The 56675-nt window shown below is 75.2% G+C and carries 49 protein-coding genes (1 of these 49 running past the window's edge); 21 read left to right on the forward strand and 28 right to left on the reverse strand.

From position 1 onward, the window contains the following. Positions 1-1303: esterase (locus MCM47_RS04995; protein ID WP_308222283.1), on the forward strand; the 1303-nt coding region annotated here is incomplete at its 5' end. A gap of 174 nt (positions 1304-1477) precedes the next feature. Here MCM47_RS04995 and MCM47_RS05000 read toward each other — a convergent pair. The 3 genes from MCM47_RS05000 to MCM47_RS05010 form a co-directional block, all read right to left on the reverse strand. Beyond that, a complete protein-coding gene (locus MCM47_RS05000) occupies positions 1478-2449 on the reverse strand; it encodes an NADPH:quinone oxidoreductase family protein (protein WP_238741564.1) in 972 nt (323 codons plus the stop codon). After that, positions 2446-3204: an SDR family oxidoreductase gene (locus MCM47_RS05005; protein WP_238860020.1), complete on the reverse strand. Its 759-nt coding sequence runs from the start codon at positions 3202-3204 to the stop codon at positions 2446-2448. Before MCM47_RS05005 ends, MCM47_RS05000 begins: the two co-directional genes overlap by 4 nt. Positions 3205-3284: 80 nt before the next feature. Beyond that, entirely contained in the window at positions 3285-4043 is a 759-nt protein-coding gene (locus MCM47_RS05010) for an SDR family oxidoreductase (protein WP_238741566.1), read from the reverse strand. Positions 4044-4254: 211 nt separating this feature from the next. Here MCM47_RS05010 and MCM47_RS05015 point away from each other — a divergent pair, with 211 nt between their 5' ends. Next, entirely contained in the window at positions 4255-4884 is a 630-nt protein-coding gene (locus tag MCM47_RS05015) for a TetR/AcrR family transcriptional regulator (RefSeq protein ID WP_238741568.1), read from the forward strand. Positions 4885-4929: 45 nt separating this feature from the next. On the opposite strand, the gene MCM47_RS05020 is transcribed toward MCM47_RS05015, so the two are convergent. The 8 genes from MCM47_RS05020 to MCM47_RS05055 form a co-directional block, all read right to left on the reverse strand. Further along, positions 4930-5865, reverse strand: coding sequence for a class I SAM-dependent methyltransferase (locus MCM47_RS05020; protein ID WP_238741570.1), 936 nt, complete (start codon positions 5863-5865; stop codon positions 4930-4932). A gap of 193 nt (positions 5866-6058) precedes the next feature. Beyond that, complete coding sequence (locus MCM47_RS05025) at positions 6059-6454, reverse strand: ribonuclease (RefSeq protein WP_238741572.1); 396 nt, start codon at positions 6452-6454, stop codon at positions 6059-6061. Between the two features lie 314 nt (positions 6455-6768). Further along, positions 6769-7599 (reverse strand): SAM-dependent methyltransferase, encoded by an 831-nt coding sequence (locus MCM47_RS05030; RefSeq protein ID WP_238741574.1) that lies wholly within the window; start codon positions 7597-7599, stop codon positions 6769-6771. A gap of 83 nt (positions 7600-7682) precedes the next feature. Beyond that, positions 7683-8087: a hypothetical protein gene (locus MCM47_RS05035; protein ID WP_374209090.1), complete on the reverse strand. Its 405-nt coding sequence runs from the start codon at positions 8085-8087 to the stop codon at positions 7683-7685. A 101-nt stretch (positions 8088-8188) separates the two neighbouring features. Further along, positions 8189-8641: a roadblock/LC7 domain-containing protein gene (locus tag MCM47_RS05040; RefSeq protein WP_308222284.1), complete on the reverse strand. Its 453-nt coding sequence runs from the start codon at positions 8639-8641 to the stop codon at positions 8189-8191. A gap of 249 nt (positions 8642-8890) precedes the next feature. Further along, entirely contained in the window at positions 8891-9823 is a 933-nt protein-coding gene (locus tag MCM47_RS05045) for a MarR family transcriptional regulator (RefSeq protein WP_238741578.1), read from the reverse strand. A 377-nt stretch (positions 9824-10200) separates the two neighbouring features. Beyond that, entirely contained in the window at positions 10201-11145 is a 945-nt protein-coding gene (locus tag MCM47_RS05050) for a lysozyme (RefSeq protein WP_238741584.1), read from the reverse strand. Positions 11146-11363: 218 nt separating this feature from the next. Next, the gene (locus tag MCM47_RS05055; protein ID WP_238741587.1) at positions 11364-11780 is read right to left on the reverse strand and encodes a VOC family protein; all 417 of its coding nucleotides are present in this window, start codon (positions 11778-11780) and stop codon (positions 11364-11366) included. Positions 11781-12220: 440 nt separating this feature from the next. On the opposite strand from MCM47_RS05055, the gene MCM47_RS05060 reads away from it, so the two are divergent. Beyond that, a complete protein-coding gene (locus MCM47_RS05060; protein ID WP_238741588.1) occupies positions 12221-12736 on the forward strand; it encodes a hypothetical protein in 516 nt (171 codons plus the stop codon). A gap of 27 nt (positions 12737-12763) precedes the next feature. Here MCM47_RS05060 and MCM47_RS05065 read toward each other — a convergent pair whose 3' ends face one another. The 4 genes from MCM47_RS05065 to MCM47_RS05080 all read right to left on the reverse strand — a co-directional run bounded on the left by MCM47_RS05065 (position 12764) and on the right by MCM47_RS05080 (position 18229). Further along, on the reverse strand, positions 12764-15088 hold the full coding sequence (locus tag MCM47_RS05065) for a collagenase (RefSeq protein WP_238741590.1): 2325 nt from the start codon (positions 15086-15088) through the stop codon (positions 12764-12766). Positions 15089-15574: 486 nt separating this feature from the next. Further along, positions 15575-17284: an MFS transporter gene (locus tag MCM47_RS05070; RefSeq protein WP_238741592.1), complete on the reverse strand. Its 1710-nt coding sequence runs from the start codon at positions 17282-17284 to the stop codon at positions 15575-15577. 100 nt (positions 17285-17384) lie between these two features. Continuing rightward, positions 17385-17669 (reverse strand): SHOCT domain-containing protein, encoded by a 285-nt coding sequence (locus MCM47_RS05075; protein WP_238741593.1) that lies wholly within the window; start codon positions 17667-17669, stop codon positions 17385-17387. A 107-nt stretch (positions 17670-17776) separates the two neighbouring features. Then, positions 17777-18229, reverse strand: coding sequence for a DUF6325 family protein (locus MCM47_RS05080; protein WP_308222285.1), 453 nt, complete (start codon positions 18227-18229; stop codon positions 17777-17779). A gap of 604 nt (positions 18230-18833) precedes the next feature. On the opposite strand from MCM47_RS05080, the gene MCM47_RS05085 reads away from it, so the two are divergent. Then, entirely contained in the window at positions 18834-20150 is a 1317-nt protein-coding gene (locus MCM47_RS05085) for a hypothetical protein (protein WP_238741595.1), read from the forward strand. Between the two features lie 148 nt (positions 20151-20298). After that, positions 20299-20499, forward strand: coding sequence for a hypothetical protein (locus MCM47_RS05090; RefSeq protein ID WP_238741601.1), 201 nt, complete (start codon positions 20299-20301; stop codon positions 20497-20499). A gap of 169 nt (positions 20500-20668) precedes the next feature. Here the strand turns inward: MCM47_RS05090 and MCM47_RS05095 are convergent, their stop codons facing one another. The 3 genes from MCM47_RS05095 to MCM47_RS05110 form a co-directional block, all read right to left on the reverse strand. Further along, positions 20669-20815 carry a hypothetical protein gene (locus tag MCM47_RS05095; RefSeq protein ID WP_238741603.1) on the reverse strand — a complete coding sequence of 49 codons (147 nt, stop codon included), beginning with the start codon at positions 20813-20815 and terminating at the stop codon, positions 20669-20671. A gap of 18 nt (positions 20816-20833) precedes the next feature. Further along, positions 20834-21229: an SHOCT domain-containing protein gene (locus MCM47_RS05100; RefSeq protein ID WP_238741605.1), complete on the reverse strand. Its 396-nt coding sequence runs from the start codon at positions 21227-21229 to the stop codon at positions 20834-20836. Positions 21230-21551: 322 nt separating this feature from the next. Beyond that, positions 21552-21896 carry a hypothetical protein gene (locus MCM47_RS05110; RefSeq protein WP_238741612.1) on the reverse strand — a complete coding sequence of 115 codons (345 nt, stop codon included), beginning with the start codon at positions 21894-21896 and terminating at the stop codon, positions 21552-21554. 322 nt (positions 21897-22218) lie between these two features. Here MCM47_RS05110 and MCM47_RS05115 point away from each other — a divergent pair, with 322 nt between their 5' ends. From MCM47_RS05115 to MCM47_RS05135, 5 genes are all read left to right on the forward strand, one after another. Beyond that, a complete protein-coding gene (locus tag MCM47_RS05115; RefSeq protein ID WP_238741614.1) occupies positions 22219-22800 on the forward strand; it encodes a GNAT family N-acetyltransferase in 582 nt (193 codons plus the stop codon). Positions 22801-22935: 135 nt separating this feature from the next. Beyond that, a complete protein-coding gene (locus MCM47_RS05120) occupies positions 22936-24735 on the forward strand; it encodes a glycosyltransferase family 2 protein (protein ID WP_238741615.1) in 1800 nt (599 codons plus the stop codon). A gap of 191 nt (positions 24736-24926) precedes the next feature. Further along, on the forward strand, positions 24927-27185 hold the full coding sequence (locus MCM47_RS05125) for an acyltransferase family protein (RefSeq protein ID WP_308222286.1): 2259 nt from the start codon (positions 24927-24929) through the stop codon (positions 27183-27185). A gap of 1206 nt (positions 27186-28391) precedes the next feature. Next, complete coding sequence (locus MCM47_RS05130; RefSeq protein ID WP_238741617.1) at positions 28392-28613, forward strand: hypothetical protein; 222 nt, start codon at positions 28392-28394, stop codon at positions 28611-28613. 377 nt (positions 28614-28990) lie between these two features. Further along, positions 28991-29620 carry a bifunctional 2-polyprenyl-6-hydroxyphenol methylase/3-demethylubiquinol 3-O-methyltransferase UbiG gene (locus tag MCM47_RS05135; RefSeq protein WP_238741619.1) on the forward strand — a complete coding sequence of 210 codons (630 nt, stop codon included), beginning with the start codon at positions 28991-28993 and terminating at the stop codon, positions 29618-29620. 1 nt (position 29621) lies between these two features. Here the strand turns inward: MCM47_RS05135 and MCM47_RS05140 are convergent, their stop codons facing one another. Together MCM47_RS05140 and MCM47_RS05145 are read right to left on the reverse strand one after the other, a co-directional pair. After that, positions 29622-30050, reverse strand: coding sequence for a VOC family protein (locus MCM47_RS05140; RefSeq protein ID WP_238741621.1), 429 nt, complete (start codon positions 30048-30050; stop codon positions 29622-29624). A 104-nt stretch (positions 30051-30154) separates the two neighbouring features. Next, positions 30155-30715, reverse strand: coding sequence for a TetR family transcriptional regulator (locus MCM47_RS05145; protein WP_238741623.1), 561 nt, complete (start codon positions 30713-30715; stop codon positions 30155-30157). An 80-nt stretch (positions 30716-30795) separates the two neighbouring features. Here MCM47_RS05145 and MCM47_RS05150 point away from each other — a divergent pair, with 80 nt between their 5' ends. Then, positions 30796-31641, forward strand: coding sequence for a patatin-like phospholipase family protein (locus MCM47_RS05150; protein WP_238741625.1), 846 nt, complete (start codon positions 30796-30798; stop codon positions 31639-31641). 337 nt (positions 31642-31978) lie between these two features. Here the strand turns inward: MCM47_RS05150 and MCM47_RS05155 are convergent, their stop codons facing one another. Together MCM47_RS05155 and MCM47_RS05160 are read right to left on the reverse strand one after the other, a co-directional pair. Next, entirely contained in the window at positions 31979-33685 is a 1707-nt protein-coding gene (locus MCM47_RS05155) for an alpha/beta fold hydrolase (protein ID WP_238741627.1), read from the reverse strand. Positions 33686-33896: 211 nt separating this feature from the next. After that, positions 33897-34475 carry a TetR/AcrR family transcriptional regulator gene (locus MCM47_RS05160; RefSeq protein ID WP_238741629.1) on the reverse strand — a complete coding sequence of 193 codons (579 nt, stop codon included), beginning with the start codon at positions 34473-34475 and terminating at the stop codon, positions 33897-33899. A gap of 126 nt (positions 34476-34601) precedes the next feature. Here MCM47_RS05160 and MCM47_RS05165 point away from each other — a divergent pair, with 126 nt between their 5' ends. The 4 genes from MCM47_RS05165 to MCM47_RS05180 all read left to right on the forward strand — a co-directional run bounded on the left by MCM47_RS05165 (position 34602) and on the right by MCM47_RS05180 (position 40844). After that, positions 34602-35096 (forward strand): hypothetical protein, encoded by a 495-nt coding sequence (locus MCM47_RS05165; protein WP_238741630.1) that lies wholly within the window; start codon positions 34602-34604, stop codon positions 35094-35096. Positions 35097-35373: 277 nt separating this feature from the next. Then, complete coding sequence (locus MCM47_RS05170; RefSeq protein ID WP_238741632.1) at positions 35374-38199, forward strand: BREX system ATP-binding domain-containing protein; 2826 nt, start codon at positions 35374-35376, stop codon at positions 38197-38199. 232 nt (positions 38200-38431) lie between these two features. Then, positions 38432-39406 (forward strand): helix-turn-helix domain-containing protein, encoded by a 975-nt coding sequence (locus MCM47_RS05175; RefSeq protein WP_238741635.1) that lies wholly within the window; start codon positions 38432-38434, stop codon positions 39404-39406. Positions 39407-39800: 394 nt separating this feature from the next. Continuing rightward, on the forward strand, positions 39801-40844 hold the full coding sequence (locus tag MCM47_RS05180; RefSeq protein ID WP_238741637.1) for an alpha/beta hydrolase: 1044 nt from the start codon (positions 39801-39803) through the stop codon (positions 40842-40844). 318 nt (positions 40845-41162) lie between these two features. Here the strand turns inward: MCM47_RS05180 and MCM47_RS05185 are convergent, their stop codons facing one another. Together MCM47_RS05185 and MCM47_RS05190 are read right to left on the reverse strand one after the other, a co-directional pair. Further along, on the reverse strand, positions 41163-41693 hold the full coding sequence (locus MCM47_RS05185; protein ID WP_238741639.1) for a DoxX family protein: 531 nt from the start codon (positions 41691-41693) through the stop codon (positions 41163-41165). Positions 41694-41735: 42 nt separating this feature from the next. Beyond that, a complete protein-coding gene (locus MCM47_RS05190) occupies positions 41736-42398 on the reverse strand; it encodes a hydrolase (protein ID WP_238741642.1) in 663 nt (220 codons plus the stop codon). 479 nt (positions 42399-42877) lie between these two features. On the opposite strand from MCM47_RS05190, the gene MCM47_RS05195 reads away from it, so the two are divergent. Next, positions 42878-44005, forward strand: a complete 1128-nt coding sequence (locus MCM47_RS05195; RefSeq protein ID WP_238741644.1) for a helix-turn-helix domain-containing protein — start codon at positions 42878-42880, stop codon at positions 44003-44005. 72 nt (positions 44006-44077) lie between these two features. Here MCM47_RS05195 and MCM47_RS05200 read toward each other — a convergent pair whose 3' ends face one another. The 3 genes from MCM47_RS05200 to MCM47_RS43155 all read right to left on the reverse strand — a co-directional run bounded on the left by MCM47_RS05200 (position 44078) and on the right by MCM47_RS43155 (position 49205). After that, positions 44078-44818, reverse strand: coding sequence for a class I SAM-dependent methyltransferase (locus MCM47_RS05200; RefSeq protein WP_238741646.1), 741 nt, complete (start codon positions 44816-44818; stop codon positions 44078-44080). 232 nt (positions 44819-45050) lie between these two features. After that, positions 45051-47390 carry a helix-turn-helix domain-containing protein gene (locus MCM47_RS05205; protein ID WP_238741648.1) on the reverse strand — a complete coding sequence of 780 codons (2340 nt, stop codon included), beginning with the start codon at positions 47388-47390 and terminating at the stop codon, positions 45051-45053. A gap of 222 nt (positions 47391-47612) precedes the next feature. After that, positions 47613-49205, reverse strand: coding sequence for a M4 family metallopeptidase (locus tag MCM47_RS43155; RefSeq protein WP_238741650.1), 1593 nt, complete (start codon positions 49203-49205; stop codon positions 47613-47615). Between the two features lie 226 nt (positions 49206-49431). Between MCM47_RS43155 and MCM47_RS05215 the strand changes: the two genes are divergently transcribed. Continuing rightward, entirely contained in the window at positions 49432-49848 is a 417-nt protein-coding gene (locus tag MCM47_RS05215) for a GNAT family N-acetyltransferase (RefSeq protein ID WP_238741652.1), read from the forward strand. A gap of 80 nt (positions 49849-49928) precedes the next feature. Then, entirely contained in the window at positions 49929-51275 is a 1347-nt protein-coding gene (locus tag MCM47_RS05220) for a hypothetical protein (RefSeq protein WP_238741654.1), read from the forward strand. A gap of 134 nt (positions 51276-51409) precedes the next feature. On the opposite strand, the gene MCM47_RS05225 is transcribed toward MCM47_RS05220, so the two are convergent. After that, the gene (locus MCM47_RS05225) at positions 51410-53557 is read right to left on the reverse strand and encodes an amino acid adenylation domain-containing protein (RefSeq protein WP_238741656.1); all 2148 of its coding nucleotides are present in this window, start codon (positions 53555-53557) and stop codon (positions 51410-51412) included. A 370-nt stretch (positions 53558-53927) separates the two neighbouring features. Between MCM47_RS05225 and MCM47_RS05230 the strand changes: the two genes are divergently transcribed. From MCM47_RS05230 to efeB, 3 genes are all read left to right on the forward strand, one after another. Then, the gene (locus MCM47_RS05230) at positions 53928-54767 is read left to right on the forward strand and encodes an ABC transporter ATP-binding protein (RefSeq protein ID WP_238741658.1); all 840 of its coding nucleotides are present in this window, start codon (positions 53928-53930) and stop codon (positions 54765-54767) included. Positions 54768-55253: 486 nt separating this feature from the next. After that, the gene (gene efeO, locus MCM47_RS05235) at positions 55254-56399 is read left to right on the forward strand and encodes an iron uptake system protein EfeO (RefSeq protein WP_238741660.1); all 1146 of its coding nucleotides are present in this window, start codon (positions 55254-55256) and stop codon (positions 56397-56399) included. 110 nt (positions 56400-56509) lie between these two features. Further along, positions 56510-56675: the 5' end (the start) of an iron uptake transporter deferrochelatase/peroxidase subunit gene (gene efeB, locus MCM47_RS05240; protein ID WP_238741662.1), read on the forward strand. It continues 1169 nt past the right edge of the window; the window shows 166 of its 1335 coding nt (coding positions 1-166); its start codon is at positions 56510-56512; its stop codon lies off the right edge, out of view.

Here is a 56675-nt window from a genome sequence, read left to right on the forward strand (position 1 = left end):
GGCACCCGGTCGGTCCGCGGCCCGGCGCCGCAGCCGGGCGGCGCGGACCGGGATCGCCGCGGTGCTGGCGGCGACGGCGCTGCTGGGCACGGCCGCCGTACCGGCGACGGCGACGGCCCCGGCCCCGGCCTGGACGCAGCGGCAGGCCCGCGCCTGGCTGCCCGAGCCCACCGGGCCCCACCCGGTCGGCACCACCACGCTGCACCTCACCGACACCGGGCGGCAGGACCCGTGGAAGCCGGACCGGGCCCGCGAGCTGATGATCAGCCTCTGGTACCCGACCGCGCGCCCCGCCAGCGGCGACGACCGCGCCCCCTACATGGACCCGCGCGCGGCCGAGCACTTCGGCAGCGCGGACGGCGCCGCCGTCTTCAACTACCGCACCGAGCCCGGCCGGACGGCCTGGCAGGGGATCCGCACCCACGCCCGCCAGGACGCGCCCGCGCTGCCCGGCCGCGGCCCCCGCCCGGTGGTGCTCTACTCGGCCGGCCTCGGCGACCCGCGCACCTGGGGCACCGGCCTGGTCGAGGACCTCGCCTCCCGCGGCTACGTGGTGGTCACCGTGGACCACACCTACGACGCGTCCGAGGTGGTCTTCCCGGACGGCACCCGCGCCGACTCCGTCCTCCCCGGCATGGCCGGCCCGGGCCTGGACGTCGGCGCCCTGCTGCGCAAGGTCATGCGGACCCGGGTCGACGACACCCGCTTCGTCCTGGACGAGCTGGCCGCGCTGCGCACCGACGGGCGGCTGCCGGCCGGCCTCGGGGCCTCGCTCGACCTGGGCCGGATCGGCATGGTCGGCCATTCGGCCGGCGGGTTCACCGCCGTGCAGACCATGCACGACGACCCGCGGATCGCGGCCGGGATCGACATGGACGGCCAACTGCACTTCCCGGGACCGGACGGCACCGGCGTCCATCCGGCCAGCGTCGCCGAGGACGGCCTGGACCGACCGTTCCTGCTGATGGGCACCGGGAGCGAGGACTCCGGTGACTACCACCACCAGCCCGGCTGGGATGCGCTCTGGCAGCACAGCAACGGGTGGAAGGCGGACGTCACGCTCACCGGCTCCCGGCACGGCTCGTACACCGACGCGCAGTCGCTGCTGCCGCAGGTCGCCCGGCAGGGCGCCGTGTCGGGGGAGGCGCTGCGCTCCGACGTCGGGGACGTCCGGCCGGAGCGCGCCGTGGCGGCGACCCGCGCGTACGTCGCGTCGTTCTTCGACCGCTGGCTGCGCGGCCGCGACGACCACCTCCTGGACGGGCCCTCGCCGCGCTTCCCGGAGATGGAGTTCGCGCGCTAGTCCCGGCCCGCCGTCCCCGCGGGCCGGTGAGCCCGCGGGGACGGCGGCGCGGCCACGACGACGGCATGGCCGGGGCGGCTGACCAGCCTGCGAGGACGGCGGCACGGCCGGGACGGCGGCGGGCGCCACCAGCGCGTGGCACCCGCCGCCGGCCGGTGGGCAGCTGAGCCGGGCTCAGCTGCCCAGGACCACCACCCGGCCGGTGGTGAGACCGTCCGCGACCTGCTGGACGGCGTCCGCCGCCCCGGTCAGCGGGAGGCGGGCGGTCACCAGCGGGCGGACCACGCCGGCCGCGGCCAGCTCGGTGAGCTGTTCGTGCGCGGCCCGGACCGCCTGCGGGTCGTGGGTCCCGTACAGGCCCCAGTGCAGCCCCAGCAGGCTGTAGTTCTTCACCAGGGCGTGGTTGAGCGGCGGCGCCGGGATCCCCCCGCTCGCGAACCCGACGACCACGATGCGGCCCTCGAACGCGACGCACTTGGTGGAGCCGGTGAACGCGGCGCCGCCGACCGGGTCGAAGACCACGTCGGCGCCCCGCCCGCCGGTCGCCTCCTTGACCGCGGCGACGAAGTCCCCGGCGCTCCGGTCCACCACCAGGTCGGCGCCGAGCTCCTTGGCGACCGCGGCCTTGGCGGGGCCGCCGACCACGGCGATCACCCGCGCGCCGGCCGCGCGGCCGAGCTGGACCGCCGCGCTGCCGACCCCGCCGGCCGCCGCGTGCACCAGCAGCGTCTCGCCCGGCCGCAGCGCGGCCCGCCGGTGCAGCGCGAACCAGGCCGTCTGGTGGCCGATGTGCAGCGCGGCCGCCTCGGCGTCGTCGAGGGCCCCGGGCGCCGGGAACGCGGCCGCGGCGTCCAGCAGCGCGTACTCGGCGAAGGCACCGGCGGGCAGCACCGGGTTGCCGATCACCCGCTCGCCCGCCCGGGGGCCGTCCACCACCTCGCCGCACAGCTCGACCCCGGGGGTGAACGGCAGCGGCGGGCGCACCTGGTACTGCCCCCGCACCATCAGCGCGTCGGGGAAGTTCACGGCGGCGGCCCGCACCCGGACCAGCAGCTGCCCCGGCGCGGCCACCGGCTCCGGAACGTCCTCGGCCAGCCGCAGCACCGCGCGCGGCTCGCCCCACTCGTGCACCTGCCAGGCCCTCACAGCGCCGCGCTCCGTTCCAGACCCTGCTGGAGCCGGTTGACGCCCGCCAGCCAGCGGTCCGGGTCGGTGGCCCGGACGGCGTAGTACTCGGCCACCTCCGCATGCGGCAGGACGAGGAAGCGGTCCTCGCGCAGCGCGGCGAGCAGGGCCGCGGCGACGTCCGCCGGCTCCAGCGCGGTCGGGGCCAGCAGCGCCTCGCCGACCGCGCCGGCCGCGGTGAGCATGTCCGTCCGCACGCCCTGCGGGCAGAGGGCGTGCACCCGGACGCCGCGGTGGCGGTAGGTCGCGGCCAGCCACTCGGCGAAGGCGAGCGCACCGTGCTTGGAAACCGCGTACGGCGCCGAGCCGAGCATGGTGAGCAGCCCGGCCGCCGACACGGTGGAGACGAACCGGCCGGCACCGCGCTCCAGCCAGCGGGGGAGCAGCAGGTCGGCGGCGCGGACGTGCGCGAGCACGTTGACCTCCCAGGCCGTCGCCCAGGCGCCGGCCGACGCGCCGGCCCCGCCGACCGGCGCGACCCCGGCGTTGGCGCACCAGACATCGATCTCGCCGAGCGCGGTCCGGGCCCGGTCGACCAGGTCGGCCACGCCCTCGGCGGAGGCGGCGTCGCCGGGGGCGGCCGTGCCGCCGCACTCGGCGGCCACCGCACCGGCGGCCGCGGCGTCCAGGTCGTTGACCACCACGCGGGCACCGGCCGCGGCGAAGGCGCGGGCCAGTGCGGCCCCGATGCCCCGGCCGGCGCCGGTCACCACCACGCCCTGCCCGGCGAAGTCCCCGCCGGCCCCGGCGCTGCCGCCGCCGGTCCCGGAGGGCCCGGTGGGCTCCGCGGCGGCGCTCACAGCCCGCCGCCCAGGGTCACGCCGCCGTCCACCACCAGGGTCTGACCGGTGATCCAGGCGGCGTCCGAGGAGAGCAGGAAGGCCACCGCGCCCGCGACGTCCTCCGGAACCCCGAGCCGGCCCAGCGGGTAGGCGGCGGCCACCTGCTCCTCACGACCCTCGTAGAGCGCCTCGGCGAACCTCGTCTTCACCACGGCGGGCGCCACGGCGTTGACCCGGATGCCCTGGCCGCCGAGCTCGGCGGCCAGCTCGGTGGTGAGCCGGATCAGGGCGGCCTTCGACACCCCGTACAGACCGATCCCGAGCGAGGCCCGGATGCCCGCGATGGAGGCCACGTTGACCACCGATCCACCGTGCTCGCCCATCCAGGCGGCGTGCGCCCGGCGGGTCCAGGCCAGCGGGGCGAGCACGTTGACGGCGAGGATCTTGGCGGCGGCCGCCTCGTCGGTGTCCAGCACGGGGCCGTAGACCGGGTTGATACCGGTGTTGTTGACCAGGTGGTCGAGCCGGCCGAAGGCCTCCATCGTGCGGGCGATCGCGTCGTCCTGGTGGGCCGGGTCGTCGGCCTTGCCGGCGACGCCGATGGCGACCTCGGGGCCGCCCAGGTCGCGGACGGCCTCGGCGAGCGGTTCGGCGTTGCGGGCGGTCAGGCAGACCCGGGCGCCGCGGGCCACCAGCTCCCGCGCGATCCCGAGGCCGATGCCCCGGCTGGAGCCGGTGACGACGGCCACTTGGCCCTTGAAGGAGTGCACCACGGAGGGTCCTTTCGCGCGGTCCGGCCGGAGGAGGGCTGGCCGGGGGCTGGCCGGGGAGCCGGCCGGAGGGCCCGGCCGGCGGATCTCACGTTCTGCCTCAGTACTCGTGACTAAGCGCTTGCTTAGCATGCTGTCGGTGCGGGACCCTGTCAACAGCCCGCCCGCCCCCGCCGCCCGAGACCCCGCACGACCCTTCTGGGAGGATGGCGCCATGACCAGCACGCCCATCGCCGACCTCTGGCCCACCCAGCCCGGCGGCGCCGACGCCCGCCCCGAGGCGGCGTACCGGCTGCTCCAGGCCGCCGTGGAGTCCTTCGCCGAGCGCGGCTTCCACGCGACCACCACCCGGGACATCGCCACCGGGGCCGGCATGAGCCCCGCGGCGCTCTACATCCACTACCCCTCCAAGGCCGCCCTGCTCGCCGAGATCAGCCGGACCGGCCACGCGGCCACCCTCGCCCTGGTCCGGGCCGCGGCCGCCGGCGACGGTGACGCGGCCGCCCGGATGCGCCGCCTGGTCGAGGAGTTCACCGTCTGGCACGCCCGCGGCCGCACCGTCGGACGGGTGGTCAACTACGAACTGCACGCCCTGCCCGAGGACGCCTACGCGGTGGTCGCCGCGCTGCGCCTGGACATCGAGCGCGAGGTCACCGCGCTCATCGAGGAGGGCGTCGGCGCCGGCCTCTTCGTCGTCCCCGAGGTCCGCACCGCCGCCCGGGCCGTCACCTCGCTCGGCATCGACGTCTCGCGCTGGTACACGGACCGCAGCAGCGAGACCCCGGAGGAGCTCGGCCGCCGCTACGGCGAGCTGGTCCTGCGGATGCTCGGCGCCCGCCTCTGAGGCTCCGAGGCTCCGGCGCGGCCGCCGGTCCGGGCGGCCGGGGCCCTACGGTTTGACCGCGGTGTGCACGTACCAGGAGACGTAGTCCCGGACCTTGTACATCTCCACCACCGACCGCATGTTGAGCCACCGCTCCGCCGGGCCGAACAGCCGCAGCAGCGCGTACGGCACCCGGAAGTAGGCGTAGAGCGCGTCCGAGGTCGGGCGGTACCGCTCGGTGGCGTCGAGCGCCTCCTCGACCCGGAAGCCCGCCCCGGCCAGCAGGTCGTTCAGACTGCGGGTGTCGTACTGCTTCGCCCCCGGGAAGACCATCGCGTCCAGGTACGGGTCCAGCACCGCGCGGCCCTCGGGGCCCAGCTCCTCCCGCGGCGCCCCGATCGGGCCCAGGAGCACCAGCCGGCCGCCCGGCCGCAGCACCCGGTGGAGCTCCGCCAGCGCGCGCGCCGGGTCGTACGAGTGGACCAGCGTCTCCATCGAGTACGCGCCGTCGAACGAGCCGTCGGCGAACTCCAGGTCGTGGTAGTCGCCCCAGGAGAAGGTGGTCCGGTCCTCCAGCGCGGCCCGCACGCTCAGCCGGCGGGCCTCCCGGACGTGGAAGTCCAGCACGTCGACCCCGGTGATCCGCAGGCCGAACCGCTTCGCCATCTCCCGGGCCACCACGCCCGCACCGCAGCCGGCGTCCAGCACCCGCGAACCGGCCGGCAGGGCCAGCTTCCGCCCCAGGACGCCCTCCAGCTGGCGCTGCGCCCGCCAGCACCGCCACTTCGACTGGCCGGGCTCCGTCCAGCCCCAGTGCCGGGCGTTGCGGCAGACCGCCGTATAGAAGAGCCGGCTGCCGGGGCGCCCGTAGACGCGCCGCAGCCCGGTGAGATCGAGCTCGCCACTGACCATCCGCACCCGCCCGGCCTTCCGCTGCTCCGCGCCGACGCTGCTGCCGTCGTCGCCGCGCGACGCGTACCGTCGCGCCGCCGTCCCGCCCAAGCTAGCGACGGACTCCGGACGTCGCCGGTCCGACGCGTCCGCTCGGGTGGTGGTCGGACGCCGCCCCGGGGCGGCGGAGCGCCGTGCGGGCCGGGTCCGGCCGGGTGCGGACGCGGGGCCGCCCCGCCCCGGGATGTCGGGGCGGGGCGGCGGCTGGACGTGGGGGTGTGGGGGCGGGTGTGCCGGGCCGCGGTCAGCAGCTCCAGTTCACCTTGTAGAAGGTGGAGTAGTGGTTCGAGGTGTAGTAGTCCTCGTGGTAGACGCGGCCGGTGACGATCCGCCGCGCACCGCGGGTCGGGCTGCCCGGGGTGATGACGGTGTACTCGTGGTAGTAGCCGGAGGACTTGGCGGGCAGCACGCCCTCCCGGTTCTGGAAGACCACGCCGTCCTGCGAGTACGGGAAGGGGCCGCCGGCGTCGATCAGGTCCAGGGTGTCCCCGGCCTCGTCCGGCAGGTCGGTCAGGCACACGCTGCCGCTGACGGTGGCGTGGGCCTCGGTCGCGAACACGGCGGTCGGTGCCAGGGCGATCAGGCCGACGGCGACGACGGAGGCGGCACGGGTCTTCAACGCGCGTAGAGCAATTCGCATGACAGCAGTCTGAAGTCCTGTCAGGTCCGCGCGGAACCCTTCTCGGAGCGGTGCGGAAACACTTCATGTCCGCGTAACTGAAGCGGCCCCGGGGCGATGCGCGGCGTATCCGATCCCCACGGAATCCGCCAGGATCCGCGTGCACCGGCGCCGGTCGGAGCCGCCGCCGAGCCGTCGCGGCAGGGCGCGGAGCGGCGCCCTGCCGGCACGCGCCGCGGCCCGCCGCCGGCGCGTCGCCTGGCGGCCGGCCGCGGCTGGGGCGGCGCGACGGGAGCGCGGTGCCCCGCCGGGGGGGCGGGGCGACCGGCCCGCGGTCAGGCCTTGCGGCCGACGCCCGCGTACATCCAGCGGGTGGAGCCCTCGGTCGGGCCGTCCGGGCGCCAGAGCGGGACGAAGTCGACCCCCGGCTCCAGCAGCTCCCAGCCGTCGAAGTACCGCACGACGTCGGCGCGGCCGCGGTCGTGGATCTTCGAGGCGGTGTTGTCCCAGGTCTTCGCGACCTCGGCGGCCCGCTCGGGGTCGCCCTCGGAGCTGCTGTGCGAGACCAGCAGGTAGCTGCCCGGGGCGACCCGCTTGTGGATGGCCCGGACGGCGGCGTCGGCGTGCTCGTCGCCGACGAAGTGGAGGACGGCGAGCAGGAGCACGGCGACCGGCTGCGAGAGGTCGATCAGGTTGCGGAGCTCCGGGCGGTCCAGCAGCTCGTCGAGGTCGCGCAGGTCGCCGGTGAGGACGGTGGTGGTCCGGTTGTCCGCGAGCAGCGCCCGGCCGTGGGTGAGCACGATCGGGTCGTTGTCGATGTAGACCACCCGCGAGTCCGGAGCGACCTCCTGCGCGACCTCGTGCACGTTGCCCCGGGCGGGCAGTCCCGAGCCGATGTCGATGAACTGGCGGATGCCCGCTTCGGCGCAGAGGCGGACGGCCCGGCGGAGGAAGGCGCGGTTCTCGCGGGCGCCCTGCGGGATGTCGGGGGCGATGGAGATGGCGTGCTCGGCCGCGGCCCGGTCCGGCGGGAAGTTGTCCTTCCCGCCGAGCCAGTAGTCGTATATCCGGGCCGGATGCGGACGGTCGGTCTGCAGGTCCGTCACATCGCTGTTGCCTCTGTCGTCGAACATCCGGTCCCCTCCGGTGAACTGATAGGCTGTCATGTACATGTCCGCCAGGGGGCGGCTCGGTGACGGCCGGTCGAACGTTCACGCATGATAGCGGTCCCGGTGGAAGCTCCGGCGGCTCAGAGTGGACCGTGGTCGCGAAGCACCCTCCTGGCCTGGGCGAAGAGCATGCCGACGTTCACGGTCTTGCGGCAGACCACCACGGCGACGACCTCGTCCGCGCTCTCCATCCGCAGGAACAGGTGCGTCAGGTTGTCGCTGTTGACCAGGATCTCCTGGAAGTAGTGCCGGTCGCTCACCACGCCGCGGCGCTCCTTGAAGATGCCCTCGATCATCACCACGTTGCGGCCCTGGAAGAGGTCGAGCGTGGCGGCGGCCAGCATGTCCAGGACCTCCGGCGGGTGGGTGTCGACGGTCTCCACCGCCAGCAGCATGCCGGTCGACATGTCGATGATGCCGGCCGCCACGCAGTCGGGGGACTCCGCGCGCAGGCTCTTCACGATGCGGGCCACCCGTTCGGACATGGTGGGGGGCTGGGTCTCCGGCAGGTTCATGGGGGTGCTTCGTCTCCTGGTGTCGTCGTTCACTTGCGGGTTCGGGGCGGGTGGTTGCAGGGGTGCGCCGGTCAATCGGTCGGTCCGACCGGCTTTCGGGGGTCGGCCGAGCCGGCCGCGCGCCGCGGGTCCGTCGGCTGCGCGGCCGCATCGGGGGCGAGGACGGAGCCGATGCGTTCCGCGGCGCCCTGGGTCTCCAGGTGCAGGCGCTTCATGTCCATCCCCGCGTCGCCGAGCACGGCGATCAGCCCCAGTTCGCCGATGGCCTGGGCGAAGAGGTAGCCGTCGCTGAATCTGGCCGTCGTGTGGCGCAGCGGCCCCCTTCCGGTCGCACTGCCGGCCCGGCGGGCGATGCCGACCGCGGCGGCGGTGAGCGCGGCGAGCACCTCGGGGTCGGCGGCGTCGTCGGTCTCGGCCGTGATCAGCAGTCCGTCGGCGGACGCCACGACCACGTCGGTGACCCCGACCACCCGGTCCCGGAGGAGCCGCATCTCGGCAGCCAGGTCGTCGCCCTTGATCGGCATGGTGCTCCTGTATCTGTTCGTTCGTTCACGGGGGTTCTCGCGAGGGGGGTTCTCGCGAGGGGGATTCTCGGGAGGGGGTCTCGCGAAGGAGGGGTTCGCGAGAGGGCGGCGAGCTTCCGGCGGGGCGTGCGAGGGATTGCACGGTGTTTCCGCAGCAGGCTCCGCCGGAACTTCTCGAGGGTTCGGTGCGGAGTCCGCCGGGATCCTTCCTCCGGGTTCGAAGGGCTCTCCGCGCTTCGGCGGGGCCTTTCAGGGGAGCCGGTCGGAGATCGGCCGCAGCGGGAACAGTTCGGTGATCCGGCTGGCCCCGCGCTGCCGCAGTGGAAGCGCCGGCCGGTCGGGGCGCGGACCGGCCGCCAGCGGTGGCGCCCCGGTGCCCGGCGAACCGAAGGGGCGGCCGAGCTCGTCCGCCGTTCCGATCGGGCGGAGCGTTCCGGGGGCCCCGGGCGCTCCGGCCGACCGGACCAGGCCCTCGCCGTGCATGCGCGCCATCTCGACGGTCACCGCGTACAGGCTCCGCCCGAGGAGGAAGGCGATGTCGCGGGCGCTGCGGCGCCCGTTGACGCGGACCAGGATCTCGCGCCGGTCGCCGTTCACCGGCGAGCCGTCCGGGTTCGCCGGCCCGTCGAGGAGGGCGGTGCCCGTCACCGTCCGCAGGGGGCGGCTGTGGAAGGGCGCGTGGGGCGCGGCGAGCGAGGCGAGCACCCCGATCCGGCGTTCGGCCTCCTGGAGCAGCCAGTCCGCGTCGATGCCCTCCGGCGCAGCGAGGTGCTGGAAGGGGGCGCCCGGATCGAAGGAGAACCCGTCGATCCGACCCATGCCGATGGCCAGCGCCGCGTCCAGCGCCGCCATCAGGCAGACCAGTTGGAGCTCGGCCGGACCGACCAGCCCGCGGGCGACCAGCTCGGCCCCGGCCCGGTCGCCCGCCTCGCCGGCCCGCAGGGCGGTGGACCAGTCGGACTCGCTCACCCGGCCGGAGTGCAGCAGCAGGGTCTCCACGCCCGGGGCGCCGGGTGAGGAGACCTCGACGACGGCGCCCGTCCGGAAGTGGAACTGGCCGCCGGGGTCGCCGGCGACCTGCAGGGAGCCGGAGAGCTCGCCGGTCCGGGCCCTCCGCCGGATCTCGGAGGTGACGGACACCAGGGAGTCGCGGTGTTCCGCCGACCATTCGACTTCTGGCATGTTCCCCGCAATCGCCCGTCTTGAGTGCTTTCGACTTCGGATTCGGACTCTAGCCGCAGGGTCGAATCCGCAATCGGGGAGACCGGAATCGACCGCAAGACTCGAATATCCGGGCATATGACAATCGGATGATGACCGGTGGTGTCGGAATTCGCGGTGATCTGTCCGGCTCGCGGTCGGTGCGGGGCCGGTACGCGGTCGGTGCCGGGCCGGTACGCGGTCGGTGCCGGGCCGGGCCGGGCCGGTGCGGGAGCGGGGCGCGGTCGTGACGGGGCCGGTGCGGCACTCGGGGGCCCCATCCGGCGGTCGGGTGGCACCGCGGCCCGGGGTGAGGAAACGATTCTCCTCGCCCCGGGCCTTGGTGTGCTCGGTCGGGATCAGCCGTTGGCGAGAGCCTGGAGGCGGTCGTAGGCGCCGTTGAAGAGGTTCTGGTCGCCGGGGAAGGTGCCGGAGTCCGCGTACTGCCAGAAGGTCTGGTAGCTCCAGCCGTTGGGGAGCGTGCCGACGGCGGAGGAGTAGCGGGCGATCCAGAGCGGATTGGTGGACCCGAAGCCGCCGTAGTTGCCGGTGCAGGTGGCCCACCAGTTGGTGGTCGTGTAGATGGTGGGGTAGCGGCCGGTGCGGGAGCGGACGGTGTCGCTGAACGAGCGGATCCAGCCGACCATGCCGCTCTGGCTGAGGCCGTAGCAGGTGGCGCCGTAGGGGTTGTACTCGATGTCGAGGGCGGGCGGCAGCGTCCTGCCGTCGCGGGACCAGCCGCCGCCGTGGTCGACGAACCAGTTGGCCTGGGCGGAGCCGGAGGAACGGTCCGGGAGGGCGAAGTGGTAGGCCCCGCGGATCAGCCCGGCGTTGTAGGAGCCGTTGTACTGCTGGGCGAAGTAGGGGTTCCGGTAGGTGGTCCCCTCGGTGGCCTTGACGTAGGCGAAGCGGGCGCCCGCGGAGGCCACCGAGGACCAGTTGACGTTCCCCTGGTAGCTGGCGACGTCCAGCCCGGGGGTCTGGGTGACGGCGAGGGCGGCGATCCCGGCGGTGCTGCCTCTGCCCTCGTGGGCGGCGACGGTGGAGCCGGCGAAGTCGCGTTCGGGGTGGATCGGCGGCAGGTGCCGGTCCGCCTGCTCGGTGGTCGAGGGCGCTTCGGTGGTCGAGGGCGCTTCGGTGGTGGCGGAGGTCTCGGCGGGCGCGGGGTCGGCCGCGTAGGCCGGAGCGGTGGTGCCGGCGGCCAGGGCGACCGCCGCGGCGAGCGCGGCGAGGACGGGGAGCCTGCGGGCTTTCGGGGTTTCGGTGGTACCGGTGGGGCTGGCGGAGCGGGAAGTGCTGGGCATGAACACTCCTCTGGTCCGGTTCTGACGACCCGTGGACAGCGGTACGGCCGGTGCGCCGGTGCGGGCCCGGCCGGGAGCAGAGTAGCCATGTCCCCGCCAGGCCGCCAGGTATCGCGGGTCACATACTGACCGGTCGTCACATGTGTTCGCCTGACGCCCCGGCGTCCGGACCGGACCGGTGGACGGTCGGATTCCGGGGCGTTGCCGCGGCGGTCGGCTCAGGAGCGCGGCTGGATGATGTCGACCAACCAGGTGATGCCGTAGCGGTCGGTGCACATGCCGAAGATGTCGCCCCACATCTGCTTCTCCATCGGCACCATGACGGTGCCGCCGGCGGAGAGCTTCTCCCAGTAGCCGCGCAGCTCGCCCTCGTCCTCGCCGCTCACGCTCACCGAGATGCGGCCGCCGGAGGCGTCCTGGTCGGCCTGCGGACTGTCGGCGCCCATGAGGGTGAAGCTGGCGGTGGTGGTGAGCATGCTGTGCATGATCCGATCGGCTCCGCCGCCGGCCTCGGCCTGGCCGAAGTCGCCGTAGGTGTTGACGGTGAGTTCGCCGCCGAAGACTTCGCGGTAGAACTCCATGGCCTCGCGGGCGTTGCCGTTGAAGCCGATGTAGGGGTTGAGGATGGACGCCATCGCTTATCCCTTTCCTGACGGTATGTCCGTTCTGGCAGGGTAGGCGATGGCGAGCCGGCGGCCCCCGCGACGGCTCCTGACCGGCGCGGCGGACCCGCTCGTCGCCTGCCGGAGGCGTGCGCGGGCGGTCGGCCCCGGTCGGGCGCGGCCGGTCGGTCCGCGACTACCCTCGGCTACGGCCGCCGCACGGAGCGTGGCTCACCCGCCGGCCCGCGCGCCGTCCGAGGCCCCGGCGCGGGACGTCGGATCGGCCTACGTCCCGCGCCGCGGCCGCGGGAAGGCGGGCGCCCCGGCGGTGCCGGGGCGCCCGTCGGCCCGTGGGCGGACAATGGAGAGCCAGTGCCAGGGCGTGCCGGAAGGGAGGCCGCCGCCGAGACCGCGCGTGCGGGGCGGCCCCGCGGCCCGAGCACCCCTGTCCGGTCGCCGACCGGGAGGTGCCCATGCCGACCGCCCCCGTTCTCCGCCGCAGCGCCCTGCTGCCGCGCCTCGCCCGCGCCGTGCACTGGCCCGGGCGCCGCCGCCCGCCGCCGCGTCCCGACCGGACGGCCCAGCTGACCCGCCTGGCGGACGTCCTGGCCGAGGCGGTCGCCGAGCAGGCGCCGACGGACCTGGTGGTGGCCGGCTGCGGCGAGCCGGGCCCGGTGCCCGGCACGCTGGCCCGGGCCACCGGCCTGCAGGCCGTGCGCTGGTCCCGGCTCGCGACCAGGCTCCGGGACCTGCCCGCCGACGGCGACGTCGCCGGGCTGCGGGAGCACGCGCTCCGGCTGGTGCTCTACCACGAGTGGATGCTGCGGCACTCCGCCGACCTGGCCTTCACGTCCCACCCGGACGCGCGCACCGAGCAGGCCCGGCTCCGGATCAACGGCCTCGGTGCGCCGGCCGACCGGTTGCGCGAGCTCTACCTCTTGGTTCGTGCGGAGTCCGACCGCACCCGCCGGGAGCGGGCGGGGCCCTGAACGGCGGCCCGGCCCGGCCCCCGGGGGTCACCGGCGCAGGGGGCCTTCGCAGGTGTAGTCGGCGGTGCCGGCCCGGCCGTCCGGCCAGACGTCGACCTTGCCGAACCAGCAGTTCATGTCGGCGAGGTTGTTGGCGGCGTCGCCGCCGCGCGCCAGCAGGTAGTAGTCGACCGTCGAGGCCATGTCCTGGCGGATCCGGCCGGTGTCGGCCGCGTCGGTGAGGTTGGCGGTGATGCGCCCGTTGCAGCTGAAGCGCATCTTGTTGTCCCAGTCGGCGTTGTCCTTGCAGACCGGGGTGTTCTGGGTGGCGGCGGCGAAGGCGGACTGCACCTCCGAGGCCCAGGCGTAGTTCAGCCGGCTGTTGGCCGTGTAGTCGGTGTCGGGCACGAAGAGTTCCGCGGCCCGGGGGAGTGCGGCGTCGACGAACGCCGTGTACTCGGCCTGGAGTACGGCGTCCCGGCCGAGGCGGTCGCGCCAGGCGTCGTAACCGGCCCTGTCGTCGGCGCGCAGCAGCCGGTACATCTCGGCCAGCCGGTCGGGGTGCTTCTCGCCGAGCAGGTTGAAGAAGGCCGCCGCGTACGGGTAGGCGCGGAAGCCGAGGCTGCTCCAGGTGGCGTGCAGGACCTGGTCGACCGTCAGGCGCGGGTTGCCCTGGCGGAGGTCGGCCGCGATGCCGTCCACCATGTTCTTGCGGAGCCTGACGCCGTCGTCGCGGGTGGCGCCGGCGAAGTACTCGGCAGTGCCCTCGTTCATGGCGAAGGTGGCGTCCCCCGGCCAGCGGGTGGTGTAGCCGGACTCGGGGATGGCCCAGCGGGCGTTCAGGTAGTGGGTGTACTCGTGGCGGAACAGCTCCTCCAGGCTCAGGTACGACTCCACGCCGACCACCCGCTGGTAGGTGTAGAAGGTGGAGCGGTCCTCCAGGAACATGCCGCCGTTGTTGACGTCGGCGATGCCGGCGAGCAGCCGCTGGAGGTTCCTGTAGTGGGTCTTGGTGTCGTAGAGCTGGACGGTGAGCACGGGGTGCTCGTCGCCGGCCAGCGGCTGGTCGGTTCCGATGGTGCGGAAGAACTGGGCCTTGACCTGCTTGGTGGCGTAGTAGAGCTGGTCGGCGGTGGCGCGGTCGAGCGCGGTGCGGACGACCAGGGCGCCGTTGTCGTAGCTGTAGGTGTGGGGGAAGATCTCCGGGTCGACGTCCGAGGGGCACGCCCGGTACGGGGCGCATGCCTTGATGGCGGCGGCCCCCGCGGCGAGGGCGCCCCACTGGTAGCTCAGCCGGCCGTAGGTGTCGGTGACGTTCCGGAACACCCACGGCAACCGGCCGGCGACCTCGTCGGTCAGGCCGGGGAGGGCGCCGATCCGGGTGTACTCCAGCATGGCGTCGGCGACGGTCCAGTCGCTCTTCGTGCCCTTGAGGTGGGTGTAGCCGGCGTAGGAGCGGAAGGCCTCGCGGTAGTCCGCGTCGGCGGCGACGGCGGCCCGGAACGTGCCCCGCGGGTCCTCGGCGACGTTCTCGATGCCCTGGTAGTTGATCCGGAGGGCGCCGTAGACGGCCCAGTTCCAGCCCTCGTCGCCGATGGCGCCGCTGCCCGCGGCGAAGTACGGAAGGACCCGCTTGATCAGCCCGAGGCGGTTGGTCCGCAGAGTGGGCGCGGTACTGGTGTGCAGCAGCTCCCCCAGGGCCCAGCCGTTGGCCGTGGTGACCTCGAAGACCCGCGGATTGGCGGTGTAGTCGTGGATGGCGCGCTCGATCGCGGCGACGGTCCCGGCGTCCTTGACGTCGATCTCGTCGTGGTCGTAGTCGAAGAGGATCGCGACGTGCAGGAAGTACCAGAGTCCGCGCTGGTTGTGGTTGTTGGCGTTGTCGAAGGACGGTGCCAGTGCGCTCACCTTGGCGGCGACGGCCTGGACGTACGCCGGCGTGATGAGTCCGGTGAAACGGGCGTCCCAGCTTCCCAGCAGGGGCAGCAGGCAGTCGTCGTAGGTGTGGGCCGGGTCGGCGAGGAAGTCCGCGACCTCGGACGGGCCGAGCGCGGTGAAGGCCTCGCGGCTGCACGAGGCGTCGTGGGCGGCGGCGAGCCCCGCCGGTGCGACCGGTGCGGCGGCCGGCTCGCCGGCGGGCGAACCGCCGGGTGCGCCGGGCCGGGGGTCGGTGTTTGGCCCGAGACGCTCGGCGCCGTCCCAGCCCGCCGGGGCCGGAACGCCGGTGCCGCCCGACCTGGTCGGGGCCGCTGCCGCGGGAGTGGGGGCATCGGCCGCGACGGCCGGTCGGGCGCTCTGGATCAGCGGGGCCGCGAGCGTGACGGCCACGGCGGCCGAGAGCAGGGTGCTCCGCAGGCGTAGCTTGGTGGACACCAATTCTCCTCTGTAAGTGGGGTGTTGGGATTCTGGTGTCGTGCATTGGCCGCGGCGCGGGCCCAGGGGAGTGGAGGTGGGGGTGCGCGCGGGCCGCCCCGGCACGCGGGGGTGGTGCGTGCCGGAGCGGCCGGCCGGGTGGAAGGACCGGCCGGTCCGGGCCCCGTACGGGGACATCCTGGAATCAGGGCAGGGGTGTTCCCGTACGGGAGTTGGAGGGGCGGCGGCGCCTGGTGGGAGGGGCAGGTCGCCGGCCGGTGGTACGTAACATAGTAATGTGAAATTGCAGTGCGCAAGGGTTCGCAGCAATGTCACCTTGTGTAGCCGGTGTGGCTGAACGGCGTCCGGTGCCGACCCGTGGGCGTCCAGCCGGACATGCCGAGGCGGGCCCGGTCGTGAGGCGGGCTGATGAGGTGCCAAGTCGCCGGTGGTGCCTCGGTGGAGCCGGCGGTTCGTTCACCCGGCGCGTCCGGCTCGCCGGGCCGGTCACGGTGCGTCGGTGACGGGCCCCTCGGTGACGGGCCCCTCGGTGACGGGTCCCTCGGGCGTGGGTTCCCCGGGCGTGGGTTCCTCGGGCGTGGGTTCCTCGGCGGTGGGTTCCTCCGCGGCGTGCCCGGCCGCGGTCGGCCTTCGGCCGGGGAGGTGACGGGTGAACAGGAAGCTCGCCGCGGTGATCCCCGCACAGGCGAGCACGGCCGTCTTGAGGCCGTCGAGCTGCGCCTGCCGGTAGTTGTCCACGATCGCGGCCGCTTCGTCCGGCGGCACCCCGGGGTGCTCGGCGAGGGCCGCGGCCACGTCGTCGGCGGGTACGAACGCCACGCCCGCCTCCAGCCGGACGGCGGCCTGCCCGGCGACGGCGTCCGAGATGCGTGGATCGTCCTCGATCCTGCTGCCGAACGCGCCGGCCAGCGCGCCGATCAGGATCGCGCCGATCAGGGCCGTCCCGAGCGAGGAGCCGAGGTTCTGCGCGGTGTACTGCAGCCCGCCCGCCTCGCTGCGGTCCTCCGCCGCGACGCTGGACTGCACGGTGTTGCCCAGCTGGGAGGCGAGCATCCCGAGGCCGAGGCCGAGCAGGGCCATCGCGCCGGCGAACGAGGCGCCGCGCAGCTCGGGTTCGATGGCGGTGATCAGCCAGAGCGTGGCGGCGAGCAGGACGAGCAGGCCCGTCCGGACGATCGTCCGCGGCGAGGCGATCCGCAGCAGCAGCGTGCCGCTCATCGAGGCGAGGAGCATCGTCACGGAGACCGGCACCAGCTTCAGTCCGGTCTCGAAGGCGTCGAGCCCCTGCACCACCTGGAGGTAGAGCGGGATGACGAAGAACAGCCCGAGCAGGATGGTGTTCTGGTTGAACAGCGTCGCCAGTCCCGAGCGGAGGGTGGCGTTGCCGAAGAGGTCCAGCGAGACCAGGGGTTCCAGGCCCCGGGCCTCGCGCCGGCGCTCCTGGCGGCAGAACGCGTACAGCAGCGCGGCCCCGAGCGCCACGACGAACAGGGTCGGGGAGAAGCCGAGGACGGTGAAGGGCGGATTGCGCGGCTTCACCCAGCCCCAAGTGCCGCTCTGCAGCACGGCGAGGACCATCAGCGCGAGGCCGGCGGCGGACAGGACGACGCCCGCGGTGTCGAGCCGGGTCCGGTGCTCGGGGGGCCGCTGGGGCGGGATCCACCGCATCAGCAGCAGGATCGCGACGACCAGCACGACCTCCCCGGCGAACACCAGCCGCCAGGTCAGGTAGGTGGTCACCCAGCCGCCGAGGAGCGGGCCGACGGCGATCCCGGCGCCCGCCAGGCCGCCCACCACCCCGTACGCCACCGCCCGGTCCCGGCCGGCGTAGGAGCCGGCCACCAGCGCCGCCAGGGCGGGCAGGACGAGGGCCGCCCCGAGGCCCTCGATCACCGACCACCCGAGGGCGAGGACCCAGAGCGTGGGCGCGACCGCCGTGAGCCCGGAGCCGACCGCGTAGATCATCAGGCCGACGACGAAGACCCGGCGGCGGCCGAACATGTCGCCGAGCTTGCCGCCGGTGAGCATGAAGGCCGCCATCACCAGCGTGTAGAGGGTGATGACGGCCTGGATGGCGGTCACCTCGGTGTCGAAGTCCTCGACCAGCTGGCTGATCGAGACGTTCATCACCGAAGCGTCCAGCACCATCAGGAACTGGGCGGTCCCGAGCACGACCAGCGGCTTCCACCGGCCCATAGCGCCTCCAGATCGTCGGGCCCGGCCCGGTGGGAAGGCGGGCCGGGCATGGACGTCAGCGGGTTGCCGGCGGATGCCGGCCGGGCGTCGGACGCCGTCCTCAGCTGCCGAGGATCCGCGCCTTCTGGGCGGCGAACTCCTCCTCGGTCAGGACGCCCTGCTCCTTGAGGGTGGCGAGGTCCTTCAGCTGGTCGAGCTTGTCCTCCATGGTGACGCCGGCCGGCGGTGCGGCGGGCGCCGCCGCGACCGGTTGCGGGGCGGGGGCCTGGGCGGCCTCCTGCTGCGCCCAGCGGCCGGCCTGGCGGCGCGAGACGCGGTTCGACACGGCGGTGGCCGTACCGGCGACGACGGCCGTACGGGCGACTCCGCGGATGAGTCCGGGCATGGCTTCCTGCCTGGGGTTGGGGGGAAGGGTGGGCGCCGACCGGGCGGACGGCGGGCGGCACGGCCCGCGAGGGGCGCGTCGGGCCGGGCCCGGTCGGCGGAGCGCGGTCAGACCGAGGCCTCCAGCGCGTTGAGCGCCGCGACGACGTCCTCGACGGGGATCCGACCGCTCGCGATCATGCGGGCGCCGGCGTGGCGCAGCGCCTTCACGAGCGGCGCGGCCCAGAGGTTCTCGTAGAGGAGGACGGCGGCGGAGTCACCGGGGGCCAACAGGGCACCGGCCTCCGCGACGTCGTCCTCCCCGATCAGGCCGGACGAGACGCCCTCGAAGAAGGTGAGGTCGAGTTCACCGTCCCCGGTGACGTCGGCCAGCTCGATGCCGCTGACCGTGCCGTCCTCGGCCTTCGTGATGAAGGTCAGGTCGAGGATGCGGATGATGCCGCGATCGACCAGGTCGACGAGGACGGGCATCCCCTCGCCGGTCATCCGGCTGCCCGGGAACTCCACGACCACGTAGTCGATGGGGCCGACTTCGTCGAGTTCGCTGGATTGGTTGCTCACGACGGCTCCTGACGGTGGGGTCCGATCGGCGCACCGCAGGGCCCGGCGGGCGATCCGGTGCGCTCCTGCGACGCTAACCCGCCGCCGGGGGAGTGCGGATCACCTGCTGGGGGTGACCCGGGCGGTGCGGCGGCCGCCGGCAGCGGTCGTTCGGGGGACCGGGGTCACCCCGGTGGGGTAGCTCTGCTGGCCGTGCGCGCGGGGCGGCACTTGGCTGGTCGGGAGGGCCCGTCACGGGCGCCGACCTGCCGGGCCGCTGGAGGAGAGATACATGTCGTCGTCCGAACCCGACAGTCCCCGGTCCGGTGGTACCGAGCACGGCGGTCCGCCGTCGGGCGGGGCGGAGTCCGGTGGTCCCGCTTCGGGTGGTTCCGCGCCGGGGGCGGCCGAACCGTCCGGAGGCTCGGTTCCCGGGGGCGCCGCGGCGGGTGGTCCCGCGGTCGGGGGCGCTGCCGCGGGTGGACCCCCGCCGGCTGGACCCCCGCCGGCTGCCCCCCCGCCGGCCGCCCCCCCGCCCGCCGGTCCTCCGCCCGGTGCCCCGGCACCGGGCGGCCCCGAGCCCGGGCCGACGGAGACCGCGGAGCTGAAGGCGCTGCACGACCGCGTGGCGCAACTGGAGGCGGAGGCCGCGAAGCGCCCGCCCGCCCACCACCGGATGCGGACCTTCGGCTCGACCGTCCTGGTGATCGTCGCCTCGATCCTCTCCCTGCTGGCGGTCATCGCGGTCTGGGCCCACAACGAGGTGACCGACACGGACCGGTTCGTCTCCTCGCTGGCGCCGCTGGCCCACAACCCCGACGTCCAGAACGCGCTGGCGAACCGGCTCACCAATGCCGCGGCCGAACAGATCGACGTCAAGGCCCTGGTCAACGACCTCTCGCAGGCGGCCGCCGAGCAGGGCGTGCCGCCGCGGCTCGCCGACCTCATCGGCGGGCTGAGCGGCCCCCTGGAGGGGGCACTCACCAACGTCATCCACAGTGCCGCCGAGAGGGTGGTCACCAGCGAGGCCTTCGCCACGGTCTGGGAACAGGCCCTGAGGCTCGGCCACGCCTCGATGGTGAAGGCGCTGACCGGCGAGGGCGGCGGGGCCGTCCAGCTGAAGAACGACGAGGTGACCATCGACATCGGGCCGATGGTGGACAAGGTGAAGACGGAGCTGGTCAACGCCGGGTTCGCACCCGCCGCGAAGATCCCGGCGGTGCACACCGACTTCGTGGTCTTCTCCTCGCCCGACATCGCCAAGATCAAGGGCGGCTTCCGGCTCCTGGAGGTGCTGGGCAACTGGCTGCCGGTGATCGCGGTGCTGGTCGCCGCGGCGGGCGTGTTCACCGCCTTCAACCGGCGCCGCGCCCTGGTGGGAGCCGCGGTGGGCATCGCGCTGGCCATGCTGTTGATGGGCCTCGCACTGACGGTGTTCCGGTCGTACTTCCTCGACCACCTGCCGTCGAACGCCTCGCCGGCCGCCGCCGGCGCCGTCTACGACGCGCTGGTGACGTACCTGCGCACGACCGTGCGGGTGGTGGGCGTGCTGGCCCTGGTCGTGGCCATCGGTGCCCTCATGATCGGCCCCTCGCGCGTCGCCGTGACGATCCGCGCGGTCTGCGGTCACGGGGTCGCCGCGGTCCGGCACGCCGCCGACTCGGCGGGCTTCCACGCCGGCCCGGTGGACGCGTTCGTGCGGCGCTGGAAGCGGTGGATCGGCATCGTGGTGCTGCTCGGCGCCGCCGTGATCTTCGCCTTCTGGGACCACCCGACCGGCATGGTGGTGTTCTGGTTCGCGGTGGTGGTGCTGGCGCTCTTCGCGATCCGCGAGTTCTTCGCCCCCGCGTACCCCGCCGGTGGCCCTCTCGTGCCGCGTGCGAAGGCTACCGAGCCCGGTCCGCCGGCCGCGGCCGGCCACGGCGGGGCGGCCGGCGCCTGAGGCCCGGCGTCCCGACCGCCCGGGTGCGCCCCGGCCGCGCGCCGGTGCTCACCTGGGCGGGGTGATGCCCGTGGGGCCCGCGTCCGTGAGCATGGTGACGGGGCCGGCCGGATCCCTCCGAGGGCCGGCGCGGTCCCGGGAGGCGTGGATGCGGTACGAGATCAGGATTGCGGGTGCGGTGACCGACGACCTGTTGCACGGCGGCTTCCCCGAGTTGGAGAGCTTCGTCGTGGCGGGCCAGACCGTCCTGGTCGGCCGGATCGTCGACGAGGCGCACCTGTACGGCCTGCTCGCCCGTTTCCAGGCGCTGGGGCTGCGGGTCGTCGAGCTGCGGCAGCGCTCCGACTGACCGGGTCGGCGGACCGCCCGGAGACGTCGGCGGGACCGCCCGGGGACGTCGGCGGGACCGCCCGGGGACGGTGACGGGACCGCCCGGGGACAGTGACGGGCCGGGTGACCCCGGGCGGGGCCACCCGGCCCGGTCGTCGGCCGGTACGGGCGGGATCGGTCGGCGCCGGTCAGCCGGCGGCTCCGCGGTCCGGAGCCTCGGGACCCGGCGGAGCGCCCGCGACCGGGGCGGCCGCGGGTGCCGCCGGGGCGGCCGGGTCGGTGCCGGGGCGTCCCCCGTAGGCGATCAGCGCGTGGTGGCGCTGCGCGGTTGCCATCGGAACCTCCGGTGTCCGTCAGGACAGGACGAGGGCCTTCGCCCGCTGGTACTCCTCCTCCGAGATGTCGCCGCTGCGCCGCAGCTCGGCGAGGTGGGCCAGCTCCTGCGCGGTGCTCGGCTTCTTCGCCTCCCCGGCGGCCTCCTGGACGTAGCCGCGGAACTCGCTCTCGGCCTGCTGGACCCGGGCCGTCTCGCGCATTCCCATCCCCTTGCCGCGGGCGATCAGGTAGACGAAGACGCCCAGGAACGGCAGCAGGATCAGGAAGATCGACCAGCCTGCCTTGCCCCAGCCGCTCACCGAGTCGTCACGGAAGAGGTCCGCGAAGACCCGGAAGAGCAGCATGATCCACAGGACCCAGATGAAGAACCACATGGTCGTGAGGAAGATGTTGAGCAGCGGGTAGTCGTCCATGACCGGAATCTCCTGTCCTCGGCCCGACGCGTGTACCCGGCGGCCGCCGGGCCGACCGGCGGTTGCGCCTGGTTCCCCCCGTCCCACGGTCGGCGCCGGCGGTCGTTCCCGCACCACCCCCGGCGGGTGATTCCGGCGGGTGCCCGGGTGGTGCGGGTCCGTCCGGCGGGGGGCGCACCGCTGCGCTGAGCGGGATCGCCGCCGACCGCCGGTGAGCCGGGACGGGCCGGGGCGGCCGGGCGCGGCGCTGCCGGGCGGCGCGCGGATCGCCGGTCCCGGCATCGACCTCGGAGACCCGTGCTCGACCGGCGGGACGTGCGGCCTACCGGACGGCGCGCAGGGCGCGGGGGCGGGAGCGGCCGGAGAGGGCGGCGCCCGTGACGGCGGTGGCCACCACTCCGGCGGCCAGCAGCCCGCCGCGGGAGCGCCAGGACAGCACCGACCAGCGCGAGTTCGCCGAGAGCAGCGAGCCCAGGCTCAGCCAGGAGCCGGCGGACAGGACGGACATCGCCGAGCCGGCCGAGCCGATCGACAGGACGGACCCGACCGAGCCCACCGAGAGCACGGAGCCGACCGAGCCGATCGACAGCACCGAGCCGGCGGAGGCGATGGCGAGGACGGAGTCCCTGGACCAGAGCGTCAACGAGGATGCGGTTTGTGGCGACACCCGTTGATCGTATGTCCGCCCCGGCGCCTCGCGCAGGAGGTGTCGGAAGAGATCCGCGGTGGGCGGGCGGGAAGGCGGCCGAGGGGCGGCGGACGGGCCGCGGCCCGGGCGCCGGGGCGCCGGAGGAGCGGACGGGCGCGGCGGCGGGTGGGGCGGGGAGGGGGTGGACGGAGGCGGGTGCGACCCGGTGCGGGCGGGACCGGTGGCCGCCGCGCGGGCCGACCGCTTCCGACCGGCGCTGTGGCACGATTCCAGTGATCGGTACCGATCCGGTACCGGATCGGCAAGCGTTCGTCCGGCCCGCCGGAGAGACGAGGACCCCGTGCCCGAGACCACCCGAGAGACCGACCGGCCCCAGTCCGCCGCAAGGACGGTCGACCTCGCCTTCCGCCCCGCGACCGTGGCCGACGTGCCCGCCCTCGTGGCGCTGGTCGAGTCCGCTTACCGCGGCGACGCCAGCCGGACCGGCTGGACCACCGAGGCGGACCTGCTGGACGGCCAGCGCACCGACGCCGAGGGCGTCACCGCTGCGGTCACCAACCCCGAGGGCGTCGTCCTGGTCGCCGAGCCGGACGGCGAGCTGATCGCCTGCTGCCAGCTGGAGCGCCGGGGGCGGCACGCCTACTTCGGCATGTTCTCCGTCAGCCCGGGCCACCAGGGCGGCGGGCTGGGCCGGGCCGTACTGGCCGAGGCGGAGCGGTTCGCGGAGGAGGAGTGGGGCGCCGTCGAGCTGGAGATGACGGTGATCGAGCAGCGCGCCGACCTGATCGCCTGGTACGAGCGCCGTGGCTTCCGCCGCACCGGCGTCTACTCCCCGTTCCCGTACGGGGACGAGCGCTTCGGGATCCCGCGCCGGCCGGACCTGAGGTTCGAGAAGCTCGTGAAGGAGCTTACCCGGCAGTAGGCCTGACCTGACGTCGAGCAGCCGACCGGGGCGATGCGGAGATGTCATACCTCGTTCACTATTGGTCTAGGCCAATGTGAGAGGGTGGCGGACGAACGGCCACGTTCCGTCCGAGCCCAGGGGGGCCATTTCCGCATGCCCGTAGCCCGTGGCACCGCCATGCCCGCTTCCGAGACCGGTCCGCGCCACCACGTCGCGGACGGTGACCCGCAACCACCCGCTCCGCCTGCTCCACCCGCTCCGCCCGGACCTCCCGGTCCGCGCCGACTGCCCGCGGCGACCCGACTGCCCGCGCCGCCCGACGACGAGGAGCTCTACTGGTACTTCGGCCCGCAGCGCCGCTGGGTGCTGCTCTGCGCCACCCTCTCCTACGCCGGCGCCACCGCGACGCTCGGCCTCTTCGCGCTCAGCCGGCCGCTGCTCTGGCCCTTCCTGGCGCTGACCGTGCTCAACGCCGTCACCTGGCTGCTCTCCCTGGCCGACGGCCAGCGCGCCCGCCGGTTCACCCGGGACTCGCACGACCTGCTGCTGCGCGCCTGGCGGCAGGCCCGGTGCCCCTCCGTCGACCTGCTGCTGCCCACCGCCGGTGAACCGCTGGACGTCCTGGCCAACGCCTACCGGCACACCGCCGCCGTCCGCTGGCCCGGCGAGCTGACCGTCCTGGTGCTCGACGACGCGGCCCGCCCCGAGGTCCGTGAACTCGCCGAGGCCCACGGCTTCCAGTACCGCGCCCGGCCGGACCGCGGCCGGTTCAAGAAGGCCGGCAACCTCAACCACGGCCTGGCCGAGGGCGGCGGCGACGTGATCGCCGTCCTCGACGCCGACTTCTGCCCGCGCCCGGACTTCCTGCACCACCTGGTGCCCTACCTCGACAACCCCGAGGTCGGCATCGTGCAGAGCCCCCAGTGCTTCGACACCGACCCCGGCATGTCGTGGCTGGAACGGGCCGCCGGAGCCACCCAGGAGATCTTCTACCGCTGGATCCAGCCCTCCCGGGACGCCCAGGACGGCACCGTCTGCTGCGGCACCAATGCGCTCTACCGGCGCGCGGCACTCGAACGGGTCGGCGGCTTCGCCGAGATCGACCACAGTGAGGACCTCTACACCGGCCTCTCGCTCGCCCGCGCCGGCTGGACCACCCGCTACGTGCCGGCGCTGGTCGCCAAGGGCATGTCGCCCACCGGCCTGCCCGCCTTCATCAGCCAGCAGTACCGCTGGTGCCTCGGCTCGCTCGCCCTGGTCGGTGATCCCGGCTTCCGGCGCGGGCCGCTCCCCCGCTCGGCCCGGCTCTGCTTCTGGAACGGCATCCTCGGCTATCTCACCAGCGCGGTGAACGTCTTCGCCGTGCCGCTGCCGGCGCTGATCATGCTGTTCTTCCGGCCCGACGAGATCGAGCCCTGGCAGGTGCTGCCGTTCCTGCCGCCGATCTGGGTCGCGCTGGTCCTGCTGCCCGCGATGTCCCGCACCCGCTGGCGTTTCGAGGTCACCCGGGTCCAACTCCTCGGCGGGCTCTGCCACGTGGTCGCCATCGCGCACGCACTGCGCCGGCGCAGCGCCGACTGGGTGCCCACCGGCGCCGTGTCGGGCGGCGGTTCACTCGCCCGTACGGTCGCCCGGATCGGGGTCGGCTGGCTCGGCCTGGTCGTCGTGGCGGGCGCCGCCGGCCTGGTGCGGGCCGTGGCCCTCCACGGCTGGCAGCCCTACTGGGCGCTCGCCGCACTCCTCGGGCTCACCGCCTACACGGTGGTCCCGCTCCTCCAGGCCCTGTGGCCCCTGCTGCGCGGCGGCAACGGTGCCGCCGTCGCCGAGGTGGCCCCGCCCGCCAGGCGCGGCTCGGACCTCGGCTTCGGCCGGGCCGAGGCGGTCGCCGTGACCGCCGTGCTGCTGCTCTGCGGCCTGCTGGCCTCGGGCTGGGCGGACCCGCTCATCTTCTGACGACTCGGTACATCACTGCCGATCAGCCGAGCTCCGTCGTCGGCCGAGGTGTCGCTCGGCCGGCCCCCTCCCTGCTTCCTGCTCTTCCTCCTCTTCCTTGCGTCGCCCCACCGGCGCGGACCCGCCGCCTGGCCGCCCCATCGGCCCGGCGGCCCCGACCCACCGCTGCCAGTCAGGCAAGGAGCACCGCCGTGACCACGGCCGTACCACCGAACGCCGTACCTCCGAACGCCGTACCTCCGAACGCCGGGCGCCCGCTCGCCGCACCGACCTCCCGCCCCGACCCCGCGACCGCCGCGACCGCCGCGACCCCCGCTCCCGCCGCAGCCGACACGGCGGCCCTGCCGGCCGTCTCGCCCGGGCCGGCGCACCGACCGGCCGCCGTCGCCGCGTCCGCATCCGTCACGCCGGCCTCCGTCGTCGCCCGGGGCGAGGAGGCCCGCCGGCGGGTGGCGTTCCGCCCCGACATCGAGGGCCTGCGCGGGGTCGCCGTCCTCGCCGTCCTCGCCTTCCACGCCGCCGTCCCCGGTTTCACCGGCGGCTACGTGGGCGTCGACGTCTTCTTCGTCGTCTCCGGGTTCCTGATCACCGGCCTGCTGCTGGCCCGACCGATCGGCCTCCGGGACTTCGCCGCCCGCCGCGCGCGCCGCATCCTGCCCGCCGCCGCCGTCGTCCTGGTCGCCACCGCCCTGGCCGGGGGTGCGCTGCTCGACCCGCTGCGCGGCACCGATCTGGCCCGGGACCTGATCGCCGCCGCCGGGCAGTTCGCCAACTGGCGTTTCGTCGGACAGCAGACCGACTACCTCGCCGCCGAACGCGACCCGAGCCCGCTGCAGCACTTCTGGTCCCTCGGCGTGGAGAACCAGTACTACCTGCTCTGGGGCGTCCTGTTGCTCGGCCTCGCCCGCTTCCTCACCGGCCGCCGCCGCACCGCGGCGATCGCACTCGCGACCGCCGCGATCGGCGCCGCGTCGCTCGTGCTCTGCGTCCGCTGGACCGCCGGCTCCGCGCCGCTCGGCTACTTCTCGACCGCGAGCCGCCTCTGGGAGTTCGCCGCCGGCGCCGGTGCGGCGCTGCTCGGCTCGGCAGTGGCGGGCGGGGGCGCGCGCCGCACGGGCCCCGTCGGGCGGTCACTCGGCGCGGCGCTGCGCCTGGTCGGTTGGGCCGGCGCGGCGGCCGTCGTCGTCGCGGTCTTCCGCTACGACCGCGACACGCCGTTCCCCGGCACCGCCGCCCTGTTGCCCGTCCTCGGCACGGCCGCCGTCCTGCTCGCCGGACCGGCGCACCGGGCCCTCGGCGTCGCCGACGTCGGCCGCCTCCTGGCGGTCCGCCCGCTGCGGGCCGCCGGCCGCCTCTCCTACGCCTGGTACCTCTGGCACTGGCCGGTCCTGACCATCGCCCAGGCCCGCTACGGCCCGCTGCCGTGGACCACGCTGGTCGCGCTCACGGCCGCCGCCGCCCTGCCGGCCTGGCTCACCCTGCGGCTGGTCGAGCAGCCGCTGCGGTACGGCAGCAGCCCGGCGCCCGGCCGAGGCCTCGCGGTCGGGGCCAGTGCCCTGGTGATCCCGTTGATCGCCGGGCTGACCCTCGGCGGCGGGACCGTCCGGGCGCTGGGCAGCGCGGACGCCCCCGTGGTGGTCCCGGCCGGCGCGGTGGACGGCCCCTCGCTGCTCGCCCCCGGCATCCGGGTGCCCGACCTGACGCCCTCGCTGGCCCGGGCCAGGGAGGACTTCCCGCCCGGAAAGGGGTGCGAGATCCCGCTCGGCGCCGACACCAGCCCCCGCTGCCTGTTCGGTGACCGGAACAGCCCCGACCGGATCGTGCTGCTCGGCGACTCGCACGCCGGGCAGTGGATCTCCGCCGCCCTGACGCTCGCCGAGCAACGGCACTGGGCCCTGGAGGTGCTGGTCAAGCCCGGCTGCCCGCTGGCCACGCTGACCGTGCGGAACAACGTCCTCGGGCGCACCTTCGAGGAGTGCGACCGCTGGCGCGAGAACACCCTCACCCGGTTGGCCACCGGCCCCCGGCCGAAGCTGGTCCTGATGGCCGGCCTCAACCGGTACGGGAGCCAGGAGGAGCGCGCGGACGGCTGGGCCCGCACCCTGGACCGGCTCGCCGCGACCGGAGCGCCGCTCGCCTACCTGGGGGACACCCCGATGCCCGGCAAGGACGTCCCGACCTGCCTGGCCGCCTCGGACGGCCGGTCCGACGCCTGCTTCTTCCCCCGGGAGTCCGCCTTCGAGCGCGACCCGTTGATCGAGGGCGGGCTCGCCGAGCGCTACCGCGTCCGGGTGCTCGACCTGGGCCCGCTGCTCTGCCCGGGGACCGGCCCGGACTGCCCGGCGGTGCTGGAGGGCGTCGTGCTCTACCGGGACACCGGCCACATCACCGACACGCTCGCCCGGGTGCTGGCGCCCCGGCTCGACCGGGGGCTGCTGGGCGCGGGGTGAGGTGCGGGGCCGGCGGGTCGGACGGTTCGCGCGGTCCGGCGGCGGGGGTCGGGTCCGGTTCCGGGCCGCTCCTCCCCGCCGGCCGGGCCCAGCCGCCCGGGCTGTTCCTCCCGTCGGCCGCCCGGGCAGCCCGTCAGCCGTAGAGGCTGTGGCAGAGGCGGGCCTGTTCCGAGCCGGCCGGCCAGCGGCCCAGGTGCTCGGCCTGCTCGCAGAGCGATCCGATGCCGGGCACGGTGGGGCCGGTCGCCGGCGGACTCGGGGCCTTGTTCGGGGCGGGGGCAGGCGTCGCCGCAGCCGGGCCCTGCCCTGCCGTGCCGCCGCCAGAAGGCCGCGAGGGCCCGGGCCGGGCCGTACGCCCGGGCTTGGACCGGGGCGCCGTCGCGCGGTCCGATCCGGTGGGCTCGTCGTCGCCACCGGCCTGACGGGCCGGAGCCTGCGCCCCCTCGGTCGAGGGGGCCGCCCCGGGTGCGGGGGCGGTCTCCGGCAAGGCCGCCGCAGGGCTGGGCGCGGTGGTGGGCGGCGAGCCGCCGGGTACCGACACCGCCTCGGGGGCGCCGCTCCCGGGCGGGGTGAGGGGGGACGACGGAGTGGGGGAGGCGGGTTCCCCCGGGAAGGCCACCACCCCGGAGTTCTCGTCACCCGAGCCGGGCCCGCACATCACCAGGACGGCGGCCAGGGCCGCGACCGTCCCGCCCGCCGTGACCGCCCACCGCAGGCGCCGCCGGGGTCGCGGCCCGGTCGCGGACGCCGCGGCGCCGGCCGCCGCGCGGGCGGCCGTCGTGTTGCCGGACCCGCCCGCGCCGGCCGAGGCCGGCGAGCCTGTCCCGGGGAAGGGGACGGGCGTGGACGCCGGTGCCGAGCGGCCGGCCGCCGGTCCGGGGGGCGGGGGCGGCACCGGCGGCGGCTGCCACGCATTCTCGGGCCACTTCCACTGCCCGCTCCCCGGTTGCCCGCCCATCGCTCACGCCCTCCTGCCGAATGCCGCCGACCACCGGCGAGCCGATCCCCGTGCTCAACGAGCGCGCCGTCGCGGGGACATGACCAGGAAGGGGGTTCACCCCCGGGTGTCGTTCCGCGCGCCCCCTCCGGCCCGCGCACCGCCGCGTGCACCGGTTTGCCGCCCGGTTCGCCGCCCGCCCGCGCCGCCCGTACGCTGCCTGCCGTACCCCGGGTGCGGACGTCAGGGCTCCGCCACATGCTGGGGGCATGGAAACCAACAAGCCCCTGGTCGAGGTCGCCGAGTTCCGTACCGACAGCCGCTACCGCCTGGTCCGCTTCGAGGGCCACGGCTGGGAGCCGCTGGCCCCCGAGGAGTTCGAGCCCCGCATCCGCCAGCTCTTCCCGGACCTCGACCCGCACGACCCCGACCGCGTCCAGTGGGCCGACCGCCCCTGGGAGTGGCCCGCCTGGCACCCCGGCGAGGCCTGATCCCGGGGCACCGGCCGGGGGAGGCCGGCGGGCCGGTGGCGCCCCCCCGCCCCTGCCCCCGCCCCCGGCCCGGCCGCTCCGCGGGGCCCGGGTCGCCGTCCCGGGCGCGGACGCCGCGCGGGCAGCCGAAGGGAAGCCGGCTGACGCCGAGTGTTCGTCCGGGGTCGCGGCGCCCTCGGGGCGCGCATCCCCACCGCCCCGACAGGCGTGGCGAACCGACGGTTGGAACGGCAGGGAAGTCGGGGCAGGATCGTCCTGAACGGGCGGGCCGACCGCCCCGCCCACGGCGGACGCCGTCGCCCCGGAACGGACGGGTCGTCGACCGACCGGGTGGAGGGGCTGTCTCGGCCCGCGTCAAAGGCGTCGGAGGGGGAGTCGTGCTGAACGCGCCGGCGAGCAACGCGGGTTACGGCGAGCAGGCGGAGGAGCTGGTGCGGCAGTACGAGGGCGTGACCTTCGAGGAGGTGCACCGCGAGGTCCTGCACCTCTTCCCCGAACGGCCCTCCGCCGTCCTCGACCTCGGCGCCGGCACCGGCCGCGATGCCGCCGCACTCGCCGCCCGCGGCCACCGGGTCGTCGCGGCCGAGCCGACCGCCGAGCTGCGCCGCGCCGGGCAGCGGCTCCACCGGGACACCGGCATCCGCTGGGTCGACGACGCGCTCCCCGAGGCGCCGGGGCTCCGTGCGTCGGGCGAGCGCTTCGACCTGATCCTGCTCTCCGCCGTCTGGATGCACCTGGCCGACCACGAGCGGCCGTCGGCGATGGCCACGCTCGCCCGGCTGATCGCTCCCGGCGGGCGTGTCCTGCTCTCGCTGCGGCACGGTCCGGTGCCGCCCGGCCGGCGGATGTTCGAGATCACGCCGGAGGAGACCGTCGAGCTCGCCCGGGCCCGCGGGCTGGACCTGTTGCACGTGACCGAGCGGACGGACCTGCACGACCGGCCGGGCGTCAGCTGGCACCTGCTCGGGTTCGAGTCGCCCGCGTCACCGGGCCGGGCCGCGGCCTGACTCAGTCGAGGCAGAACTCGTTGCCCTCGGGGTCCTGCATCGGGATGCAGGCATCGTTGCCGTCGTACAGCGTCTGCACGTGAACCGCCCCGAGCGGGACCAGCCTTGCGCATTCGGCCTCCAGTGCGGCGAGGCGCTCCTCGCCGACGAGCCCGGTGCCGACCCGTACGTCGAGGTGCACCCGGTTCTTGGCGGCCTTCCCTTCAGGGACACGCTGGAAGTACAGCCGCGGCCCCTCACCCGAGGGGTCGATGCAGGCGAACCAGGAATCCCGTTCCTCGGGGGCCTGCGCGTCCCGGTACTCCTCCCACGTGGCGAACCCCGCCGGGGGCGGCGGTACGACGTACCCCAACACCTCGCACCAGAACCGGGCGAGGCGCTCGGGTTCCGCGCAGTCGAAGGTGACCTGGACCTTCCTGATCGCTGACATCCGCGCACCATACCAAGGGACGCCTCCGCCGCTCCGCCCGTTTTCCAGCGGCACGGGTCGGGGCGGGTGGGAGCGGGGTGCCGGGTGCGTCGACACGGGCTCGTTCACGGCCGGAGGAGTTCGCAGAAGCGGTCCAGGGCGCGGTCATTGCGGTGGCGGTCCCCGGTGTTCGTCAGATCGAACAGGAGACCCCGGATGACGGCCATGACCAGCGTGGGAGTGGCGGTGTCGTCCGGGCCGGTGGTGATGTCGCGGAACGCGGTGCCGAGGGTGTCGAACCAGTCCGTGATCGCCTCGGCCCGGTCCGGATACTTCTCGGGGTGGACGAGGCCGTCGGCGTGCACCTCGAAGAACAGCCGGACGAACGGGGCACGCTCCGGTGCGCTCATCCAGGCCCAGATGCCGCGCAGCCGTTCCTCCGGGGAGCCCGCCTGCGCCGGGAGGTTCGCGGCCAGCCGGGCCGCCCCGCGGCGGCGTGCCTCGGCAAGGACGGCGGCCACCAACTCCTGCTTGCTGCCGAAGTCGTAGAGCAACATCCGCGGACTGGTGTCGAGAGCCGCGGCCAGCGGCCGCAGGCTCAACCCGGCCAGGCCGTGCGCCAGGACGTAGTCGGTCGCCCGCGCCAGCGTGGCCTCCCGCCGGGCGGGATCCGGGGGTCGTCCCACGGTGGACCTTCCTCTCCTTGCCGAACTGAGCCGGCGTCAGTATATGGTACGACTGTTTCAATAACGGGAGGGAGACGGCTGTGCACTCATTCGGTCGGGCACTCGCGCTGGGTGCCGGAGGCCCCGTCGGGGCGGCCTGGATGGCCGGACTGGCCTGCGGACTGCGCCGGGTCGGGCTGGACCTCGGCGAGGCCGACCTGATCGTCGGCACCTCGACCGGCGCGATCGTCGGCGCAGTGCTGGCCACCGGCCAGGACCCCAGCCGGCTCGCCACGCCGGTGCGCCCCGGCGGCACACCTCCACAGGTGGACGGGCGCCGGCTGGGCGAGGCGTTCGCCGTGCTCGGCGATGCCGCCTCGAACCCGGCCGAGGCGCGCCGCCGAGTGGGCCGGATCGCGCTCGCCGCCGAGACCGGCCCCGAGCAGGCGCATGTCACCCGGATGCGCGAGCTGGCTGGCGCGGACCAGTGGCCGGACCGGAGGCTGCTCATCACCGCGACGGACGCCGAGACCGGCGAGCAGGAGGTCTTCGAACGCGGCAGTGGCGCCCCACTGCCCTCCGCCGTGGCGGCGAGCACGGCCTTCCCGGGCATCTACCCGCCGATCACGGTCAACGGCCGCCGGTACATGGACGGCTCACTGCGGTCGGCGACCAACGCCGGACTCGCGGCCGGAGCCCGCACGCTCGTCGTGATCGACCCGCAGGCCCACCTGTTCCCCCGCGAGTTGCTCGACCGGGAACTGGCGCTCGCGGCGGCGCACACCGTGGTGACCATCGGGCCGGACCCGGCGGCCGTACGCGCATTCGGCCCGGATCTCGGCGACCGCACGGCCTGGGGGCCGGCCCACCAGGCGGGCCTTCGCCAGGCCCCCGACGCCGCCGAGCAGCTCCGCGGCGCCTGGAACCCCGGATCCGCCGCGGACTGAGCCTGGGCCTCTCTTCCGGATCTTGCCGTGCGGGCGACGAGATCCGAGAGAGAGGCCCGGGGCGCGCTCCCCGACGGCCACCGACGTCATCCGTTGCGGCCGCAGGCTCGTTCCGTCGTGCAGCCCCCGGCCCGCGGGTGAGTCCCTTCGCCGGACCGGTCGTGCGATGACCGGTCGCCTCCCCGCCCGGCTCACGGACGTCGTGCGGTCGCCGGCAGCCGGCCGTCCCCGCCCCGGGCGACGGGCGGTCGGTTCACTCACGCCTCCGCCTTCCGGGCCGGCGGGACGGGCGGTGAGCGTGGAGTGTCGATCCAGCCGGCCAAGGGCCCGGGCAGCGCTACCGGGCGGACAGCGACCGGGTGAAGTCCTCGATCGCGACGGCGAGTTCGCCGGGGTAACCGCCGGGGGAACCGGCTTGGGGGAGTGAAGGGGCCGGGATGAGGCGGACCGGCGTCGAGCAGGCCTCCAGCAGGGCGGCCACGCGGGATCGTTCGGATGAACGGCGGGCCCTGCGGAGTGCGGCTCCGGCGCGGCGGGCCGCACCGGGGCGGTGCGAGGGGAGCCCGGTGACTGCGGGGAGGTCCGACCGGAGAGGCGGGGGTGCGATCAGGACGAGGCCGGACACGCGGTCCGGATGGTCGGTCGCGTAGCGCAGCGCCGTGCCGACGGCCGTCGAGTGCGCCACCAGGACGGGGCGCGTCCTCGCCGGCGCGAGCAGCTCGGCCAGCCAGTGGTGATCGGGGGCGGCGGCCCGGGAGGACCGGCCGAGCCCCGGCAGGTCGGGAGCCAGGACCGGTTCGGTGAGCCGAGCGGCGACCGTTCGCCAGGCGTCCGCATCGGTCCCGGCCCCGTGGAGGAGGACGTGGCGTGGAGCCTCGCGTTCTCCGAGGAGGTAGCTGCGGCTCCCGGCGACGGTGTCGAAGCCGATCGTGGAAAGGGGCGCCGCCGAGTCGGTGCCGGCAGTGCTGCCGTCGCCCGTCCCGAAGCCGTCGGCCACCAGGCGGGTGGCCCAGCGCTGCAACAGCGGTAGGACGGCGGGGTGGTGGAGGCCGGCGGCGTCGGCGAGGCGGTCGGCGGACGTCGTGTCGTAGGTGTCCTCGGACAGGAAGGTAAGGGTCTCGGGGTCGGCGCCGGTGAGGGCGCGCGGCAGGCGGCGAACCAGGCCGACCGGGACCAGTCGGCGGGGTGCCGGCACGCCGAGGTGGTCTGCGACCGCGGCGACCAGTTCCATCAGCGGCGGGGTGGACGGATCGAGCACGGTGTGGGCATGGGCGGGGCCGTGGTCGTGCTCGGGGACGGCCGCGAGGAAGCGGGCGAGGTGGTCGACCGCGACCACCGGAAGGAACGTGCGCGCCGTTCCGGGCAGCAACGGCAGCCTGCCGTGCCAGAGTTGACGGATCAGCTCGGCCAGGCCGACGTACTGTCCGGCCTGGCCGGTCACGGAGTGGCCGACCACGCTGCTCGGGTTCACCGTGGTGAGCGGCACGCCGAGCCGGGCGGCCTCGACGCGGACGGCGGAGTCGCCCAGTTGCTTCGACGCCTCGTACGCGCCGAGGCGGGCGTAGAGCGCGTCGGTCTCGGCGTCCGGGAGCGGATGGCGTGGTGCGGGGTCACGGCCGACCCGGTAGCCGGAGAGGTGGACCAGTCGGCGGAGCCCCGATCGCGTCGCCGCCCAGTGGAGGACGTGCAGGGCGCCGTCGACGTTGGCGGCGTGCGCCTCGGCGCGGGGGAGGCCGAACTCGTAGCGGGCGGCCAGGTTGTGGACGTCGCGGACGCGGACGAGCCGGGCCTCGTCCTCGGGCGACAGGCCCAGGTCGGGGCGGGTGAGGTCGGCGGCGACGGTGGTCAGCGGCGTGTCGTCCACCCCGTGCGTGCGGAGCCAGCGGCGCAGCTCGTGCTCCTTGGGCGTACCGCGCCCTCCGCGGACGGCGGCGGCCACGGGTTCTCCCCGGCCGAGGAGTTCGAGTACCAGCCAGCGGCCGATGAAGCCGGTGGCGCCGAGGACGAGGGTGCGGGGCGGTGCGGCGGCGGTGGCGGTGGGCATGGGCGGGGCATCCCTTTCTGTAGACCGGTCTGCATATTTTGGGGAGCTGAGGAGCTGAGGAGCTGGGGGAGCTCGGGAACCGGGTGAGGGTGGAATCCGGAGGCGGGTCGGCAGATGGCCGAGGCCGCACCCGGTCGGGCCTGCCGGCCGACCCGTCAGGCGCGGGCGGTGATGTGCACGGCGCGGCACCCCGGGATGCCGTCGCGCGTCATCACGCCTCGGCCTCCAGCAGGCGGCCCACGGCGTGCCGGGCATCGTCCAGGGGGCGGCGGCTGCGCCGCACGCGAGCCAGCAGGACCGCCCCTTCGAGCAGGGAGAGTGTCTGGCCGGAGGTGATCTCGGCCTCGGCGGGGCCGAAGCCCTGGGCGGTCAGGCGCTCGGTGATGACCTGCTGCCAGCCGCTGTAGACCTCGGCGCAGATGCGGCGCAGCGCCTCGTTGCTGCCGGCCACCTCCAGGCCGACGGTCGCGATCGGGCAGCCCTTGGTGTAGTCCGACGCCTCCAGGCGGGCGGTGAAGAGCTCGGTGAGGTGCCCGATGATCGTGGCGACGTCCGCGCCCTCGCGGGCCAGCGACTTGAGCAGTTCCTCGATCTCCTGGCCCGCCTGGAGGATGGCGGCGGCGACCAGTTGGTCCTTGCCCTCGGGGAAGTGGAAGTAGAGCGAGCCGCGGGGCGCCCCGCTCTCGCTGACGATCTGGTTGAGGCCCGTGCCGAAGTAGCCCTGCGCCTCGATCAGATTGCGCGTGCCGGCCACCAGCCGGGCGCGAGTCTCCTCGCCCTTCGCTCCCATGTCGCAAACAGTAGACCGGTCTGCATATTCCTGTCGACCCGTTGCCGGCAGCTGAGCACCGTTCCCGGGCTGTGGGGGGGTGCCTGATCTACTGCGGGACGTCGGACCGGACTCGGAGGGCGAGCCATGGGTGTGTTGACGGACTACTTCCGCGCCGTGGACGCGGCGTCGGTGGTGCGGGCGCTGGAGCAGGAGGACGGCGGCTCCCCGCTCACCGCGGTGCCGCCGGTCTTCGACGGGGTCGAGGCCAAGCGGGTGGACCCGGGCGTGGTCCTCGCGATGCTGATCGCCGCCGTCCGGAAGGTCGAGTGGCGGGTCGACCTGGTGGGGGAGACGACCGTGTGGCCGACCGGCCCCGCGCCGGGCCGGGACGGCCTGGACGACGAGGACAGCCCCTGGGTCACCGGGCCGTGGGTGTCCGAACTCGCGCCTCAGGTGCGGGACGCGCTGGCGCGGGTGCGGGACGCCGACGTGCCGGCCGTCGCCGCACGGTGGGCGCAGGCGGAGGAACTGCACGGGGCCCCCGCCGAGGAGGTGCAGCCGCTGGTCGAGGAGCTCGTCCGGCTCGCCAGGCGGGCACGCGACGGCGGCGAGCAGCTCTACTGCTGGATGTCGCTGTAGGGCGGGCTTCCCGGACCTCGCCCAGAACGGCCGGGAGACGGTCGACTGGCCGGGCCTCTGCGGCAAGGGGAGCCCGTCGGCACCCCCGTGCCCCCGCTGACCTGCGGGGGAACGCCTTCGGCGACTCGGCACGGCGGACCCCCGGCGGGAGGTAGGGTTCACACTGCTCGGTGACGGGCACAACCCGCTGAACGACCGGGGGCCGCAGGGCACCGGGGCAGCGTCCGGAGGCACGTGCGGACCGCCTCCGGGAGGCCGGCCGACCCGGGGGACGACGATGGGGCGAGACACGCAGGACGCCGAACCGGACGCCGAACCGGACGCGGTGCGGAACGCCGGGCCCGGCGCCGAACTGGTCGGGCGCCGGCGCGAGACCGAGCGCCTGGCGGCGGCCCTGGACCGGGCCGCGGGCGGTGCCGGCGGCTCGGCCGTGCTGCTGCGGGGCGAGGCGGGCATCGGCAAGAGCGCGCTGCTCGACTGGGCCGCGCGGCGGGCCGGCGAGCGCGGGTTCACCGTGCTGCGGGCGGTCGGCGCCGAGGCCGAGCGGGAGTTCGCCTTCGGCGCGCTCCACCAGGCGGCCTGGCCGCTGCTGCAGGGGTCCCGCGCGCTGACCGGGCATCAGCGGGACGCCCTGGAGTGCGCCCTCGGCGTCCGCGCCGGCACCTCCCCGAGCGGCTTCGCCGTCGGGGCCGCCGCCCTCGCGCTGCTCGCCGAGGCGGCGCGGCGCGGCCCGCTGCTGCTCCTCCTCGACGACCTGCACTGGGTCGACTCCTCCAGCGCCGCCGTGTTCGCCTTCCTCCAACGGCGCTGCGCGGAGCTGCCGCTGGTGATCGCCGGTGCCGGCCGTCCGGACGGCGCGGCGGCCGAGGCCTGGCCCGTCGAACCGGTCGAGGTCGGGGAGCTGTCCCGGTCGGACGCCGCCGCACTGCTGCTGCGGAACTGCCCGGAGCTGGCCGCCGCCGCCGCGGACCGGGTGCTCGACGAGGCGGCCGGCAACCCGCTGGCCCTGGTGGAGCTGCCGCGCCAGCTGCGCGGCGAGGAACAGCGCGGGCTCGCGCCGCTGCCCGACCGGCTGCCGCTCGGCCGGCGGCTGGAGCGGATGTTCGCCGAGCGGCTGGGCGCACTGACGCCCGAGGCCGGCCGGCTCCTGCTGCTGGCCGCCCTCGCCGCGGGCACGGACGCCGACAGCGGGGTCTGGCTGCGTGACGTCGCCGGAGCCGGGACCGAGGAGGCCCTGGCCAGGATCGAGGCCGAGGGCCTCGCCGGACTCGACGGGGCCGGGCGGCTGGTCTTCCGCCACCCGCTGGTCCGCGCCGCCGTGATCTCCACGGCGCCGGAGTCCGCGCGGCGCGCCGCCCACCGCACCCTGGCCGGCCGGCTGGCCCCGGACGACCCCCGCGGCCTCGTCCACGAGGCCTCCGCCGCGCTGCTCCCGGACGAGCGGCTGGCAGCCAGGCTCCAGGACGCCGGCGGGCGGCTCGCCCGCTGCGGCGGCGAGGCGGAGGGCGCGCTGCTTCTGGAGCGCGCCGCCGCGCTCAGCGCCGACCCGGCCGCCCGGGCCCGCCGGCTGACCTGGGCCGCCGTCATGGCGGCTCGCGGCGGGCGGCTGCGGCACACCGCCGCCCTGGTCGAGGAGGTGCAGCGGGCGCCGGTGCCGCCGGACATCGCCCCGCTGTTCGCGTACGCGGTGGTGTACGTGGACCAGAGCCACCGGGTCGACTTCGAGTCCTCCGCCGCCCTGCTGCCGGGAGCCCTCGACGCGCTCACCGCACCCGGCGCCGAGACCTTCGGCGGTCTGGTCGACCAGGTCTACTTCAAGCTGCTGCTGGCCGCCACGTACACCGGCGACCCCCGGGCCTGGCAGGCGCTGGAGCGGCACCGGGAGAACGTCTCGGCGCCCGGCCGGCTCTGCCACCGGGCCTGGTCCGACCCGGCCCGGACCGCCCACGGCGTGGCCGAGGAGTTGCGGGCGACGGCCGCCGGGCTGAGCGAGGAGCAGGAGGCGGGCACCGCCTGGCTGCTGCTCTGGACGGCGACCGCGGCCGACACCGCCGACTGCGAGCTGTGGCGGCGCTTCACCGGCTTGCACGGCTACGCCACCCAGGGCTCGGTGGCGAAGGCCAAGGCCTACCAGGACTTCCTGCGCGGCCGCTGGGAGCTGGCCCGGGTCTGCCTGCGGGAGGCCGAGGTGGCGGACGAGCTCGGCTACCACTGCAACGCGCTGATGTTCCGGCACTACTACGCGCACTTCCTCGCCGGCCGGGGCGACGAGGAGGGGCTGCGCGAGATCGAGCGGCTCGTCCGGCCGACGGCGGCACGTGCCCGGATGCGCTTCGTCCTGGACCGGCTGACCCACCTGCGGGGCCTCGCCGCCCTCGCCCACGGCCGCTACGAGCAGGCGTACGCGCACTTCGCCGACCTCACCCCGGCCGGCCGGCTTCCCCGGGGTCTGCCCTGGTTCCACCCGCTCTTCTTCGACCTGGTGGAGGCCGCGGTGCACACCGGGCGGCGGCACGAGGCCCGGGCGCACGTCGCGGCGGGGCGGGACGCGCGGGCGGGCGAGATCTCGGGCCACCACGCCTTCCTGCTGGCCGCGGCCGCCGCGGTGGCCGCGGACGACGACGAGGCCGAGGCCGCGTACCGGGCGGCGTACGCGGTGCCGGGGGCCGAGCAGTGGGTGTTCGAGCTGGCCCGGTTGCGGATGGCGCACGGCTCCTGGCTGCGCCGCCGCCACCGCGCCGAGGCCCGCGAGGTGCTGCGCGCCGCCCACCACACCTTCCGTCGGCTCGGGGCCGGCCCCTGGGCGGACCGCTGCGAGGAGGAGCTGCGGGCGGCCGGCGGCCCGGTCGGCGACGAGCCGGCCGCAGCGGCGGCGGCCGGTGCGGTGGTGGCCGGGCCACCGGTGTCGGTGTCGGCGGCCGCCGCGCTGACCGGCCAGGAGCTACGGATCGCGCGGCTCGCCGGGACGGGACTGAGCAACAAGGAGATCGGCCTGCGGCTCGGGCTGTCCCACCGCACCGTCGCGGCGCACCTCTACAAGATCTTCCCGAAGCTCGGCATCGCCTCGCGGGCCGCACTCTCGCGCGCCCTCGGCGAAGGGTGAGGGCGGCGGGACCCGCCTCGCCGCACCCCGCGGCCCCGTCGCTGCGCCGTGCCGGCGGCGCCGCGCTGGCCGCGCCGCGCCTTCCCGCACCGTGCTGTCCGCGCATCCGGGCTTGCCTGCGCGTGCACACTCCCTGCTCGGCCGCAGAGCGGCAGTCAAATGACTTAGCGGTCGGCGCCGCCCCCGGCCGAGGCTTGTCGAGTAGGGCTTCGGCCGGAAAGGGGCAGGTCAGGTGGGTGTGCTGTGGACGACGGCTTCCGTCCCGGACGGCGAGAAGGCGGCGTTCTGGGGCGAGGCCGTCTCACGGACGCTGGCACCGGTGGAGGTGGTGCCGCACGCCGACCGGCCGTTCGACGGCCGCCTGTCGTCGCACCGGCTGGGATACGTCCAGGTGTCCACGATCGAGGCGGACGCCGCCCGGGTCTCCCGCACGGCGGGCCTGGTCGCCCGCTCCGCCGAGGCGGGGGCGGAGGCGCAGCTGGGGGTGGGCGTGCAGGAGTCCGGCCGCGCCGTGCTGGTGCAGGACGGACGCCGGGCGGAGGTCGGGCAGGGCGGTCTGGTGGTCTACGACACCGCGCGGCCCTACTCCATCGACTACCCGGAGCGTTTCCGTGCCCACGTTTTCCAGGTGCCGCGCCGGCTGCTCGGCGTCTCGGAGCACGAGGCCCGGCAGGTGGCCGGCAGCGCACTCACCGCCGACCAGGGCTTCGGCGCCGTCCTGCTGCCTTTCCTCGGCACCCTCGCCGACTCCGCGCACGCCTACCCCGCGTCCGTCGGCGACCGGCTGGCCGGCAGCGTCGCGGACCTGTTCATCACCCTGGTCGCCCAGCTCACCGGGCCCGCGGCCACCGAGCCGCCCGGCGCCAACGCCCACCTCGTCCGCCGGATCCGCGAGCACATCGACCGGAACCTCGGCGATCCGGAGCTCTCGCCCGAGGGCATCGCCCGGGCGCACCGGATCTCGGTGCGCTACCTGCACCGGATCTTCGAGGGGGAGGGCGTCACGGTCGGGCGGCTCGTCCAGCAGCGCCGGCTGGAGGAGTGCGCCCGGGAGCTGTCCCGCCGCGGGCGCGCCGTGCCGACGGTTTCGGCGGTCGCCCAGCGCTGGGGGTTCGTCAACCCGGCGCACTTCAGCCGGGCCTTCCGCGCCGCGTACGGGGTCTCCCCGCGCGAGTGGCGCGCGCTCCGCGCCGCGGACGAAGGCTGACACGGCCCCAGCCGCCTGACGGCGCCCGACCCCCGGGCCCGAGCCGGTCGACGGGGGCTGACAGGGCCTGACCTCGGGTCCGGGACTGCCTGACCTGGTGCACACCGCCCCGCGGTGTGCACCGTCGGACAAACCGTGGTTCCCGCTCGGGACGGTGACCGGCCCCCTGCACGCCTAGTTTGGGCCGGGTGCCCGCGCGCGTCCGGCGAGACCCGCCCGGGCGCCGCCCGGCGCACGCCCCCGCCCCGACCGGCCCGGGGCCGCTCGGGTGAGGCCGGGGCGAGGTCCCGCCGAGCAGGAGCCGCGGGGCACGGGGGCCAACCGGGTCGGGCCGTCGGCACGAGGACGACCACCGTGGAATCCGGCCGACCGGCCGCTACGCCAGGAGACAAGCGTGTCCGACACCACCCCCTCGCCCGACCGGCGGCCGGCCCTCGAACCCTTGGTCCAGGCGTTCCTCGATGCCCTCGCCGGCCGCCCGACTCCGGGCGGTTGGCCGCCCGGGGCCTGCGAACCCACGGAGACGAGCGCCTGGGGCGGCGAGCACGGGGAACCGGGCGAGGGACCGGCCGACCTCCTGGCGGGCCTGGCGGAGGAGCGGCTGGACGATGCCTCGGACACCACCGCCGAATGGCTCGCCCTGCCCGGCGGACCGACCGGGCGGGTCCGGGTCCAGGTGGTCAGACCGGCCGGCGCCGCCGAGCCCGTCCCCGTGGTGCTCTTCCTGCACGGCCTCGGCTGGGCGCTCGGCGACGCGGACTCGTACGGGCGGATCCTGCGCGAGTTCGCGGTGGGGGCGGACGCCGCCGTGGTGTTCGTCGACTACGACCGGGCGCCTCTGGCGCGCTACCCCGTCGCCGTCGAGCAGTGCTGGGCCGTGGCCCAGTGGATCCGCGCCCACGGCCGCGAACTCGGACTGGACGGGGAGCGGATGGCCGTCGCGGGGGATTCCTCGGGCGCCAACCTGGTGGCCGCCGTCACGCTGCTCGCCCGCCGGCACGGCCCGGTACCGCTGCTCCACCAGGTCCTGATCTGTCCGGTGACCGACGCGGACTTCGACACCCCCTCCTACCGCGAGTACGCCGAGGGGTACCTCCTGCACCGCGAGGACATGCGCCGGTACTGGGACGCCTACCTGCCCGACCCCGCTCGCCGGCACGAGGCCACCGCCGCCCCTTTGCGGGCCTCCTTGGACCAACTCGCCGGCTTACCGCCGGCGTTGGTGATCACGGCCGAGGCCGACGTGCTGCGGGACGAGGGGGAGGCGTACGCCGCGCGGCTGCGAGCGGCCGGCGTCCCCGTGGTGGCCACCCGCTACCAGGGCGTCGTGCACGGGTTCGTCCTGCTCGACGCCTGCCGCCACGCTCCGACGGCCCGCGCCGCGCTGATCCAGGCGGTGGACACCCTGCACGTCGCCCTCCACCGCTGGCCCGGCTGAGGCCGCGCCGACGTCGGAGGGCGGGTGGACCGAGGCCGGACGGCGGGTGGACCGAGGCCGGACGCGGGGGGATCGAGACCGGACGGCCGGCGGACGGGGCGGGCCCGACCCGCTTCGGGTGAAGGCGCCGTCCACCTGCGCCCGGTGCGCCCGAGGGCCCCTCGGGCGCACCGGGCGGTCGAGGGGCCCTCGCCCGCGCGTGGTCCGGGAGCGGGGGGACGGGCGGCGCCGGGTTCGTCCGGGCATGCCGGCGGCCGCCCGAACCGGGGGACGGTTCGGGCGGCCGTGGTCAGGAGGAGCGGTTCAGGCGTCCGCGTATCAGACGGTGCCGGGCCGGGCGGCCGGCTCCACCGGCGGGTCGGCGGGCGACCGCCGGTGCAGGACGAGCCTGGTCAGCAGGCCGCTGCCGACGCCGGCGGCCAGCGCGACGCCGGACCACCAGAGCGGATACGGCGTCAGGCCGATCGCGTGGTCGGCCGACCACGCCCCCGGCCCGGTCGCGGCCAGTGCGGCGGCGGTCACGACGAGGACCAGCGGGTACTCGTAGCCGTCGTTCTGGACCCAGAGACCGTGCGGCCGCTTGACGGTCAGCGCCACGGTCATGACGCCGATCGCGCCGGTGGCGGCGAGCGGGGTGAGCAGGCCCGCGGCGAGCAGCAGGCCGGAGCCGATCTGCCCGGCCCCGGCGGCGAGCGCGGTGATCCACCCGCCGCGGAAGCCGTCGCCGCGGAACTCGCGGGTGCCGCCCTCGAGCCCCTGCCCGCCCAGGTGGAAGCTCACCTTCTGGACCCCGTGGCCGGCGATCAACAGGCCGACGACGACGCGCAGGACGAACAGGCCGAGGTTCATCGCCGCCCCCGTTCGGGGCGGGGGATCCGGTGGCGCACCGGCTCAGCCCGCCGCGTGGGCGCCGAGGATGCTCTGCGCGTACACCACGCCGAGCCCGTAGGAGCCGGCGTGCTCCTTCACGATCTCCATCACGGCGCCGTAGCTCTCCTGACGGGCCCAGTCGCGCTGCAGCTCCAGCAGCACCTGCACCCAGGTCACCGGCACGGCGCCGGCGGCGGTCATCCGCTGGAGGGCGTGCTCGTGGGCGGCCGGGCTGACGCCGCCGGAGGCGTCGGCCACGACGTAGACCTCGTACCCCTGGCCGAGGGCGGACAGGGCGGGCAGGACGAGGCAGACCTCGGTCCAGAGGCCGGACAGCACGATCTTGGTGCGGCCGGTGGCCTTGACCGCCTCGACGACGGCGGCGTCCTCCCAGGCGTTCATGCTGGTCCGGTCGAGGACCTCGTGCTTGGGGAACACCTCGGCCAGCTGCGGCAGGAGGGGGCCGGAGAACGACTCGGCGGCCACCGTGGTGAGCACCACGGGCACGTCGAAGGCGCGGGCGGCCTTGGCGAGACCGACGGTGCTGTTGATGATCGCGGTGCGGTCGCCGCTGCCCACGCCGAAGAACATCTGCGGCTGGTGGTCGACGAAGAGCATCACGGCGTTGTCGGGAGTCAGCAGGTCGGGGCTGGGCGCGGCCTTGACCTGGGTGAAGTCCATCATGGGGGAGTCCTTTCGGAGCAGGTCCCCGCAGTCGCAGCGGGGCGGTGCGGAGAAGGGGGGATGACGGTGGCGGGCCGGGGCCGCGCGCCGCAGACGGTCCGGAAGGTCCTTCGACCCTCTCGGCGTCCGGCGCGGACTTCCGTGCCGCGTCGCAGAGTTGACGGTAGGCGAGGGTCCAGGGGCGTTCTGTTCCCATCGCGCCCCGCCGCTGTCCCCGCACTGCATGCCGCGGCCCCGGCGTCGTCGAGGTCGTCGTTGAGGTCGTCGTCCCCCTCCGCTGACGTCGTCGCCGGCGCCCCGGCCGCCGTCGTCGTCGCCGGGGCGTCAAGTTCTTCCTGCTGTTCTTCCTGGTGGCCGGAGGCCCGGCGGGGTGGGATGGAGGAGGCCGAGGGGCCGTACCGCGTCCCGTCCCCACTCCCCCCGACCTCATCCGACGGACCGTCCGGGCCCGCCCCGCCGGCCGTCGCAGGAGTAACCAGATGCCTCCCGTTGCCACCGCTCCAGGAACCACCGCCGCAACCGCCGCCGCGCCTGCACCTGCCGCCGCGGCCGCGCCGGCGACTGCCCCGGCAGCCGCCACGACGCTCTCCACCAGCACGTTGCCGACGCCGGACCGTGCCGATTTCTGGCACGAGGCGGTCGCGAACACGTTCATCCCGCTGGACGTCAGGCTGCTCGAACCCGCGCCCTCCGCCGGGACCATCACCAGCCACCGCCTCGGCGCCCTGCAGGTCTCGCTCGTCCAGGCCGGCCCCCAGCGGGTCGTCCGCACCCGGGGCCTGATCGCCCGCGGCGGCGAGGACCACGTCACCCTGGCCCTCCAGCACCGCGGCACGGCCCGCCTCGTCCAGGACGGCCGTCAGGTGCTGCTGCGGCCGGGGACGTTCGCCGTCTCCGACGCCGGGCGCCCGTTCAGCAAGGAGCTGACCGAGCCCTTCTCCTTCACCGCCTTCCACTGGCCGCGGGCGGCCGTCGGGGTCTCCGACGAGGAACTGCGGGAGCTCACCGCAACGGACTTCGGGGCGGAGGGAGGCACCGCCGCGCTGGTCGCCGCCCACCTGGGCCGGCTGGCCCGGACGGTGGACGTGCTTGACCCGCAGGCCGCGGTCCGGCTGGCCGCGACCGCGTTGGACCTGCTCACCGTGCTCGCCCAGGAGCGCCGGGGCCGCCCGCCCGGCGCGGAGCCCTCCGAGGCGGCCCTCGCCCTGCTCGCCCGGATCAAGGACCACATCCTGCGCCGCCTGGGCGATCCGGCGCTGGACCCGGAGCAGATCGCGGCCGCCCACCACCTGTCGGTGCGGTACCTGCACAAGCTGTTCCAGTGCGAAGGCATCACCGTGGGCCGCTGGATCCAGCGGCAGCGCCTCGCCATGTGCCGGCGCGACCTGGCCCGTCCGACGGCGCGCCCGGTCACGGTGGCGGCCGTCGCCGGGCGGTGGGGGTTCGTCAGCGCCAGCCACTTCAGCCGGTCGTTCCGGGCGGCCTACGGGGTCTCCCCGCGGGAGTGGCAGGCCGGCGCCCGCGTCGCGGCCGAGTCACGCACCGCGGAGGCCCGCGTCCCGGCACCTCGCCGGTCGGACGCCGGGGTCACCGCGGTGCCGGCGTGACGGCCGCCTACGGTGGGCCCCGGGCGGCGGCCCGTCCCCGGTGCGTCGCGGTCCGGGACCGGCCGCCCGGGGTCAGGCCCGGCAGCGCAGCATGGTCAGTGCGGGGTTGGCGGTGAAGTCCTCCCAGAACTCCTCGCCGAACTCGCGCACACCGGCGGCGGAGATCTCCAGCGGTACCCAGGTGATGTCGCGGAAGCCGGCCGCCCGCAGGCAGTTCTCGTAGACCTCGCGGCTGGGCGGGTTGGCGACGAAGGAGATCGGCGGGTCGAGGAGCGCGGTGATCCGCACGCGCGGCCCGATCTCGGTCTCCTCGCCGAGCGGTTCGCACAGGAAGCCATACTTGGCCAGGGAGGGCCCGCCGAAGCGGAAGTCCGGGTGCTGCACGAAGGCGAAGAGCTCGGCCCCGTCCGCGAGGCTGCGGTGGATCCTGCGGAACATCCGCTCGACGGTGGCGACGTCCTCGGCGTAGTTGAACGCCTGGACGGCGACCGCGAGGTCGAAGGGCTCCTCGAAGGTACGCAGCTCGGCGACATCGCCCACCTCGTACTCCACCCCCAGCGGGTCGCTCTCCTCCAGGGCCCGGGCCGCGTCGACCATCGCGGAGGAGATGTCGACGCCGAGGACGCGCGAGGCGCCACGGCGCTTGAACTCCCGGCTGTAGAAGCCGGTTCCGGACGCCACGTCGAGGATCGACCTGCCCTTCACGTCGCCGACGAGGGCGAGGAATCCGGCCACCTCCCCGTAGCGTGCGAGCGGGAGGTTCTTGAAGCCCTCGAACGCCTCGCCGATCTCGTCGTACAGCTGACCACCCATCGGGTCGTCCCCCTCTGTTCGTTGGCGTCGGCCTCCGGAACGGGCCGGCCCCCGGCCGGAAGTCTCCCTGTCGCCGGAGGGGGCGGCGTACTGGTGGAAACCCCAAAGATGCCGGGCCGCAGGCCCGTTCTCTCTTCGTGTTCGTCTTGCGCGATCCCACCGCCGCGCTCGCCGGGTGCCTGCGGGAGCCCTGCGTGCAGGCACGGCAGGCGGTGAGCGGGGGTCCGGTCCGTCAGCCGTTCGCCGGGGAGGACCAGGCCTCGACGAGGGCGGTGGCCTCGGTGAGGCGGACGGGGTCGTCGGCGGCCTCGGCGAAGGTCACGGCGTCGCGGGCGGCGGTGAGCGCCCGTGCCCGGTCGCCGAGGGCGTCGAGGGCCCTGGCCTGGCCGAGGGCGGCGATGCCCTGGAGCAGCGGCACGCCGACGCGGGCGCCGATGCGGCGCGCCTGCGTGAAGGAGCCCTCGGCGTCCCGTGCGCGGCCGAGGTCCAGTTGGGACGCGCCGCGCTGGGAGAGCGCGTTGGTCATGGTGAAGTCGGTGATGTGCGGGGCGGGGGCGGTGGTCGGGTCGGTGAGCAGGGCGATGATGGTGTCGGCCGTGCCGATGGCGCCCTCGGCGTCGCCCTGCTGCTGTTGCGCGCCGGCCAGCGCCAGGAGGGCCTGCGGCCTGCCCTCGTGGTCGCCGGCCACGGCGAACAGCTCGGCCGCCCGGCGGGCCCGGTCGGCGGCCGCGTCGAGGGTCTTCAGGCGGTTCCCGGCGGCGGCCGCGTAGAAGTGGGCCCACGCCTCCTGGGCGGCGTCGCCGCCGCGGCGGGCGAGCTCCGCGGCCTGCTCGGCGACGGCCAGCGACTCGCCGGGCTGCCGCAGGCAGTACAGCAGCGCCCAGGCGAGGTAGTTGGCGTGGGTCGCCTCCAGGGTGTCGTCGCCGAGCGCACGGGCGGAGGCCCGGGCGAGGCCGAACACGGTGTGCCAGTGGCCCCAGTTCATCCAGCGGTCGGAGAACCAGTGCATGGACTCGGCCGTCCGCACCACCTCGGCGTGCCGGCCGGCGGCCGCCGCTCCGTGCAGCGCGGCGAGCCAGTTGGCGCTCTCCGTCTGCAGCCACCGCTGCGCCGCAAGCGCCGTCGCGAACGGGGCCGCGCCGGCGGGCGGCGGGTCCGGCTGGAACCACTGGCCGGCGGACGAGGCCGTGTCGAGCAGCCAGCCGTACAGCGCCGTCTCGGCGCTGCGCCGCTCCTCGGACGACTCCTCCTCCTGCAGCCGCTCGCGTGCGTAGAGGCGGATCAGGTCGTGGAACAGCAGGCGGTCGGCGGAGGTCTGGCCGAGCAGGCCCAGCTCCAGCAGCTCGTCCAGCATCTCCTCCACCCGGCCGAGGCCGAGCCCGGTGAGGGCGGCGCCCAGCCCGGCGTCGAAGTCCGGCCCGGGGACGAGCGCCAGCCGGCGGAACAGCCGTCGCAGCGGCTCGGGCAACTGCGCGTAGGAGAGGCCGAAGGCGGAACGGATCCGCAGGTCGCCGGCGGCGAGCCGCTGCAGGCGCAGGTCCTCGTCGCCCAGGCGCTCGGCGAGGTGGTGCGCGCTCCATCCCGGCCGGCTCAGCAGCCGGTGGCCGGCGATGCGCAGGGCCAGCGGCAGGTGGCCGCAGAGGTCGGCGATGAGCGCCAGGGCCGCCGGATCCGGCCTGGCGGCCCCGGTGTCCGGTGAGGTGTCGTCACCTGTGGTGCCGGCCCCCGTGGTGCCGTCACCCGGGGTGCCGCCCCACCGGGCATCGTCCTGCTGGGCGAGGATCGTCCCGAGCAGGGCGGTGGCGGCGTCGGCGGGGAGCGGTTCGAGGAGCAGCCGCCGTGCGTGCTCGATGCCGGTCAGCGTGCGCCGGCTGGTGATCCAGGCGGCGCCCGCGCCGGCGGCCGGCAGCAGGGCCCGCACCTGGGCCTCGTGGGCGGCGTTGTCCAGGACGACGAGGGCGTTCCGCTCCCGCATCATCCGGCGGTAGAGGACCTGGCGCTCGTCCGTCTCGACCGGGACGTCCCGCTCGCGCACGCCCAGCGCGCGCAGCAGCCGGGCGAGGGCGTCGTGCGGGGTGACGGGTTCGGTGTCCAGCCCGCGGAGGTCGACGAAGAGGCAGCCGTCCCGGAACCGGTCCGTGAGCCGGGCCGCGGTGTGCACGGCCAGGGCGGTCTTGCCCAGGCCCGGGGCGCCGGAGACGATCGAGACCGGCAGGCGCCCCGGCTCGTCGGCGGAGCGGGCGAGCCAGGCGGCCTCGGCCGAGCGGCCGGTGAAGTCCGGGACGGCGGGCGGCAGGTCGCAGAGGCCGGGCGGGGTCGGCCGCTCGTGCCGGCGGCGGCCCGCCCGGGCGGCGCCGAGCAGGGCGGCGGTGTCGGCGGGGGAGAGCCCCAGGGCGCCGGCCAGGGCCTCGACCGTACGGGCCTGCGGGCCCCGGCTGCGGCCGCGCTCCATGTCGCCGATGGCGCGGGCGCTGACGCCGGAGCCTTCCGCGAGCTCTTCCAGCGTCAACCCGGCCGCGCGGCGGTGTGCGCGCAGCATCGGCCCCAGCTCCTGGGACTCGTCGTGGTGCATTTGTCCGCTCCCCGGTTAGTTGAATGATCATCATAACGGGGGAATGTGCCGAATGTTCCCGGCCGGGTCAGCAGCCGCGTCCGGTCGGCGGGGCGGCGTGCCGGGCACGAACCGCGCTGCCCCGGGGGGGGGCGAACGTCGCTCACACGACCGCGCGCACGCCTGCGGCCCGCCGCACGGGGCGACGGGCCGCAGGGGAGGAGCGGGGTGCGGAGCGGGAGGTCAGGCGACCGAGACGGCGCTCCAGGCGGCCGCGACCGCCGCGTACTCGGTGCTGTTCAGCCCGTAGAGGTCCTTGGCGGCGTTCAGGGACGCGGTGCGGGCGCCCTTGTAGTCCGTGGTGGACGTCATGTAGACGGTCAGCGCGCGGTACCAGATCTTGGCGACCTTCTGGTTGCCGATGCCGGTCACCGTGGAGCCGTTGCAGGTCGGGCTGTTGTAGGTGAAGCCGTTGATGGTCCGGCTGCCGCTGCCCTCACTGGCCAGGAAGAACCAGTGGTTGCCGACGCCCGAGGAGTTGTGCACGTCGAGCTGGCCGACCTTGCGGCTCCAGCAGTCGGCGGAGCGGCCGTCGAGCGAGGGCTTGTCCATCCGGCGCAGCCACGGCGGGGTGGACTGGTCGCTGAACAGGTAGTCCGGCTTGTCCACGGCGTTGTTGGCGTACCACTCGACCATGGTGCCGAAGATGTCGCTGGTGGACTCGTTGAGGCCGCCGGACTCGCCGCTGTAGCGCAGGTTGGCGGTGGCGCTGGTGACGCCGTGGGTCATCTCGTGGCCCATCGTGTCGAGGTCGACCTGCTCGGGGTCGGTCACGCCGTCGCCGTCGCCGGTCATCATGCAGAAGCAGCTGTCCGACCACTGGGCGTTGTCCCAGTTGGTGCCGACGTGGACGAAGACCGTGGCGCCCTTGCCGTCGTTCTTGATGCCGTTCCGGCCGAAGGTGTTCTTGTAGTAGTCGTACGTCCACGCGGTGTTGGCGTGGGCGTCGACGGCCGCGGTGGAGCGGTCGGTGGAGAACTTCCTGCCGTCGCCCCAGACGTTGTCGGCGTCCGTGAACAGCGTGCCCGAGTTCGCGTTGAGCGAGCTGGACGAGACGTTGTGGGCGTCCTTGGTGATGGTCCCGCGCACCGGGTCGATCAGCGCGTAGCCGCCGGACTGCGCGGTGGTGTCGATGGTGACGTCACCGGTGTACTCGGAGTGGCCGGTGCCGCTGGCCTGGTGCTCGGAGTCGTAGGTCTCGATCTGCTCGCCGGTGGTGGCGTCGGTGACGACCACCTTGCCGGCCGGCTGGCCGTGCTCGCCGACACCGGCGACGGTGGTCTTCCAGGCGAGCCGGGGCGTGCCGTCGGCGGCCCAGACGACGAGCTCGGGCGAGCTGGTGGCGGAGTTGATGCCCGGTGCGGCCTGGAGCGCCTGACGCGCGCTCGCCTGCGCCGGGACCTTCGGAACGGTCGACTTCACGGCGGCGTCGTGGGCGGCCGCGCGGGAGGAGTCCTTGAGCCGGCCGCGGGCGTCCTGGTGCACCACCAGGTCGCCGCCGACGACGGGCAGGCCGAGGTAGGTGCGGTCGAAGCGGACGTGCTGGGTGCCGTCGGCGTCGACGATGACGTCCTTGACCTGGAGGTCCTGGCCGTCGCCGAAGCCGAACACGCCGGCGTTGTGGGCCACGTTGGCCCGGGCCTGGGCGATCGCCGCGTCACGGCCGGTGGGGGCGGCGTTCGCGGTGCCGGCCTGGAAGGTGGCGGCGACGAGGGCGGCGGTGGCCGCTATGGCTCCGGCCGCGAGGTGGCGGCGGTGAGAGGAGGTGGGGCTCACTCTGACTCCAGTCGGGGTAGCTGCAGGGGAAGAGCTGCGACAGAGATTGACGGTGCGCGGCCAACCCCGGCTAGGTGCTGAGTCAGATCTTGACCATTTCGTGTCCTGCACTGATCGAAACTGATCGAGTGTGAATGCTCACTGTGAAAGCCGCTGTTGAAGCACTGACGGCGGGTGTGAATGACGGTGTGAACGTTGTTGCCCTCGGACGCCCTACGATCACGCCATGACGACCCGGTACACCTGGCGCGGACCCTTCACCGACGACGAGCTCGACGCCCTGCACGCGGAGGGCTTCGGTGCGGCCAGCCGCGACCGGCCCGTCCGGCCCGTCGCCTGGCGCGCCCGGCTGGAGCGACACAGCCTCGGCTGGGTCTGCGCCCGCCCTGCCGCCGGCGGCCCGCTGACCGGCTTCGTCAACGTCGCCTGGGACGGCGGCGGCCATGCCTTCCTCCTCGACACCGTGGTCGCCACCGCGGCCCGCCGCGCGGGCGTCGGCACCCGACTGGTCGCGGCCGCCGTCGACGGCGCCCGCGCGGCCGGCTGCGAGTGGCTGCACGTCGACTTCGAACCCCACCTCCGGGCCTACTACCTCGACGCCTGCGGCTTCCGCAGCACCGACGCCGGCCTCCACCGGCTCTGACCGGACGACGGATTCGTCGTCCGGTGCGGTGTTCCTCGTTCTCCGGTCCCCGGCCGTCCCGGAGACCGTAGGCTCGCGGGATGGACGGATGGGTGGAGGCCTGGACGGGCGGGGCGCGGGCGGTGCACCTGGGGAACGTGGCCGACTTCAACGAGCAGTTCTTCGGCGCCGCCATGGACGACGCCCAGCGCGCGCGGCGGCTGCGCCAGGCGCACCACTACGCCTGCATGGCGACCTGCTACAGCCCCGAGCCCGCCCTGGTCGTGTTGCCGGCCGAGGTCGAACGGGCCTGGGTGGACTGGCTGGCCCGGGAGTTGGCGTGGGAGCCCGTCGAGCTGTACGGCGGGGTCGCGCCGGGCGGGACCCTGGCGCAGGCGCTCGCCGCCCGCCCGGCGCTGGCGGAGCGGATCGCCGAGTGCGGCCGCCCGGTGCTGCCGTGGGGCCGCACCGCCGCCCAGGGTGAGGGGAGCGCACTGGCGGCGGTTCGGCGCTACGAGTCCAAGGCGGCCACGCACGCGCTCTTCGCCGAACTGGCCCCCGCCCACCCGGGAATCGCGGTGCCGCACCAGGAACAGCCCGGCACGACGCGGCGAGCCGCCCGCCGGCTGACCGCCCGGGCGGTCCGGGGCCTGACCACCGTGGTGAAGAGCCCGCACGGCGTCGGCGGCTACGGGACCGCCGTGGTGACGCCGCAGGAGCTGTTCGCGGCCGGCGGCGGCGGTGCGCTGCTGCGCCGCCTGGCCCGGGCCGAGGTGCTGGCGGTGGACGGCGGACTGCTGCTGGAGGAGTACGTCGACGGCGGCCGGGCCGACCGCCTGCGCGACCTCACCTTCGACGCGGTGATCGGCCCGGACGGGCGCGTCCACCCCGTCGGGGTCGGCGAGATGGCCGTGGCCGGCACCAGCTACCAGGGGGTGACGGTCGGTCCGGGCGTGGTGCCGCCGGGCGTGGCGGCCACGGCCGAGCGGTTCGGGCTCGCCGTGGGCGAGCGCCTCGCCGCCGCGGGCCACCGGGGCTGGTTCGACGTCGACTTCGTCACCGACCGGGAGCGCCGGCTCGCCCCCACCGAGGCCAACCTGCGGCTCACCGGCCCGGCGATCGCCTTCAACCTGCGCGCGCGGCTGGACCGGGTCCGCGGCCCCGGCCACGTGGTCCGCACGCTGGACGGCCTGCGGCTCGGCGCCCGGCTCTCCCAGGAGGCGCTCCACGACCACCTGGACCGGCTCCGACCGCGCTGCGCCCGTCTCGGCGTCACCCTGCTGCCACTGGTGGTGACGGCCGGCTACGAGCCGGAGCCGGCCGTCGGCCTGGCGCTCGCCGCCCGCTGCGCCGGGCCGGGCGAGGCGCTGGAGGCACTGGACGCCGCCGAGGCGCTGGTCGCCGCGGCCGGTCAGGCGCTGGGGCGGATGTTCGCGGCGCTGCGCTGACCGGCGGACCGACGTCGCCGGCCGGCGGTCGCCTCCGCCGAAGCCGTCACCTCCGCCGGATCCGTCGCCCCGGCCGGGTCGTTCGTGTCCGCCGGGCCGTCATCCCGGGCGGGCCGTTCGTGTCCGCCGGGCCGTCACTTGCGTCCCGCGGGCGGTCGCCAGACCAGGAAGCGGACCACGATCGCGGCCGCGACCATCAGCGCGATGTTGAACACCGAGACCAGCAACGCCTGTCGGGGCCAGTCCGTCGCCGAGCTGGTCCGGTAGAGGTTGTCCTGCGGCCACCAGGAGGCCAGCAGCCAGAACACCGAGACGTGCGCGGCGACGGAGAGCCCGAGTGGGCGGCCGAGCCGGACGACGGCCCGGGCACCCGCCAGCAGCCAGGCCACCCCCAGGCCGAACGAGCACCACTCGAAGAGGTAGAGGACGCGGAACCACCCGGCGTAGGGCCCCGGCACCGCCGAGACGTCCGTGGAGCCCGGCCACAGGCTGTCGGTGAGCAGCCAGGCGACCACGGTGACCGGCAGGGCCACCAGGAGAAAGAAGCAACCCGTGGGCGGGTCGTCGTCGGCCGGCTTCCCGGCACCGGCCTTGCCCCCGCCCCGGCCGGCCTTGCCGCGCAGCGACGCGGAGCCGTCCGTCGGCGCGGCCCCGCCCAGCGAGGCGGAGAAGGAGAGGTGGTCGCGGGGGGCCGGCAGCGGCAGGGCGGTGCGGTCCAGCTTCCCGGCACGGGTGCGGGGGAGCGCCGGCAGGGCCACGACGGCGGCGGGCGCCTCCCCGGCCGGCAGCTCCTCGGCCAGCAGGGCGGAGAGCGACCAGGTGTCCGGCTCCGCGGCGCCGGGTGCCGTCACCGCGTAGCCCACCAGGGCTCGCCGCCCCGGCTCGGGTTCCACCTCGGCGACGGCGGCCTCCCGCACCGCCGGGTGGGAGCGCAGCAGCCCCTCGGCCCGCGCGGCCTCGGTGACCCGCCGGAGCACCGCGGCGGCCCGGACGCGCTCGGTCGGGCCGACCACGCCTTCGGCGCGCGCGGTGAACTCCAGCACGCCGTCCTCGCGGATCCGCCCGAGGTCACCGGTCAGCAGGATCCGCATGTCCGGGTCGAAGGCGGCCGGCACGAAGCGCCGCTCCGTCTCCTCCGGCCGGTTGACGTACCCGCGGCCCAGGCCCGGGCCGGCGACGGCGATCTCGCCGACCTCCCCGGGCGGCGCCGGCAACCCCTCCGGGCCGAGGACGTACACCCGCGCACCGGGGAAGGGCCGGCCGACCAGCGAGACCCGTTCGCTCCCCTCGCCGCCCGTCGAGCCCGCCGCGTCGAAGTACGTGCTGTCGACGGACGCCTCGGCGAGGCCGTAGACGTTGAGCACCCGGGTGCCGGCACCGAGCAGCCGCTGCAGGCCCAGCTGCTCGTCCAGGTACCACTTCTCCGCCCCGACCGTGATCAGCCGCACGCCGGGCAGGGACCCGCCGGCGGCCACCAGGTGGTCGTGCAGGCGCCGCGCGGTGCGGACGTTGAGCTCCAGGACGGTGATCCGCTCGGCGGCGACCAGGGCGGGCAGGTCGGCGATGTCGGCGGTGCGGTCCAGGGTGAGGTTGCGCGGCGAGACCACCAGGGTGGCGCCGGTACAGAGCGCACGTATCCAGTCGGCGGTGAAGACGTCGAACTCCAGGCTCGCCGTCTGCAGGATCCGGTCGGTGGGGCGCAGCCCGTACACCTCGCACCACCCCCGGTGGGCGGCCAGCAGGTTGCGGTGTTCGATCAGCGCGCCCCGGGGCAGGCCGGTCGAGCCCGAGGTGAAGAAGAGGCAGGCGAGGTCGTCCGGCCCGGTGGTGACCGCCGGCGGACCGGCGGGCAGCGCCGCGATCACCTCCGCCGCCGAGTCCAGGCAGACCACCGCCCGCCCGCCGGTGTCCGTCAGCCGCACCCGGTGCGCCTCCTCGGTCACCACCAGCACCGGGTCGGCGTCCGCCAGCACGTGGCGCAGCAGCGCGTCCGGTGCGCCCGGCTCCAGCGGGACGTACGCGCCGCCCGCCTTCAGCACCGCGAGCAGGGCGACGAACACCTCGGTGCCCCGGCCGAGCGCCACGGCCGCCCGGCCGCCCGGCTCCAGCCCCTGCGCGACCAGGTGGCGGGCCAGCCGGTCCGCACGTTCGTCCAGCTCACCGTAGGTCAGCTCCCGCGCGCCGCACCGGACGGCGACCGCCTGCGGCGACTGGCGCGCCTGTTCCTCGAACCGCCCGTGCAGCGTTCCGGCCCGCCCTGCCGGTTCCGCGTCCCACCCCATCCGTCCATCCCCCTTCGTACCGTGCTTCCCTCCGATCCTGCCGCCAACTGCGGCCCGGCGACAGGGGCGTACGGCAAACCCGGCCGTTCGCGCCCCCATCGACCGGGTCCACCGCCGGGCGGGCCCCTGCCGGGCGGGCACCTGCCGGCAGGGGCCCCGTCGATCGGGCCCCGCCGATCGGCGTTCACCGCGCGGAGGCCGCCGGCGGACGCGCGCCGGCGGGCGTCCGTCCACACCTCGGACCGGACCGGCCGCCGCCCGGCCGACGGTTGTACTCTGCACGCGGAGGGTCGGCGCCGGCCCGTCCGGTGCGCCGCCGGCACAGGCCCCCACCCCAGCCCGGCGCCGAACCCCCGGAGGACCGCCCGCCATGAGCACGTCCGACCTGCTGCCGTCCGACCCGCTGCCCACGGGCCCGCTGCTGCGCACCCGTGACGTCGAGGTGGTCCGGAACGGCCGCCACCTGCTGCGCGGGATCACACTGGCCATCGAGCCCGGCGAGCACTGGGCGCTGCTGGGGCCCAACGGGGCCGGCAAGTCCACCCTGCTCGGCCTGCTCGGCGCCGTCTCCCACCCCACCCACGGGGAGGTGGACGTGCTCGGCCGCCGGCTGGGCCGGGTCGACATCCGTGACCTGCGCGCCCACCTCGGCCACGTCAACCCGCGCCACCCGCTCCGCTCGCCGCTGACCGTGCGCGAGGTGGTGCTGACCGGCCTGGCCAACACCATCGAGCCCGATCTGTACCGCAAGCCCGGCCCGGAGGCCGTCGACCGGGCGGAGCGGCTGATCGAGACCCTGGGCATGACCGCGGTCGCCGAGTCACCGTGGCCGACGCTCTCCCAGGGGGAGCGCGGCCGTGCGCTGATCGCCCGCGCCCTGATGCCCAGCCCGCGCCTGCTGCTGATGGACGAGCCGGCCACCGGGCTCGACCTGACCGCCCGCGAGCTGCTGCTGGACAGCCTGGACCTGCTGCGCCACCAGCACCCGGAGCTGGCCAGCGTGCTGGTGACGCACCACCTGGAGGAGCTTCCGGAGAGCACCACCCACGCGCTGCTGCTGCGCGAGGGGGAGTGCGTGGCCGCCGGACCGGTGGACGAGGTGATGACCACCGAGCTGGTCAGTACCTGCTTCGATCACCCGATCCGGATCAGCCGGCACGAGGGGCGCTGGACGGCGCGGACGGCGGCCCGGCGCGTGCCGGGGGCGTGAGCGCAGCCGCTGCGGGCGCGTCGGAACGGTGACGCGCCTGGCGTAGCGGCCGTGCACCGGCGCAGTGGCGTAGCGGCCGTGCACCGGCGCAGCGGTCGGGCACCGGGGCTCGTGGGCGGGCTCGCACGCAGGCGTCGCGCTGGATCAGGCGGGGAGGTCCGCGGGGATCGCGCCGGGCTCGCCCGGGAGCGCGTTCCCAGACGGGCCGAGGGGGAGTCGGGTGGAGGAGCGGCGCGAGGGGCCGGTGAGACGCCCCCGCCGTTCGGCGGGGGTGATTGGCCGGAAATCGTCGGTGGGCTGACGACTCCCCGCCGCCAAGGCGGCCGCCACCTGCATCGATCGAACTCGGACCCCGGTGTAGACGACGAAATCGGATGTCCCTAAGGTATGCCTTAGCTAAGTGGGTGGAGGCGCCGGAACGGCTTCGGTTCCTGCGCTCACGCTCAGCCCTGCCCCGGTACACCCTGCCCTTCCGTTGGAGCCCGCATGTCCGCCCGTCGTTCCACCGCAGCCACGCTGCTCACCCTCGCTGTGGCGACCGCCGCGCTGGCCGGCTGCTCGCAGAAGAAGGACGACAAGGCCTCCTCCGACGCCGTGAAGGTGAACGCCACCGACACCGCCTGCGAGGTCTCGAAGAGCAGCTTCCCGGCCGGCCACGTCGTCCTCGACATCACCAACAAGGGCTCGAAGACCACCGAGGTCTACGTCTACGCCGCGGGCGACAAGATCGTCACCGAGCGCGAGAACATCGGCCCCGGCACCAAGGCGACCATCAACGCCGAGATCAAGGCCGGCTCCTACGAGATCGCCTGCAAGCCGGGCATGGTCGGCGACGGCATCCGTCAGAAGATCACCGTGACCGGCGACGCCTCCGCCGCGGCCGCCCCGGCCGACCCGCGGCTCACCGCCGCCGTCGACGCCTACCGCAAGTACGCGCAGGAGCAGGCGGACCTGACCATCCCGGCCGTCGAGGCCTTCGCCGCCGCGATCAAGGCCGGCGACGTCGAGAAGGCCAAGTCGCTCTACGCCCCGTCGCGCACCGGCTGGGAGCGCACCGAGCCGGTCGCCGAGAGCTTCGGCGACATCGACCCGAAGACCGACACCCGTGAGGACGGCCTGGAGGCCGGCCAGGAGTGGACCGGCTGGCACAAGCTGGAGAAGTCGCTCTTCGCGGACGCCAGGATCGGTGACGACGAGAAGAAGCTGGCCGACCAGCTGGTCACCGACCTGAAGGACTGGCAGAAGAAGATCCCCGAGGCCGAGATCACCGCGACCAGCATGGCCAACGGTGCCAAGGAACTGCTGGACGAGGTCTCCACCGGCAAGATCACCGGTGAGGAGGACCGCTACAGCCACACCGACCTCGCCGACTTCGCCGCCAACGTCGAGGGCGCGAGGAAGGCCTACGAGCTGCTGAAGCCGGTCGCCTCCGAGAAGGACGCCGAGCTGGCCAAGACGCTGGACTCGGAGTTCGCCGCGACCGAGGCGCTGCTCGCCAAGTACAAGCAGGCGGACGGCACCTACACCTCCTACGACAAGGTCGCCGACGCCGAGCGCAAGACCTTCTCCGACGCGGTGAACGCGCTGGGCGAGCCGCTCTCGAAGCTGGCCGCCGCCGTCGTCGTCAAGTAGCACCGACCGCGACACCCGGCACCGAACACCACCCCACCCACAGCGCCGTGGCGGCCCCCAGTGGCCGCCACGGCATCCGTGAGACAGCACAGAGAAGGGCCCGCCCGCCGATGGACGCCGAGAACGAGCAGCAGAACGGGACGCCGGCCGGTACCGGCGCCACCGCCACCGCGGCCGTCGCCGCCGAGCAGCACGGCACCGGCCGCAGCGCGGTCAGCCGCCGCGCCGTGATCGGCTGGGCCGGTGCCGGGGTCGCCCTCGGCGCCGCCGGAGTCG

The organism is Kitasatospora sp. A2-31 (assembly GCF_022288725.1).
Taxonomy (GTDB): domain Bacteria; phylum Actinomycetota; class Actinomycetes; order Streptomycetales; family Streptomycetaceae; genus Kitasatospora.

What these genes read in the sequence shown, in the direction of transcription:
- MCM47_RS05015 (WP_238741568.1), top strand. Translation starts at nt 4,255, where the DNA reads ATGACCAGCACGCCCATCGCCGACCTCTGGCCCACCCAGCCCGGCGGC.
- MCM47_RS05025 (WP_238741572.1), bottom strand. Translation starts at nt 6,454, where the DNA reads ATGCGAATTGCTCTACGCGCGTTGAAGACCCGTGCCGCCTCCGTCGTC.
- MCM47_RS05030 (WP_238741574.1), bottom strand. Translation starts at nt 7,599, where the DNA reads ATGACAGCCTATCAGTTCACCGGAGGGGACCGGATGTTCGACGACAGA.
- MCM47_RS05035 (WP_374209090.1), bottom strand. Translation starts at nt 8,087, where the DNA reads ATGTCCGAACGGGTGGCCCGCATCGTGAAGAGCCTGCGCGCGGAGTCC.
- MCM47_RS05040 (WP_308222284.1), bottom strand. Translation starts at nt 8,641, where the DNA reads ATGCCGATCAAGGGCGACGACCTGGCTGCCGAGATGCGGCTCCTCCGG.
- MCM47_RS05045 (WP_238741578.1), bottom strand. Translation starts at nt 9,823, where the DNA reads ATGCCAGAAGTCGAATGGTCGGCGGAACACCGCGACTCCCTGGTGTCC.
- MCM47_RS05050 (WP_238741584.1), bottom strand. Translation starts at nt 11,145, where the DNA reads ATGCCCAGCACTTCCCGCTCCGCCAGCCCCACCGGTACCACCGAAACC.
- MCM47_RS05055 (WP_238741587.1), bottom strand. Translation starts at nt 11,780, where the DNA reads ATGGCGTCCATCCTCAACCCCTACATCGGCTTCAACGGCAACGCCCGC.
- MCM47_RS05060 (WP_238741588.1), top strand. Translation starts at nt 12,221, where the DNA reads ATGCCGACCGCCCCCGTTCTCCGCCGCAGCGCCCTGCTGCCGCGCCTC.
- MCM47_RS05070 (WP_238741592.1), bottom strand. Translation starts at nt 17,284, where the DNA reads ATGGGCCGGTGGAAGCCGCTGGTCGTGCTCGGGACCGCCCAGTTCCTG.
- MCM47_RS05075 (WP_238741593.1), bottom strand. Translation starts at nt 17,669, where the DNA reads ATGCCCGGACTCATCCGCGGAGTCGCCCGTACGGCCGTCGTCGCCGGT.
- MCM47_RS05090 (WP_238741601.1), top strand. Translation starts at nt 20,299, where the DNA reads ATGCGGTACGAGATCAGGATTGCGGGTGCGGTGACCGACGACCTGTTG.
- MCM47_RS05095 (WP_238741603.1), bottom strand. Translation starts at nt 20,815, where the DNA reads ATGGCAACCGCGCAGCGCCACCACGCGCTGATCGCCTACGGGGGACGC.
- MCM47_RS05100 (WP_238741605.1), bottom strand. Translation starts at nt 21,229, where the DNA reads ATGGACGACTACCCGCTGCTCAACATCTTCCTCACGACCATGTGGTTC.
- MCM47_RS05120 (WP_238741615.1), top strand. Translation starts at nt 22,936, where the DNA reads ATGCCCGTAGCCCGTGGCACCGCCATGCCCGCTTCCGAGACCGGTCCG.
- MCM47_RS05130 (WP_238741617.1), top strand. Translation starts at nt 28,392, where the DNA reads ATGGAAACCAACAAGCCCCTGGTCGAGGTCGCCGAGTTCCGTACCGAC.
- MCM47_RS05140 (WP_238741621.1), bottom strand. Translation starts at nt 30,050, where the DNA reads ATGTCAGCGATCAGGAAGGTCCAGGTCACCTTCGACTGCGCGGAACCC.
- MCM47_RS05155 (WP_238741627.1), bottom strand. Translation starts at nt 33,685, where the DNA reads ATGCCCACCGCCACCGCCGCCGCACCGCCCCGCACCCTCGTCCTCGGC.
- MCM47_RS05160 (WP_238741629.1), bottom strand. Translation starts at nt 34,475, where the DNA reads ATGGGAGCGAAGGGCGAGGAGACTCGCGCCCGGCTGGTGGCCGGCACG.
- MCM47_RS05165 (WP_238741630.1), top strand. Translation starts at nt 34,602, where the DNA reads ATGGGTGTGTTGACGGACTACTTCCGCGCCGTGGACGCGGCGTCGGTG.
- MCM47_RS05170 (WP_238741632.1), top strand. Translation starts at nt 35,374, where the DNA reads ATGGGGCGAGACACGCAGGACGCCGAACCGGACGCCGAACCGGACGCG.
- MCM47_RS05185 (WP_238741639.1), bottom strand. Translation starts at nt 41,693, where the DNA reads ATGAACCTCGGCCTGTTCGTCCTGCGCGTCGTCGTCGGCCTGTTGATC.
- MCM47_RS05190 (WP_238741642.1), bottom strand. Translation starts at nt 42,398, where the DNA reads ATGATGGACTTCACCCAGGTCAAGGCCGCGCCCAGCCCCGACCTGCTG.
- MCM47_RS05195 (WP_238741644.1), top strand. Translation starts at nt 42,878, where the DNA reads ATGCCTCCCGTTGCCACCGCTCCAGGAACCACCGCCGCAACCGCCGCC.
- MCM47_RS05200 (WP_238741646.1), bottom strand. Translation starts at nt 44,818, where the DNA reads ATGGGTGGTCAGCTGTACGACGAGATCGGCGAGGCGTTCGAGGGCTTC.
- MCM47_RS05205 (WP_238741648.1), bottom strand. Translation starts at nt 47,390, where the DNA reads ATGCACCACGACGAGTCCCAGGAGCTGGGGCCGATGCTGCGCGCACAC.
- MCM47_RS05215 (WP_238741652.1), top strand. Translation starts at nt 49,432, where the DNA reads ATGACGACCCGGTACACCTGGCGCGGACCCTTCACCGACGACGAGCTC.
- MCM47_RS05220 (WP_238741654.1), top strand. Translation starts at nt 49,929, where the DNA reads ATGGACGGATGGGTGGAGGCCTGGACGGGCGGGGCGCGGGCGGTGCAC.
- MCM47_RS05225 (WP_238741656.1), bottom strand. Translation starts at nt 53,557, where the DNA reads ATGGGGTGGGACGCGGAACCGGCAGGGCGGGCCGGAACGCTGCACGGG.
- MCM47_RS05230 (WP_238741658.1), top strand. Translation starts at nt 53,928, where the DNA reads ATGAGCACGTCCGACCTGCTGCCGTCCGACCCGCTGCCCACGGGCCCG.
- efeO (WP_238741660.1), top strand. Translation starts at nt 55,254, where the DNA reads ATGTCCGCCCGTCGTTCCACCGCAGCCACGCTGCTCACCCTCGCTGTG.